This is a genomic window from Actinomadura keratinilytica, assembly GCF_039539665.1.
Classification (GTDB): domain Bacteria; phylum Actinomycetota; class Actinomycetes; order Streptosporangiales; family Streptosporangiaceae; genus Spirillospora; species Spirillospora keratinilytica.
Genome location: NZ_BAABDO010000026.1, coordinates 1 through 55,963 on the forward strand (window position 1 = coordinate 1; position 55,963 = coordinate 55,963).

Sequence of the window (55,963 nt, forward strand, 5' to 3'; positions counted from 1 at the left end):
CGCCGACCCGGCCATGGGCGTGCTGTCGGCGATGTTCCACGCCGGCCCCGACGACACCCTGGACGCCGTCGTCCAAGGCCACGACAAGATCGCAGAAGCGGACCGGTTGACAGCACGCCGTTACTATGACTGGGTGAGCGCCCTGCTCCCCGAGGCGGCCCGCAAGACCCTGAGGGAGAAGATGAAGACCGCATCCCGCTGGTACAGCGAAGACGCCCGAGCCTGGATCGCCGAAGGCAAAGCCGAAGGGGAAATCGAGGGAGAGATCAAGCTCCTCCTGCGAATCCTGCGCAGCCGAGGCATCGACATCACCGACGAGCAGCGGCAGCGCATCAGCGAGTGCAAGAACCCCGAACAGATCGAGACATGGGCCGACCGCGCACTCACCGCCACATCGGCCGACGAACTCTTCGACTGACACAACGGGCACGAACGTCCAACGCGGCCTGAGCTGCACAGCCCAGGCCGCAGTCGTACCCGCGGCGGGCAAGCGGGCGCCGTCGAGTGCAGCACAACGGCTGGCCTGGTAAGGAGCGCGCGAGGTGGTGGCGAACAGTCTGGGGGAGCAGATGAGGGCCGAGTCCCGCTGGTACAGCGAAACCGCCCAAGCCTGGATCGCCAAGGGCAGGGCTGAGGGGTTTGCCGAAGGGATTACCCGAGGCATGGCCAGGGGGCTGCTGCTGCTCTTGGAGGCCCGGGAGATCGAAATCAGTGAGGAGCAGCGGCGGCGCATCGGCGAGTGCAGGGATTCCGAGCAGCTCAAGATGTGGGTCGATCGTGCGCTCGAGGTCTCGTCGGCTGACGGGGTGTTCAGCTGACTCGACGAACGCTGGTGTGCACGGGGTCGGCGAGTGGGCGGTTGTGTTGTTCGTTCCTGATGCCGGACGGGTTCGAGGTCACTGTCTGCAGTCTTCGTGACCTGGCTCCGTCTGGATGGACTGGAACGCCGCACGCGATTCGGTGTGGTGATGTCACCGGACGGGCTGCAGTCTGATGACCTCCGGGCGTGTCACGGGCGGCTCCGGGGTCGGATGGTCGTCGGCTGCATGATCTCTCCTGTGATCGAGAGGAGCAATTTCGGGGGGTTCGGGGTGGCGGTGGGTTATTGGTGCGGTTCGCGTTGTGTGCCAGGACGGCCGGATAGTTTCAGGTATGTCCTCCACTAAACTTCGCGTTACGGTTCGGTGGTGACACGGTGGCGGCCGCGTGTGATTTCGGTCATCCTCGTGCCAGGACGGCGTCGACTCCAGGCCACTGAAAGCTCCTTCCATCAGGGCTTCCATCCATTGATAGGCAACTCCTATCGCGGCAGCATGGCGCGGTGATTTCTCTTTCCCGGCGGCCCAGGGCACGCTAAGTGACACGCGCCCCCGAGTGAGCGTCAGCCTCGGCGGCGCGATCACAGTACCCGCCCCGTCGTCTCGCACGGGGCGCTGGACCCGCGCAACCAAAGGAGCATGCGTGCTTACTGTCGGTGACCAGTTCCCTGAGTACGAGCTGACCGCCTGCGTCTCGCTGGACCCGGAGAACGCCTTCGAGACGATCAACCACAAGTCGTACGAGGGCAAGTGGCGCGTGGTGTTCTTCTGGCCGAAGGACTTCACCTTCATCTGTCCGACCGAGATCGCCGAGTTCGGCCGGCTGAACGGGGAGTTCGCCGACCGCGACGCCCAGGTGCTCGGCGCCTCGGTGGACAACGAGTACGTCCACTTCGCCTGGCGCAAGGACCACCCGGACCTGCGCGAGCTGCCCTTCCCGATGCTGTCGGACGTCAAGCGCGAGCTGTGCACCGCGCTCGGCATCCTCACCGACGAGGGCGTGGCGCAGCGCGCCACCTTCATCGTCGACCCCAACAACGAGATCCAGTTCGCGATGGTCACCGCGGGCTCGGTCGGCCGCAACGTCAAGGAGGTCCTGCGGGTCCTCGACGCCCTGCAGTCCGACGAGCTGTGCCCCTGCAACTGGAACAAGGGCGAGGAGACCCTGGACGCCAAGAAGCTGATGGCGGGCGTCTGAGCGCCTCCCCCGTCGGCCGGGGGGCGGCGTCCCCCCGCGTGAAGACACGCCATACCGGGCGGCCGGGACGCGGCACCGCGACCCGGCCGCCCGCTTGATCGAAAGGCACCCTTCGTGAGCATCGACGCGCTGAAGAACGCTCTGCCGGCCTACGCCAAGGACACCAAGCTGAACCTGGGGTCGGTGACGTCCACCTCCCAGCTGACCGAGCAGCAGCTGTGGGGCACCGTGCTGGCCTGCGCCCTGGCCACCCGCAGCTCCCGGGTCATCACCGAGGTGGCCGAGGAGGCCGCCGACTACCTGTCGGCCGAGGCGTTCGAGGCGGCCAAGGGCGCCGCCTCGATCATGGCCATGAACAACGTCTACTACCGCGCCACCCACCTGATCGGCGACGAGACCTACGCCACGCTGCCCGCCAAGCTGCGGATGTCGATCATCGGCAGGCCGGGCGTGGAGAAGGCCGACTTCGAGCTGTGGTGCCTGGCCGTGTCGGCGATCAACGGCTGCGGCCGCTGCCTGGAGTCGCACGAGAAGGTGCTGCGCGAAAGCGGCCTGTCCCGCGAGCTGATCCAGGAGGCGCTGCGCATCGCCGCCGTGGTGAACGCGACCGCCGCCACCCTGGACGCCGAGGCCGCCCTCTCCCCCGCCGCCGCCGTCTGACACCACGCGAAAAGGCCCGGGTGCGAGCACCCGGGCCTTTCGCATGTGCCCGCGGATGCGGGCGCGGCGGTCATTCCCACTCGATGGTGCCCGGGGGCTTGCTGGTGATGTCGAGGGTGACGCGGTTGATCTCGCGGACCTCGTTGGTGATGCGGGTGGAGATCTTCTGCAGGACGTCGTAGGGCAGCCGCGCCCAGTCGGCGGTCATGGCGTCCTCGCTGGTGACCGGGCGCAGGACGACCGGGTGCCCGTACGTGCGGCCGTCGCCCTGCACGCCCACCGAGCGGACGTCGGCGAGCAGCACCACCGGGAACTGCCAGATGTCGCGGTCGAGCCCCGCCCGAGTCAGCTCCTCGCGGGCGATCGCGTCGGCCTCGCGCAGGATGTCCAGGCGCTCCCGGGTGACCTCGCCGATCACGCGGATGGCCAGGCCGGGGCCGGGGAAGGGGTGCCGCCAGACGATCTCGGGGGGCAGGTCGAGCTGCTCGCCCAGCGCGCGCACCTCGTCCTTGAACAGGGTGCGCAGCGGCTCGACCAGGGTGAACTTCAGGTCGTCGGGCAGGCCGCCGACGTTGTGGTGGGACTTGATGTTGGCCGCGCCGGTGCCGCCGCCCGACTCCACCACGTCCGGGTAGAGGGTGCCCTGCACCAGGAACTCGACCGGGTCGGAGTCGGCGTGGCCCTCGACGATCTGCCGGGCCGCCTCCTCGAACACCCGGATGAACTCACGGCCGATGATCTTGCGCTTCTGCTCGGGGTCGGCGACCCCGGCGAGCGCGGCCAGGAAGCGGTCCTGGGCGTCCACCACGTGCAGGTTCACCCCGGTGGCGGCGACGAAGTCCTTTTCGACCTGTTCGGCCTCGCCCTTGCGCAGCAGCCCGTGGTCGACGAACACGCAGGTGAGCCGGTCGCCGATGGCGCGCTGGACGAGGGCGGCGGCGACCGCCGAGTCCACGCCGCCCGACAGGGCGCACAGCGCGCGCCGGGAGCCGACCTGCGCGCGGATCTGCTCGACGGCCTCGTCGGCGATGTTGGCCATCGTCCAGTTGGGCCGGCAGCCCGCCGCCTCGTACAGGAAGCGGCGCAGCACGTCCATGCCGTGCGCGGTGTGCAGCACCTCGGGGTGGAACTGCACCCCGTAGAAGCCGCGTTCGCGGTCCTCCATGCCCGCCACCGGCGTGACGTCGGTGCGGGCGGTGACGGTGAAGCCGTCGGGGGCGCGGCTGACGAAGTCGCGGTGCGACATCCAGACCGCCTGCTCGTGCGGCAGCCCCTCGAACAGCACGCCGGGGTGCGTGACGGTCACCGTGGCGCCGCCGTACTCGGCGACGTCGGAGTTCTCCACCGTGCCGCCGAGCGCCTGCGCCATCACCTGGTGGCCGTAGCAGATGCCCAGGGTCGGCACGCCGATGTCGAACAGGCCGTCGGGCGCGACCGGGGCGCCCGCCTCGTACACCGACGCGGGGCCGCCGGACAGGATGATCGCCTTGGGGTTGCGGGCGAGCATCTCCGCCGCGGGCATGGTCGACGGGACGATCTCGCTGAAGACATGGCACTCGCGCACCCGCCGCGCGATCAGCTGGGCGTACTGCGCGCCGAAGTCGACGACGAGAACGGTGTCAAAGGACTGGTCTGCGGCCACCAGGGCGCCTTTCGCGATGAGGTGGGGGCGGGCCCTTCCAGTTTAGAGGCCGCTGCCTGCGCCGATGCCCGCCCCGTCCGCCCCCCGGCGCACGCACCGCGACCGGCCGATGACGGCAGGCGTCCGATTCTCCGGATACCCGCCCTCCGCGGCCCCGATCACTGGTACCTGTAGGTGATGCTCCGACTTCCCTTCGTGTCTTCGCCGTAAGGACTGGTGTGAAGCTGCTCGCCGTCGCCGCGCTCGCCGCCGCGGTCCTCCCCCCCGCCTCCGTCTCCCCCGCCTCCGTCTCCCCCGCCCCTTCGCCCCCGCGCCCGCCGGCGAGCGACTGCGGCGCCTCCGCGGCGCGCGTCCGCACCGCCGATCCCGCCGTCCGGGAGCGCAACGAGATGACGCCCGCCGAGGTGACCGCGGTGGAACGCGACCTCGCCGCCCGGCTCGCGCGGCTGCGCGGCGCCCAGGAGGGCCGGCGCGCCCTGCCGGGGCGGATCAAGATCCCGGTCTACTTTCACGTCCTGCACGACGGGACGCGCGGTGACGTGCCCACCGAGCGGATCCGGCGGCAGATCGCCGCGATGAACACCGCCTACCGGGGCGGGCACGGCGGCGCCGACACCGGGGTGCGCTTCGAGCTGGTGCAGGTCACCCGCACCGACAACGCCGCCTGGTACTCCCAGCCCGAGACGTACGAGATGAAGTACAAGAAGCTGCTGCGGCGCGGCGGCGCGGGCACCCTGAACCTCTACAGCGCCGACACCGGCCGGGAGCTGCTCGGCTGGTCCACCTTCCCGTGGAAGTACCGGTCCGAGCCGGTCCGCGACGGCGTGGTGATCAACCCCGACAGCATGCCGGGCGGCCCGATCGACCACTTCGACCGGGGGTTCACCGCCGTCCACGAGACCGGCCACTGGCTCGGCCTCTACCACACCTTCCAGGACGGGTGCGGCGGCGAGGGCGACCGCGTCGACGACACCCCGCCCGAGCGCGAGCCCTCCCACCAGTGCCCGACCGGCAAGGACACCTGCCCCGGCGACGGGCCCGACCCCGTCCACAACTTCATGAACTACACCTGGGACACCTGCATGCGGGAGTTCACCCGCGGCCAGGGCGCCCGCATCCGCCAGGTCTGGCCCGTCTACCGCGCCGAGTCCGCTACGTGACGTCGGCGATGGGCAGGCGCAGGGCGGCCGGGGCGTGCGCGGGCACGACCGGGTTCTTCGGCGCCACCGGGGCCACGCGCCGGTAGGGGGCGCCGAGGGCGGGGCGCGGGTCGGTGGCGCCCTTGTTCGGCCACAGCGCCATGGCCCGTTCCGCCTGGGCGGTGATGGTGAGGGACGGGTTGACGCCCAGGTTGGCGGAGACGGCCGACCCGTCCACCACGTGCAGGCCCGGATGGCCGTAGACGCGGTGGTAGGGGTCGATCACGCCGGTCTCGGGCGAGTCGCCGATCACGCAGCCGCCGAGGAAGTGCGCGGTCAGCGGGATGTCGAACAGGTCGCCCCAGGCGCCGCCGGGCAGGCCGCCGATCTCCTCGGCGATCAGGCGGGTGGCCTCGTGCCCGGCGGGGATCCAGGTCGGGTTGGGTTCGCCGTGGCCGCGGCGGGCCCGCACGTCCCAGCCGAACGGGCCCTTCTTGGGGACGAGCGTGATGGAGTTGTCGCGGTTCTGCATGACCAGCGCGATGACCGTGCGCTCCGACCAGTGCCGGACGTCGAACAGCTGCACCAGGTCACGCGGGCGGCGGGCCACCTCGCGCAGGAACTTGGCCCAGCGCGGCCGGTGCCGTTCGCCGGGCCGGTCGCCGTCCACCAGCAGCGTCTGCAGCAGCGCCAGCAGGTTGGAGCCCTTGCCGTAGCGGACGGGTTCGATGTGGGTGTCGGGCGCCGGGTGGAACGACGAGGTGATCGCCACGCCTTTGGAGAAGTCGGGCCCGGGCCGGCCGTTGCGGCGTCCGGCGCCGAGGATGGCCTCGGAGTTGGTGCGGGTCAATGCGCCGAGCCGGTCGGACAGGCGGGGCAGCCGCCCGGTGGCCTTCATCTTGTGCAGCAGCTTCTGCGTGCCGTAGGTGCCGGCGGCGAAGACCACCTGCCCGGCGGTGAGGATCTTGCGGTTGCGGCCGAACGAGCCGGTGCGGACGATCTCCACCTCGTAGCCGCCGCCGGGCAGCGGCTCGACCCGGGTGGCGCGGCTGAGCGGCATGATCCGGGCCCCGGCGCGTTCGGCCAGGTAGAGGTAGTTCTCGGTGAGCATGTTCTTGGCGCCGTGGCGGCAGCCGACCATGCACTCGCCGCATTCGGTGCAGCCGCGGCGGCGCGGGCCGGCGCCGCCGAAGTACGGGTCGTCGCTCGGCACGCCCGGCCCGTCGCCGAAGTGGACGCCGACGGGCGTCTGCACGAAGGTGTCGCCCTTGCCCATCCGCTCGGCCACCTTCTTGATCACCTTGTCGGCGGCGGTGACGGTCCGGTACCGGACGGCGCCCAGCATGCGCTGCGCCTGGTCGTAGTAGGGGGCGAGTTCGTCCTGCCAGTCGGTGATGTGGGCCCACTGGCGGTCCTGGAAGAACGGGGCGGGCGGGACGTAGAGGGTGTTGGCGTAGTTGAGGGAGCCGCCGCCGACGCCCGCCCCGGCCAGCACCATGACGCGGCTGCCCTTGGCCCCGCGGATCAGGTGGATGCGCTGCAGGCCGGTCAGGCCGAGTGCGGGCGCCCACAGGTAGCGGGAGATCCGCCAGTTGGTGCGGGGCAGACCGGGATGGCGGTTCCCCGCCTCCCCGGCCGCCGCGGGGCCGGTGTCGAAGCGGCGGCCCGCCTCGATCACGCCGACCTTGTAGCCCTTCTCGGTGAGCCGCAGCGCCGCGACGCTGCCGCCGAAGCCCGAGCCGATCACCAGGACGTCGTAGTCGTGCATGCCGGCGCCCCCGTCACCTGATCCGCAGCTTCTTCATGAGGGCGACGCCGGTGGACATCAGGTCGGCGAAGCGCTCGTAGCCGATGCCGCCGGGCGGTTCGAGGTCCAGGAGGTGCTGGCTGGCGATCGTCTGCGGCTCGGTGAACTTCAGCAGGCCCTCGGCGCCGTGGCGGCGGCCCACGCCGGACTGCTTGAAGCCGCCCATGGGGGCGTCGTGCGAGGCGTAGGCGGCGCCGAAGCCGTCGTTGATGTTGACGGTGCCCGCCTCGATCCGCGCGGCGACGCGGCGGCCGTGCGCCACGTTCCGCGTCCACACCGAGGCGTTGAGGCCGTAGGCGGTGTCGTTGGCGCGGGCGACGGCCTCGTCCTCGTCGGCGACCTTGTAGACCGCCACGACCGGGCCGAACGTCTCGGCGGCGCACAGGTCCATCTCTTCGGTGACGTCGGTGAGGACGGTCGGCTCGTAGAACAGCGGGCCGAGGTCGGGCCGGGCGCGGCCGCCGGCGAGCACGGTGGCGCCCTTGGCGACGGCCTGGTCGACGTGCCGGGTGACCGCCTCCAGCTGGCGCGGGTAGGTGAGCGAGCCCATGTCGGCGGAGAAGTCCAGGCCGGAGCCCAGCCGCATGCCCTTGACCAGTTCGACGAAGCGCGGCACGAACCGGTCGTAGACGTCCTGGTGGACGTACAGGCGCTCGATGGAGATGCACAGCTGGCCGGCGTTGGTGAAGCAGGCCCGGACGGCGCCGCGGGCGGTGCGCTCCACGTCGGCGTCGGCCAGCACGATCATGGGGTTCTTGCCGCCGAGCTCCAGGGAGTAGCCGACCAGGCGGGGCGCGACCTTCTCGGCGATGGCCCGGCCGCCGCGGGTGGAGCCGGTGAACGACACGTAGTCGGCGCCCTCCAGCAGCGGGTCGCCGATCTCGGCGGGGTCGCCGACGACGATCTGCCACAGGTCGCCCGGCAGGCCGAGCGACACCAGCAGGTCCCGGATCCACAGGCTGGACAGGCAGGTCTGGGTGTCCGGCTTGTGGACGACGGCGTTGCCGGCCATCAGGGCGGGCGCGATGTCGCCGGCGCCGAGCGCGAACGGGTAGTTCCAGGGCGCGATCAGCGCGACGACGCCCTTGGGGTGGCGCAGTTCCCGGACGCGGGTCAGCCCCGGCAGCATGCCCTTGCGGCGCTGCGGGCGCAGCAGCCGGGGCGCGCGGCGCGCGTAGTACAGCGTGCACATCGCGACGTCGAGGAACTCCTCCAGCGCGTGCCGCCGGGCCTTGCCGGTCTCCAGCTGGATGACGTCGAGGATCTCGTCGCGGCGCTCGACCAGGGCGTCGGTCAGCCGCAGGAACGGCCGGACGCGCTCGGCGACCGGCAGCCGGGCCCAGGCGCGCTGCGCTTGGCGCGCCCGCTCGAAGGCGGCGCGCACGTCGTCGGGGCCGGACTGCGGGACTTCGGCCAGGGTCGCTCCGGTGAACGGGGCGGGGACGGCGGCCTTGGGAGCGTCGTCCGCGGCGGTGACGCGGGACGTCAGCCGCTCGATCAGGGTGGGGGCGAGGGTGTGCTCCGCCGCGCCTTCGGCGGGGACGGTCCGGGGTGCCATGGCACAGCAGCGTATGACCCCCCGGCCATATTTGACTACCCGTCAGTAGGACCAACTGCTGTCCGACTTCCGCCGACCCCGCGGCGACCTGGACGGATGCGGATGCGGCGGGATGGCGACGCAGCGCGGCGAACCGACCACATCAGGCAATCTCCGGATTGACCATGATGCGGCGGTGTATTCCCCATGGCGGGAAGAGTGGCCAGGCAACGCCCGCGTCCGCGCGCACCCGCGCGTCGGACGGCCCCGCCGGGGCGTGCCGCGACGGAGGGGACCAACGATGATCGACACTGCCTTCGGCACGCCCGGCGAGGACGAGACCGACCGCGGCGGCGCGGCGCCCCCCGGCGGCGCGTCCCGGCGGTACACGCGCGAGCAGACCCGGGCGGCGCTGCTGGACGCCGCGCAGCGGCTGTGGGCCGAACGCGGCGTCCACAACGCGTCCCTGGACGAGGTGGCGGCGGCGGCCGGGCTCACCAAGGGCGCGGTGTACTCCAACTTCGCCGGCAAGTCCGACCTGCTGCTGACCCTGCTGGAGCGCTACACCGCCGAGGGGTTCGGCGTCGAGGTGCACGCGGAGCTGTGCGACGCCTCCCGCCCCGCCGGGGAGCGGTTCGAGCGGGCCGGGCGGGCGTACGCGCGGCGGATCTCCGGCGAGCACGCCCGCATGCTGGCCCTCCTGCTGGTGGAGTTCTGGCTGTACGGCATGCGCGACTACGCGGCGGGGTGGCGCGTCGCCGAGTGGTACGCCGCCCGCCGCGCGCACTTGGCCGCGCACCTGGACGAGGTGGAGGGCATCACCCCCGACGACCGCGCGGCGCTGGCCGTGGCGCTGGACGCCGGGCTGGCCCTGCAGCACCTGCTGGACCCCGAGCGGGTGCCCGCCGAGCTGTACGCGACGGGCATGCGGCTGCTGCTCGGGCCCGCCCTGAGCTGACCGGCGGCGGCCGCCCGGTGACGGGGGGCCGTCACCGGGCGGCCGTCACCGGGTCGTGGCCGCGGGCGGCGCGGTGTCGGTCACCGGCAGCTCCGCCTCCGTGCCCGCGGCCGCGGCGGGCTCGCCGTCGTCGGTCTCCGGCGTGTCGTCGGGCACGGTGGGCACGTTCGGCGCGGGCACGGACGCCAGCACGTACAGGCGGCCGGCCGCGGCCCCGAACACGCGGTTGAAGTTGCGCAGGTAGGCGTCGTAGACGGACGTGCTCTCGATGGTGAGCATCGCCTCGTCGTTGTGCCGCAGCGCCGCCGTCGTGTAGCTGTGGCTGCCGGTCATCACGAGCTTGCGCCTGCGGCCGTTGTACCAGCCGTCGATCAGCAGGTACTTGGAGTGCGCCTCCCGGGTCTGCTTGGCGGTGAAGAACCGCGTCTGCGGGCCGCCGTTGCGTCCCGGCTGCCGCAGCGCCTTCAGCGTCGACTCGCCGAGTTCGGCGCTGACCACCCGCACGTCGCAGCCCGCGTCGTCCAGCTTGGACAGCCGCTTGGCCACGCCCGTCCGGGTGAACAGCCCGCTGGACAGCCGCACCCGGGTCCCGCCCAGGCAGCTGACCTTGTCCAGCACGCCGGCGATCGGGTCGCCGGCCGCCTTGGGGAAGAAGGTCACCGAGCGGTGGCCGGACCGGTACGTCCGGAAGTAGTCGCCGTTCGCGCGCCGCTTGGCCAGGTCGTGGAAGTACTTGCGGTACGCCTTGTAGAGCTTGGCGTCCGTCAGCGTGTACGCGTCGTTGTACTGGACGTACATGCCGCCGGTGGCGTTGCCGGACGTCTGCACGACGACGTTGCGCGAGCTGTAGGTGCGCGAGAACGCGTAGAACTTGTTGTGGTTCTTGCCCCACTGCCCGGAGACCTTGGGCGCGATGCAGCCGCGCCCCTTGGGGCAGGTCACGATCCAGGACGCGCGGCGCGTGCTCGCCCCGAGGTTCTTGCGCAGGTAGTCGTAGACGTACCGGCGCTTGTTGGGCGAGTCGGAGTCGACGACGATGCGCACCTTGACCCCGCGCCTCTTGGCCCGCACCAGCTCCTTGGCCATGCCGGCGGTGTTGAGCCGGAACAGCGCGACGTTGATCTCCGCGCCCTTCGGGGTGTTCCGGATCAGCTTCTTGATGTAGAGGTCGAGCGCGCCCTGCTGCGCCTTCGTCCCCGTCGGCAGGTTGAACCGCGGCCCCTGCGGCACGTAGTACTTCTTCTTCGTCTTCTTGCTCTTCTTCGGCTTGCTCTTCTTCTTCGGCTTGGCGGCCGCCTTCGCGGTCACCGCCCCTGACGACGGCTGGGCCAGCGCGCACCCCGCCATCGCCACGTCCACGCCCCCGACGGCCAGTGCCATCAGCAGCCCACCAGACACAAGCCCCAAACGCAGCATTTTTCGCTCCCCGCAGCAAACTCAGGAAGCGGGAGATTAGCAGCATTTAAAACTTTTCAGACTCTGTTCACGTAGGCGACATAGGCCACATATGGCCACTCCGTCCGGATATGTCGTCGGTGCCGGGCGGGCGCACCGAAAACGCCGTGCCGCCCCTGTCGGGCGGCACGGCGTTCGGCCAGGTCAGGCGGCGGATCAGGGGGCCGCGGTGGGCACGATCTCCGGGGCGCCCCGGCGGCGCGCGTCGGCCTCCTGGTCGCCCAGCTCATTTTGCGAATCCCGTTCGGCCTCGATGCGCTTGCTGTAGTACTCGACCTCGCGGTCCATCTGCTTCTTCGACCAGCCGAGGACCGGCGCCAGCAGCTCGGCCGCCTCCCGCGCGACGCCCACGCCCCGGTCCCACGTCTCGATGGAGATGCGGGTGCGGCGGGACAGCACGTCGTTGAGGTGGCGGGCGCCCTCGTGGGTGGCCGCGTAGACGACCTCGGCGCGCAGGTAGTCGTCCGCGCCGGTCAGCGGCCTGCCCAGGTCGGGCCGCTCGGCGATCAGGCCGAGCAGGTCGTCGACCAGGGTGCCGTAGCGGTGCAGCAGGTGCTCGACGCGGGCGACGTGCAGGCCCGAACGCGCGGCCAGACGGTGCCGGGCGTTCCACATGGCCGGGTAGCCGTCCGCGCCGACCAGGGCCACCCGGTCGGTGCACGACTCGGCGACCTTGCCGTCCAGCCCGTGCGCGACGGCGTCGATCGCGTCCTTGGCCATGACCCGGTACGTGGTGTACTTGCCGCCCGCGACCAGCACCAGGCCGGGCACCGGGTGCGCCACGACATGCTCGCGGGACAGCTTGGACGTCTCGTCGGTCTCCCCCACCAGCAGCGGACGCAGCCCCGCGTACACGCCCTCCACGTCGTCGTGCGTGAGCGGCGTGGACAGCACCCGGTTGACGTGTTCGAGCACGTAGTCGATGTCGGCACGGGACGCCGCGGGGTGCACCTTGTCCAGGTCCCACGCGGTGTCGGTGGTACCGATGATCCAGTGCCTGCCCCACGGGATCACGAACAGCACCGACTTCTCGGTGCGCAGGATGATGCCGGTGGAGGAGTGGATGCGGTCCTTGGGCACCACCAGGTGGATGCCCTTGGACGCGCGCACATGGATCTGGCCGCGGCCGCCGACCAGCTCCTGGATGTCGTCGGTCCACACGCCGGTGGCGTTGACGACCTGCTTGGCCCGCACCTCCGCGTCGGTGCCCGACTCCAGGTCGCGGATGCGCAGCCCCGTCACCCGCTCGCCCTCGCGCAGGAACCCCGTGCACTGGGTGCGCGAGGCGATCTGCGCGCCGTACGCGGCGGCCGTGCGCAGCACCATCATCACGTACCGGGCGTCGTCCACCTGGGCGTCCCAGTACTGGATCGCCCCGGTGAACGCGTCCTTGCGCAGCGACGGCGCCAGCCGCAGCGCCCCCCGCCGGGTCAGGTGCCGGTGGTGCGGGACGCCCCGGGTGCTGCCCATCTGGAACGACAGCAGGTCGTACAGCGCCACCCCGGCGCCGAAGTAGCCGCGCTCCCAGACCCGGTGCGTCGTCGGCAGCAGGAACGGCACCGGCCGCACCAGGTGCGGCGCGACCCGCTGCATCAGCAGGCCGCGCTCGGTCAGCGCCTCGCGCACCAGGTCGAAGTTGTACTGCTCCAGATACCGCAACCCGCCGTGGATCAGCTTGGACGACCGCGAGGACGTGCCGGAGGCGAAGTCGCGCGCCTCCACCACCGCCACCGACAGGCCCCGGGTGGCGGCGTCCAGGGCGGCGCCCGCGCCCACGATGCCCGCGCCCACGACCACGACGTCGAACTCCTCGCGGGCCATGCGCGCCAGCGCCTCGGCCCGTTCGGCCGGGCCGAGGCGCGAGCTGCCCAGTCCGGTCACCGGCGATCCCGCCATCGCGATCCCCCCTGTGCGGTCGGATGTCCGTCAGTTCCTACCCCACGGTAGGGACTCGTCCACACGAACAGGATCGGCGAATCCGGGCGGAACCTCAGTGCGCCGCCGTCGGCGCGACCACGACCTGCACCCGCTGGAACTCCTTCAGCTCGGTGTACCCGGCGGTCGCCATCGCCCGCCGCAGCGCCCCGATCAGGTTCATCGACCCGTCGGCGACGTGCGAGGGGCCGTACAGGATCTGCTCCAGGGTGCCGATCGTGCCGACCTCCAGCCGGGTGCCGCGCGGCACGTCGCCGTGATGAGCCTCACTGCCCCAGTGGTAGCCGCAGCCGGGCGCCTCGGTGGCGCGGGCGAACGGCGAGCCCACCATCACCGCGTCCGACCCGCACGCGAACGCCTTGGCGATGTCGCCGCTGTTGGTCATCCCGCCGTCGGCGATCACGTGCACGTAGCGGCCGCCGGACTCGTCCAGGTAGTCGCGGCGGGCGGCGGCCACGTCGGCGACGGCCGTGGCCATCGGCACCGCCACGCCCAGCACGGTGCGGGTGGTGTGCCCGGAGCCGCCGCCGAAGCCCACCAGCACGCCCGCCGCGCCCGTGCGCATCAGGTGCAGCGCCGCCGTGTACGTCGAGCACCCGCCGACGATCACCGGCACGTCCAGGTCGTAGATGAACTGCTTGAGGTTGAGCGGCTCGGCCCGGCCGGACACGTGCTCGGCCGACACGGTGGTGCCGCGGATGACGAACAGGTCCACCCCGGCGTCGATCACCGCCTTGTGGAACTGCGTGGTGCGCTGCGGCGACAGCCGCGCCGCCACGGTCACCCCGGCCTCGCGGATCTGCTCGATCCGCCGGCCGATCAGCTCCTCCTTGATCGGCGCGCGGTAGATCTCCTGCAGCCGCCGGGTGGCGCGGGCGTCGTCCAGCGAGGCGATCTCGGCCAGCAGCGGCTCGGGGTCCTCGTAGCGCGTCCACAGCCCTTCCAGGTCGAGCACGGCCAGCCCGCCCAGCCGGCCGATGGCGATCGCGGTGGCCGGGCTGACCACGCTGTCCATCGGCGCCACGACCAGCGGCATCTCGAACCGGTAGGCGTCGATCTGCCAGGCGACGCTGACCTCCTCGGGGTCGCGGGTGCGCCGCGACGGCACGATGCCGATCTCGTCGAAGGCATACGCGCGCCGGCCGCTCTTGCCCCGGCCGATCTCCACCTCAGCAGCCACAGCTCAATCCTCTCCAGGCGAAACCCGCGATGACGCCCCGCAGAGACTACCCGCGTCAGCGGCCCTGGTAGTTCGGGGCCTCCACGGTCATCTGGATGTCGTGCGGATGGCTCTCGCGCAGCCCGGCCGAGGTGATCCGGATCAGCCGCCCCCGCTCGTGCAGCTCGGGGATCGTCCGGCAGCCCGCGTACCACATCGACTGGTGCAGCCCGCCGACCAGCTGGTGGGCGACGTTGGCCAGCGGCCCCCGGTAGGGCACCTGGCCCTCCACGCCCTCGGGGATCAGCTTCTCCTCGGCGGTCACGTCGGCCTGCGCGTAGCGGTCCTTGGAGAACGAGCCGCCGCGCTCGCGGTTGCGCATGGCGCCCAGCGAGCCCATGCCGCGGTACGACTTGTACTGCTTGCCGTGCACGAAGATCAGCTCGCCGGGGGACTCCTCCACCCCGGCCAGCAGGCTGCCCAGCATCACCGTGTCGGCCCCGGCCACCAGCGCCTTGGCGATGTCGCCGGAGTACTGCAGCCCGCCGTCGCCGATCACCGGTACCCCGGCCTCCCGGGCCGCCCGCGCCGCCTCCATGATCGCGGTGATCTGCGGCACGCCGACCCCGGCGACCACGCGGGTGGTGCAGATCGAGCCCGGGCCCACGCCGACCTTGATCGCGTCCGCGCCCGCCTCCACCAGCGCCTTCGCGCCCGCGTAGGTGGCCACGTTGCCGCCGACCACCTCCACCCGGGAGTTCGCCTTGATCTTGGCGACGGTGTCGGCCACGCCCTTGGAGTGGCCGTGCGCGGTGTCCACCACGATCACGTCGGTGCCCGCCTCGACCAGCGCCTGCGCCCGCCGCACCGCGTCCTCGCCGACCCCGACCGCGGCGGCCACCAGCAGCCGCCCGTCGGCGTCCTTGGTGGCGTCGGGGTACTGCTCGCTCTTGGTGAAGTCCTTGACGGTGATCAGCCCGCGCAGCCGCCCGTCGGCGTCGGTCAGCGGCAGCTTCTCGATCTTGTTGCTGGCCAGCAGCCGGAACGCCTCCTCCCGGGAGACGTCCACCGGCGCGGTGACCAGCGGCATCGGGGTCATCACCTCGCGGACCGGACGGGACAGGTCGGTCTCGAAGCGCATGTCCCGGTTGGTGACGATGCCGACGAGCACGCCCCGCACATCGGTGACCGGCACCCCGGAGATCCGGTAGCGGGCGCACAGCTCCTCCACCTCGGCCAGGGTGGCGTCCGGCAGGCAGGTCACCGGATTGGTGATCATGCCGGCCTCGGACCGCTTGACCCGGTCGGCCTCGGCGGCCTGGTCCTCGATGGACAGGTTGCGGTGCAGCACGCCGATGCCGCCCTGGCGGGCCATGGCCACGGCGGTGCGGGCCTCGGTGACGGTGTCCATGGCCGCCGACACCAGCGGGATGCGCAGCGACACGTTGCGGGTCAGCCGGGTGGTGGTGTCGGCCTCGCCCGGCTGCATGTCCGAGTAGCCCGGCAGAAGGAGCACGTCGTCGAAGGTCAGCCCCTCGGGCAGGAGCTGGGGCTGCACTGCGGCGACCTGGGCGTCGGGGTTCATCGGTGTCGCGGCGCCGGCTCCGCCGGAGGCGATGCCGTCGGGGACGGTGCGCCGTGGGACGGAACGGGGTACGCCGCTTCCCTCCTTCCGGATGGTGTGGGCGCGTGATCCATCGGCCCGTGCGGGCCTCGCGGGCGACGCCGCCGGGCGGGGCGGCCTCCGGCCCTGGTCGCCGGGGCTCGCCACCATCGTAGGGCGTGCGCCCGGACCGGGGACGGCGGTTCGCGCCGCAGGTCACGTGGCCTTGGTGACATTGAACGGCGCCCGGGGTCCCGCAATTCCCGATCACGGAACGTGAAAGCTCGATCATTCTTCGCGCCCGGCCGGGATCGGGACTCCCCTTCGCCCGCCCCGGGGCAGTAGCGTGGAGGGGTGCACGACGATGCCCCACTCGACCCGTTCGCCGGCGACCCGGAGGACCCGGCCGCCTCGCTCGGCGACCCTGGGGAGGACATCGCTCCGCTCAGCGTGGCGGAGCGGGAGGACGTGCTTGCCGATCTCGCCGACCTGGAGGTCTTCCGGGCGCTCCTGGAGCCGCTGGGGGTGCGCGGGCTGACGGTCGACTGCGGCGACTGCGGCAAGCTGCACTACATCGACTGGGACCTGCTGCACGGCAACCTGCGCCACCTGCTCGACGAGGGCACCCCGCGGGTGCACGAGCCCGCCCTGGCGCCCGACCCGGTCGATTACGTCTCCTGGGAGTACGCCCGGGGCTATGTCGACGGCGTCATAGACAGCGAAGAGGGCCGCGACACCGACTAGCCCGAGCTCATGTCCGCGGGGCCGACGGGCCCCGCGGGTCGGCGGCGGGTCAGGAGCGGTCGCGGCGCGGACCGTTTCGGTCGCGCCCCGTGTCCTTCCCCTGCTCGGCGGTCCGCCGGCCCATCGCGTTCTGGCCGAAGAAGCGGGCCTCGTAGCCGCGGCGGGACTGCCCGGCGGGCCTGGTGAGCCAGCGGCGGATCTCCTCGATGCGCCGCCGGAACTCGCTCTCGGCCGACGGGCCCGGCCACGGCAGCCCGGCGGGGGGCCGGACGCCCGGCCGTGCCGGTTGGACGAGTGTGTCGTCCGGAGCGGTCGGCGACGGCGAGGACGAGCCCGACGGGGCGGGCGGGCGTACGCTCCCGCCGGCGCTCCGGCCGACCGCACGGTCGCGGCGCTCGGCGGCGGGTTTGCGGGTCGGCGCCGGTGACGTGGGCGTGCGCGGCACGGCCCGCGTCCGTCCGGCGACCGCGCCGGGCCGGGCCGCGCGAGGCGCCGCGCGCAGCGTCTGCCGCCGGGTGTCGGCGGACCGGTCGTCCGCCGGCCGGGTGATCTGCTCGCCGGACGGAACGCCCTGCGCGGACCGCCCGGTCAGGTCGACGCCCGCGGCGGCCACCCCGCCCGACGCCAGCACCGTGCCCGCCACTCCGAGCGCCACGATCGTGCGGCGCCCGCGCCGGCGCGGCCCGGACGGCGGTTCGGGCCCGGGACGGCGCTCGGTGCCGGGCTCGCCCACGTCGGCGACCAGCGCCCGCAGCAGGCGCACCGCCGGATCGGACTCCGCGCCCGCGGCCCGCAGCCGCTCGTCCAGCTCGGCCTCGGCGTCGCCGGGCTCTGCGGCCTCGTCCGAGTCCGCGGGCGCACCGGCGGGCTCACCAGCGGAGGCGGCGGGTTCAGTGGCGGGGGCAAAGGACGCAGCGTGCCGCGCCAGCGCCTCGAAGACCGCGTCGGTGCGGCGCACCGCACTCAGATCGCCGGTCGGGAACTCGGCGGCGGGGGCATCGCCGCGGCGGAAGGGGTCGACCGGTTCCGGGGCGCCCGTACTGCGCTCCGTCAAGCGATCGACTCCTCTCTGGCCATCGCCCGAAGCCGGGCCAGGGCCCGGTGCTGCGCGACCCGTACCGCCCCAGCGGACATGCCCAGTACATTACCGGTCTCCTCCGCCGACAGACCCGCCACCACTCGCAGAAGCACCAGCTCACGCTGGTGGTCGGGGAGACGGGTGAGCAGGTCGCGGGCGCGCTGGGCCTCGATGTAGCGCACCACCGTCTCCTCGGGGCCGGGCCGGTCGTCGGGACCGTCCGGCAGGTCCTCGGTCGGCACCGCCGCCCGGACCGCGCTGCGCATCGCGTCGGCGATCTTGTGCGCGGCGATGCCGAAGACGAACGACGCGAACGGCCGTCCCATGTCGCGGTAGCGCGGCAGCGCCGACAGCACCGCGATGCAGACCTCCTGGGCCACGTCGTCGGCGATGTGGTACTGCCCGGACACGCGGCCCAGCCGGGCCCGGCAGTACCGGACCACCATGGGGCGCACCTGCCCGATCAGCACCTCGATCGCGCCCGGGTCGCCCTGCACGGCCAGGGTCGTCAGCTCCTTGAGGTCGCCTTCGTCGGGGCGCCCGCCCTCCGGCGACACCGCGCGCAACTGCCGTCGGCGGCCGGTGTCGGGGGGCACCGGCGGGGCCGGGCCTCCCGAGGGTTCGGTAGCGCGCGCGGTCGTTGTCCCGGCGTAGCATCCCTCGGTCACGTAGAGCATGATGCCCAGCGCGCTCCGCCCTGTCTCCACCGTGCAAGACAACGGAATGGTCACAGTGCGGCCGTCCGACGCTCTTTCGTCACGCCACGCGCCCGTCTCGGCGCGCAAAGTGACCATAAGGCGGGCGAAAAGAGCCCCCGCCGGGTGCCCGGCGGGGGCTCTGGGACGCGACCGGAACGGTCAGTGGCCGTGGCCGTGCCCGTGGCCGTGGCCGCCGGCGGCGGCCTCCTCGGGCTCCTCCGGCTTCTCGACCACGAGGGCCTCGGTGGTCAGCAGCATGCCCGCGATGGACGCGGCGTTGCTGACCGCCGACCGGGTCACCTTGACCGGGTCGATGACGCCCTGGGCGATCAGGTCGCCGTACTCGTCGGTGGCGGCGTTGTAGCCGTGGCCCGGCTGCAGCTCCTGCACCTTGGAGACGACGACGTAGCCCTCCTTGCCGGCATTCTCGGCGATCCAGCGCAGCGGCTCGACCAGCGCGCGGCGCACCGCCTCGGCGCCGACGGCCTCGTCGCCGGACAGGCCGAGGGTCTCGAAGCCCTCCTTGGCCACGTGCACCAGCGCCGAGCCGCCGCCGGAGACGATGCCCTCCTCGATGGCCGCGCGGGTCGCCGAGATGGCGTCCTCCAGGCGGTGCTTCTTCTCCTTCAGCTCCACCTCGGTGGCCGCGCCGACGCGCAGCACGCACACGCCGCCCGACAGCTTGGCCAGGCGCTCCTGCAGCTTCTCGCGGTCCCAGTCGGAGTCGCTGCGCTCGATCTCGACCCGGATCTGGCGGATGCGGTCCTCGATGTCGGACGCGGCGCCGGCGCCGTCGACGATCGTGGTGGCGTCCTTGGTGACCGTGACCCGGCGGGCCCGGCCGAGGTCCTCCAGGTTGAGGTTCTCCAGCTTCAGGCCGAGCGCCTCGCTGACCACCTGGCCGCCGGTGAGGATGGCCATGTCGGCCAGCATCGCCTTGCGGCGGTCGCCGAAGCCGGGGGCCTTGACCGCGACCGAGGAGAAGGTGCCGCGGATCTTGTTGGCGACCAGCAGGGCCAGCGCCTCGCCCTCGACGTCCTCGGCCACCACCAGCAGCGGCTTCTTGGTCTGGGCGACCTTCTCGGCCAGCGGCAGGAACTCGTTGACGTTGGAGATCTTGCCGTCGACGATCAGCACGTAGGCGTCCTCGAGGACGGCCTCCATGCGCTCGGGGTCGGTCACCATGTGCGGCGACAGGTACCCCTTGTCGAACTGGAGCCCCTCGGTGAACTCCAGCTCCAGGCCCATGGTGTGGGCCTCCTCGACGGTGATCACGCCGTCCTTGCCGACCTTCTCGAACGCCTCGGCGATCAGCTCGCCGATGCCGGCGTCCTGCGCGGAGATGGTCGCGACGTGCGCGATCTCGCTCTTCTCCTCGACCTCGCGGGCGACCTTGAGCAGCTGGTCGGACACGTGCCGGGCGGCCGCGTCGATGCCCCGCTTGAGGCCCAGCGGCGAGGCGCCCGCGGCCACGTTGCGCAGGCCCTCGCGGACCAGCGCCTGGGCCAGCACCGTGGCGGTGGTGGTGCCGTCGCCGGCGATGTCGTTGGTCTTGGTGGCCACCTCCTTGGCCAGCTGGGCCCCCAGGTTCTCGTAGGGGTCCTCCAGCTCGACCTCGCGGGCGATGGTCACACCGTCGTTGGTGATGGTCGGCGCGCCGAACTTCTTGTCGATGACCACGTTGCGGCCGCGCGGGCCGATGGTCACCTTGACGGCGTTGGCGAGGCGGTCGACACCGCGCTCAAGGGCCCGGCGCGCGTCCTCCTCGAACTCCAGGATCTTCGCCATGCGGAAAACAGTCTCCCTTCGCGCGAACCGCCCCGGTCCGCCCCTGTTGACGGGCCGGACCGGGGCGGTGCGTCACTGCTCGGACGCCTTACTTCTCGACGATCGCGAGGACGTCACGCGCCGAGAGCACGAGGTACTCCTCGTTGTTGTACTTGACCTCGGTGCCGCCGTACTTGCTGTAGAGCACGACGTCGCCGACCTTCACGTCGAGCGGCACCCGCTCGCCCTTGTCGTCGACCCGACCCGGGCCCACGGCCAGGACGGTGCCCTCCTGGGGCTTCTCCTTGGCGGTGTCGGGAATGACCAGGCCCGACGCGGTGGTGGTCTCGGCCTCAAGCGGCTGGACGACGATGCGGTCCTCAAGCGGCTTGAGAGCAACCTTGGTGGCGGTCGTCACGATCTGACCTCCCCTTCGGTGGTGTCCTCGGCCGGCGTGGAAGGGCCGGCCGCACATGTGGCAGAAGAGGCGACCCCGGACCGGCCTGCCGTCGCGGGTGCCAGACCGACCTCGTCGCTTATTGGCACTCTCAGCTTGAGAGTGCCAGTCATGGAGACTATGCCGTGGCCGGGGAGGCGTCAACACGAACACGTGCGCGCCCCCGGCCCCGGCACCGCTACCGTCCGGGGTATGGACATCGAGGCGTTCCGGGCCCTGCCGGGCCCCGCGGGCCGCGCCGTCCTCGCGGCGGCCGCCGAGGCGGACCTGAGCGAGAACGCCCTGCTCAGCACGGCTGCGCGCCTACGTGAACGCTACCCCGCCGAGCTCGTCGCCGCCGCTTTGACCCAGGCCCGGCTGCGGGTGCGCGCCCGCGCCAAGTTCGGCCCGGACGCCGACCGCATGTACTTCACCCCCGACGGGCTGGAGCAGGCCACCCGCGCCCGGGTGGCCGCCCACCGCGCGCGCCGCTTCGCCGCGTATCTCGACGCCCGCGGCGGGGCGGTGCTGGAGATGGGGTGCGGGATCGGGGCCGACCTCATCGCCCGGGCGCGGCTGGGGTGCCGCGGGGAGGGCGTGGAGCGGGACGCGCTGACGGCGGCGGTGGCGAAGGCGAACGTCGAGGCGCTGGGGCTGGCCGGTCTGGCGTCCGTCCGCGAGGGCGACGCCACCCTGGAGGATCCCGCCGGGTACGCGGCGGTGTTCGCCGACCCGGGGCGGCGCACAGGCCGGGGGCGCGTGTTCGACCCCCGGGCGTACGAGCCGCCGCTCGGCACCGTCCTGGACCTGGCCGCGCGTGCGCCCGCCGGGTGCGTCAAGGTGGCTCCGGGCATCCCGCACGATGCGATCCCGAACGGCGTGGAGGCCGAGTGGATCTCCGTCGGCGGGGACGTCAAGGAGGCCGCGCTGTGGCTGGGCGGGCTGGCCGGCGCGGTGGGCCGCCGCGCGACGGTGATCCGGTCGGACGACCCGGACTCCCCCGCCGCGACGCTCACGCCCGAGCCCGGCCTGGACGCGCCGGACGTGCGCCCGTGGGGGCGCTATCTGTACGAGCCGGACGGCGCGGTGATCCGCGCGCGCCTGGTCGCCGAGGTGGCCGCGCAGGTGGGCGGCGGCCTGGCCGACCCGCGCATCGCCTACGTCACCGCCGACGCGGCCGTGGCGACGCCGTTCGCGGCGGCCTACGAGATAGAGGACGTGCTGCCGTTCTCGGTCAAGCGGCTGCGCGCCGAGCTGCGCCGCCGGGACGTCGGCGTATTGACGATCAAGAAGCGCGGTTCGGCGGTGGACGTGGACCGGTTGCGCCGCGACCTCGGGTTCGCCTCCCGGCCGCGCCGGGGCGGCGGGGCGGAGGCGACCGTCGTGCTCACCCGCGTGGGCCGGGCGCCGGTCGCGCTGCTCGCCCGCCCGCTCCCCGCCGGGGAATGAACGAAGATCTCACCGCCGACTAAAAGATCTCCCCGCCGCTTAATGTTCGCAAGCGGATCCGGGAGGCGCGCCGGGCGCAGCGAAAAAATCGCCTATGCCGCGGCATCGCGTCCGCTAAGCATCGCGCCGATTCCGGGCCGCGCCTGCCATCCTGGGAATCGCGGGCGGCCGGAGAAAGGCGGCGTTCGCAATTGACGGGCGGGCGCGCGCCCCCGGCGCGTCGGCCCGCGCCGCGGCCCCCGGCCCGGCAGACTGGGCTCCCCCAGGCGGGAGCAGCCCCGGCGCCACGGTCACGGCGTCGGCGGCGGCCGCCCGCCCGGCTCGCCCGTGAACCGTCGGAAATGACCTCGCCCAGGATGTTCTCCCCCGTTACCGCCGCCCGGAAAACCAAGTGCATTCCACGGAACCCGCAATGTTTCCCGTTCGCTTTATCGCGGCGCCGCGCAACCACTACAGTGAGGCGTTCACGATTCAATGCCGCACGCCATTTCATCGCGTCGGCACACGAAGGAGCATCGGGTGGAAACGAATCACAACTTCCTGCAGACGGGGGGTCAACCGGTCTCGGATCGGATGCGGGAGTTGCTCGCCCGTGCGGCGCAGGACCACGTCTACGAACAGCGCTCACAGGGGCAGGTCCTGGACGAGATCCGCCAGCGGCTGGAGGGGATGGAATGGCTGCTGCGCGAGGTCCGGGAACGGGAGCTGAACGGGCTGACCGGGCAGCTCGACGGCGTCCGGGGGCAGGTCGAGGAGCTGGCGGGCAAGCCGCCGGAGTGGGCCGAGGGCCTGGCCGAGCACATCGAGGCGGTGGGCGAGCGGGTCAAGCCGGTGGCCGAGCTGCCCGCGCTGTGGGCCGACGTGGGCGTCGTCGCCGAGAACGTCGACGAGGGGCTGACCCGGCTGCAGGCGGTGCTCGACTCCGCGCAGCACATCAACGACGTCACCCAGCAGGCGTCGCAGCGCATGGAGGAGATGACCAAGCGGCTGGACAAGCTGCAGGGCAGCATGGAGGCGGCCTCCGTCCGGTTCAACCGGCTGGACAAGTCCCTGGCCGAGCTCGGGCACCGGGCCGAGAAGCTGGAGCACTCGATCAGCGGGATCACCGCCCGGGTCGACCAGTCGCTCGGCGAGATGGCCGACCGGGTGGAGCAGGGGCTGGAGGCGGTCAACGGCAGGGTCGAGGGCGTCGGCGGGCGGCTGGACGGTCTGGACGGACGGCTGGACGGGCTCGATGGCCGACTCGAGGGGCTGTCGGGCAAGCTGGACGGCCTGGACGGGCGGTTCGAGGGCATCGACGAGCGGATCGGCTCGCTGGGCGAGCGGCTGGACCGGCTGCCGGCCACCCTGGAGGTCGGCGAGCTGCACCGCAAGCTGGCCGAGCTGGCGCAGCGGCCGGTGATCGACCACGGCGACCGGTTCGACGCGCTGGAGAAGCACCTGGCCGACGCGGTGCACCCGCTGATCGAGGAGCTGCGCGCCCGGCCCGACCGGGACGAGGTCAAGGCCGCCATGGCGCAGATCGCCGAGACCGCCTACACCGACGTGGCCAAGCGCATGGACGAGTTCTCCCGCCGGTTCGAGGGCCTGCACGAGGACGTCCGCAAGCGCATCGAGGGCATCCACGAGGAGGTCACCCGCAAGGTCGACGGCGCGCTGGAGGAGTTCACCACGCAGGTCGACATCGTCTCCCGCCGGGTGGAGTCGGTGCACGCCGACGTCACCAAGCAGGTCGAGTCGGTGCACACGGAGGTGGCCCGGCAGGTGGGCGGCGTGCACGAGGACATGAGCAAGCGGATCGAGGACGTGCACGAGGACGTGGCCAAGCAGGTCGACGTCATCCACCAGGACGTCACCCGGCGGGTCGGCGGCCTGCAGGACGCGTTCGCCAAGCGCGTCGACGGCTGGCAGGAGGAGGTCGCCCGGCGCACCGACGCGGTGCACGCCGAGCTGGGCCGCCGGTTCGACGACGTCCAGGAGGAGGTCGGCCGCAAGGTCGATTCGGTGCACGGCGATGTCACCAAGCAGGTCAACGCGGTGCACGAGGACATGCTCAAACGGCTGTCCACGCTGGAGGAGACGATGCTGGCGCTCGCCGAGGCGCTGCTGCGCCCCCGGCGCGAGGCCAAGGAGTAGCCGGGGGCCGCGCAGGGCCCGCGACCGGCTGCCAGGATCGGCTCGTGCGGCGGGGCGCCCGCTCCCGTGCGCCCACGGCGCCCCGCCCCGGCACATGCGTTTCCTCCGCCGAATCCCCTCGAAGGCCGCAAGGCGTCGCGGCGACGCCTCCCGATGACGTGCTTTTTGTTACGTTCCGTCTTCGCAAAATCACTGCCAACCCACGCCCGAATCGGTTTTCATGGTTCCCGTGACCCACTCTCCGGCTCCCCGGCCTCCCGTCGGCACCCCGCCCGACAGCGACACGCTGCGCTGGGTGGCGGAGTGCTTCGGCCGGGGCGCCGTGGTGAAGATGGTGCGTCCGCTGCCGGGCGGGGCCGCCCACGTCAACCACGCGCTGCTGGTCGAGAGCGGCTCGGGCGCGGCGCACCGGCTGGTGCTGCGGCGGTGGCTGCCGCAGCCGCCGCCCGGGCAGGCCGCCGGCGAGGGCGGTGCCGCCGCGCGGCCCGCCGTGCCGGGCGTGGGCGCCGAGTTCTCCCCCGAACGCGAGATCGCCGCGCTGGCACTGCTGGCGGGCTGCGAGGTGCCCACGCCGGCGCTGGTGGCGGCCGACCCGGCCGGCGCCTACTGCGACGCGCCCGCGCTGATCATCGAGCGGCTGGCCGGGCATCCGCCGCGGCCGTCGCCCGGCGACCTGCCCGAGTACCTGATCCAGATGGCGGCCGCGCTGCTGTCGGTGCACGCGGTCAACGGCGCGTCCACCATGCCGCCGTACGTGCCGTACAACCGGCTCGACGTGCGGCGGCCGCCCGCGCACGCGCAGCGTCCGGCGCTGTGGGAGCGGGCGTTCGACGTGGCGTCCGGGCCGGCGCCCGAGGCCCCGTCCAGGTTCATCCACCGCGACTACCAGCCCGACAACACCCTGTGGTCGTACGGGCGGCTGACCGGCGTGGTGGACTGGTCGGACGCCTCCTACGGCCCGATCGCCGTCGATATCGCGCACATGCGGGTGCACATGGCGCTGCGGTACGGCACGGCCGCCGCCGACCGGTTCCTGTCGTCGTTCGACCAGGTGTCCGGCGGCTACCCGCACGACCCGTACTGGGACGTGCGCACCCTGCTCGACCTGCTGCCCGAGGGCACCGGGCGGATCATGGACGAGGCGCACGTGCCCCTGTTCGAGGACTACCTGGCCGCCCGGCTGGCCGAGCTCGGCGTCTCGGCCAAGTCCTGACCCGGCCCCGGCGCGGCCCGGCGGCGTCCCGGGCGCTCAGATCCGGATCGAGTCGATGGGCAGGCTGGAGTCGGCGGGCAGGCCCAGGTCGGACGGCGCCACCCCGGACGACACCATCTCGGCGCCCAGCGCGGCGACCATCGCCCCGTTGTCGGTGCACAGCTTGGGACGCGGCACCCGCAACCGCACCCCGGCGGCGTCGCAGCGCTCCTGCGCCAGGGCCCGCAGCCGCGAGTTGGCCGCCACCCCGCCGCCGATGAGCAGGTCGTGCACGTCGTGGTCGCGGCACACCTGCAGGGCCTTGCGGGTGAGGACGTCCACCACGGCCTCCTGGAACGAGGCGGCCACGTCCGCGACCGGCACGGGCTCGCCGGCGCGCTCCCTCGCCTCCACCCAGCGCGCCACGGCCGTCTTCAGGCCGGAGAAGGAGAAGTCGTAGGTGCCGTCGTCGTACTTGCCGCGCGGGAACGGGATCGCGTCGCGGTCGCCCTCGCGGGCGCGCCGGTCGATGACGGGGCCGCCGGGGAAGCCCAGGTCGAGGACGCGGGCGACCTTGTCGAACGCCTCGCCCGCCGCGTCGTCCACGGTGGCGCCCAGCGACCGGACGTCGCGGGCCACGTCGGGCACCAGCAGCAGCGACGAGTGCCCGCCCGACACCAGCAGCGCCACGCACGGCCGCGGCAGCGGCCCGTGTTCGAGCTGGTCGACGGCCACGTGCGCGGCCAGGTGGTTCACCCCGTACAGCGGCTTGCCCAGCGACAGCGCGTACGCCTTGGCCGCGGCCACGCCCACCATCAGCGCGCCCGGCAGACCGGGCCCGGCGGTCACGGCGAGCGCGTCGACGTCCCGCAGCGCGACGCCCGCGTCGGCGAGGGCGCGCTCCACGGTCGGGGTCATCGCCTCCAGGTGCGCGCGGGAGGCCACCTCGGGCACCACCCCGCCGAACCGGGCGTGCTGGTCGACGCTGGAGGCGACGGCGTCGGCCAGCAGCGCGGTGCCGCGGACGATGCCCACCCCGGTCTCGTCGCAGGACGTCTCGATGCCCAGCACGAGGGGCTCGGAGTCACGGATCATCTGTCTCGCCCTCCTTCGGGGCCGAAACCGACGGGCGGCCGGCCGTCCGGCAGGCGGCGCATCACGATGGCGTCCACGCCGGACGGCTGGTAGTACCGCCTGCGCAGCCCGACCCGGTGGAACCCGAACCGCTCGTACAGGCGGCGGGCCCGGTCGTTGTCGGCGCGCACCTCCAGGAACACCGCCTCGGCGCCGCGCCGGCCGGCCTCGTCGAGAAGTTCGGTGAGCAGCGCCGCGCCCACGCCCTGGCCCTGCCGTTCGGGCGCCACGGCGATGGTCTGCACGTCGGCCTGCCCGCCCGCGGCGGCCAGGCCCGCGTACCCGATGATCGCGCCGCCGTCGTCCTCGGCGACCACGTAGTGGCGGGTGCGGGGCTGGTCGTCCAGTTCGCCGCGCAGCATCTGCTCGCTCCAGGCGTCCTCGGGGAACAGCCGCCGCTCCAGCCGCAGCACCGCCGGCAGGTCGGCGGCGGTCATGGCGCGCAGCCGGACGCCGGTCACCGCGACACCCTCTTGCGCGGGCCGGGCTCGCGGGCGTCGGGACGCCGCAGGTACAGCGGTTCGGGCGGCACCAGGCCGGGGCCGGGCGCGCCCGACAGCCGGGTCACCACCAGCTCGGCCAGCGCGCCGGCGCTGGGCAGCAGCGGCAGCGGCTCGCGGTCGCGGGCGCCGAGGACCTCGGGGTACAGGGCGGCGCCCTCGCCGATGACCGGCAGGTCGGCCGGCTGCCCGGCGAGCACGTCGGCCGGGGGGCCGACGGCCGGTTCGGTGGCGCGCACCGCGGCCGTCTCGTACCGCGCCCAGTAGACCTCCTTGCGGCGGGCGTCGGTGGCGACGACGAACGGCTCCTCGCGCCGCGACTCCCAGGCGATGACGTCCAGCGTGCACACGCCGTGCACGGGGATCTTCAGCGCGTCGCCCATCGCGCGCGCGGTGACCAGCCCGACGCGCAGCCCGGTGTAGGGGCCGGGGCCGACGCCCACGGCGATGGCGTGCAGGTCCTGCGGGGCGGCGCCCGCCTCCGCCAGCGTCTGCGCGATGGACGGGGTGAGCAGCTCGGTGTGCCGGCGCCGGTCGACGGCCTCGACGCCCCCGCGGCGGACGACTCCCTCGCCGGGGGACCACTCGTACAGCGCGACGGTCACCGCGGCGGTGGCGGTGTCGAAAGCCAGGACCAGCACGGACTGCAAGCGTAGTGCGTTCCGGGGGGACGTGCGCCCGGCCCGGCCGCCCGATCAGCTCGCGTCCAGGGCGTCCGCGGCGCCCTTGACGGCCTCCTCGGCGCCGTCCATGGCGGCGGACGAGCCGAGCGCGTCGCCGCCGTCCCCGCCGCTGTAGTGCACGGTGACCAGCACGTTGCCCATCCGCACGTTGGCGACGGCCTCGCCGGAGCCCTGGCCCTCGTCGACGCTGTAGACGACGTAGCCCTCGTCGCCCACGCCTTCGATGTCGCGCTTCTCGGCGAGCTCCTGCCCCACCAGCAGCGCCTTGCCGGACTCGTCGGCGCCGCGCTCGTCGGCGAACGTGCGCCGGGCGGCCTCGACGGGCCCGCCCTGGCCGGCGGTGATCGCCCGCAGCTCCACGGTGAGCTGGCGCTTGCGCTTGCCGTTGTAGGCGCCCCACACGCACTGGCTCTGCTGGTCGCTGGCCTGGTAGTTGTCGGCCGGGTTGCTCTGCGCGCCGGGGACGAGCCGGTCGGTGATCTCGCTGTTCAGCACCCCGCAGGCGTCCGGGACCTGGGTGCGCTCGCCGCGGGCCGGGGTGGTCTCGGCGGCGCCGCTGCCGATGACCTCGCCGGATCCGCCGCCGTCGCGGCCCACGCCGAGGCCGCTGAAGATGACGAACGCCGCCAGCACGCACACCCCGACGCCCGTCGTCACGCCCGCCAGCAGGGCCGCCAGGCGGCGTCCGGGGCGGCGGTCGCGGCCGACGCGCCGGTGGCTGCCGCTGCCCGCGCGGTGATTGCCGCTGCGATGGCTACCACTCACCGGCATCCACTCCCGAACGAAGGAAAGCTGTCAGTCGCGATGGAGAGTTCGTTACCGAAGAGTACGACATCGGCCCCGTAAGTGGTCGAGCCCCCACTTATGGAAAAAGGCTCACCAATGGCCGCCCACCGCCGTGGTCATCCTTCGTCAACGAGATCGCCGAGCGCGACCGCCCAGCGTGCGCCCACCCCGGTGATCATCACGGTGCGCTCGTCGGTGTCGCCGGAACGGGAAATCACGATCTCCAGCCGGTCGTCGGCCAGCCCCTCGGCCAGCCCCCGCCCCCATTCCACGACGGTCACCGATTCGGCGATCTCGGCGTCCAAATCAAGATCATCGAGTTCGGCGAAACCGTCCAGTCGGTAAGCGTCGACGTGCACCAGCGGCGGCCCCGCGGCCAGCGGCGGATGCACCCGCGCGATCACGAACGTGGGCGAGGTGATCGGGCCGCGCACCTTCAGCCCCTCGGCGATGCCCTGCGTCAAAGTGGTCTTACCCGCGCCGAGGTCGCCGGTCAGCACCAGCAGGTCCCCGGCGCGCAGCCCCCCGGCCAGGCGCAGCCCCAGCTCGCGCATGTCCTCCGCGCTCGGCACCCGCACCGTCACGGTGGTGTTCGCCGGCGTCTCCCCCGAACCGCGCCCCCCGCTCGCTCCCGTGCTCGCCTCTGCGCTCGTCTCCGCGCTCGCCTTCGGGGCGCCCTGCGGGCGCCGCCCTGCCTCCTCGCTCAAGCGGTGCGCTCCTCGTGTCGGGGGTGGACGCGTTCGAGCAGGCGGCGCAGCCCGCCGGTGACGACGCCCGGATACTCCAGCGGCAGCACGTGCCCGGCGTCGCCGACCTCGATCAGCTCGGCGTCCGGCAGCGCCTCGGCGATGCGGCGCGAGTGCTCGGGCGGGGTGAGCCGGTCCCGCCCGCCGGCCAGCACCAGCACCGGGACGCGCCCGATCGGCTCCAGCGCGCACACCTCGTCCAGCGCCATCAGCGCCGGGTAGAACTGGGCGATCACGTCGATCGGGGTGGCCCGGATCATCTGCTCCAAGAAGTCCACCACCGTGGGGCTGACGTGCTTGTCGGCGAAGGCCATCTTGCGGGTCACCACGAACGCGATGTCGCCGGCCAGGCCGCGGGCGCGGTCCACCAGCTGGGCCTGGCGGCCGAGGCCGCGGATCGCGCCGCCCGCCAGCGGGCGCAGCGCCTTGGCCAGCACCAGCGGCAGCCCCAGCGTCAGCTCCGTCATGTCGCCGCAGGAGGTGTTGATCAGGGCGACCCCGGCGACGCGCAGCCTGCCGCGCTGGGCGCCGAACAGCTGCGGGTGCCGGTCGGCCAGCGCCATGATCGACATGCCGCCCATGGAGTGGCCCACCAGCACCACCGGCGAACCCGCCGGAACGGTGGCGCGCAGCACCGCGTACAGGTCCTCGCCGGTCTGCGCGATCGTGGCGTGGGCGGGGTCGCTGCGCCCGGACCGGCCGTGGCTGCGCTGGTCCCAGAACACCAGGCGCGGCCGGCCGAGGCCCGGACGCGGCGTGGGCAGGTCGCGCCGCTGGTAGTGCCAGGCGTCCTGGTTGAGCGTGTAGCCGTGGCAGAACACCACCGTGACCGGGGCGTCGTCGGGCCCGTCGACCTCCACGTACAGCGGCAGGCCGTCGTCGGCGTGCACGGTCAGCGCACGGCCGCGCAGCTCGCCGAACGGCTCGCCGGCGTCGGGATCGGGCCGCAGGCGGCGGCGCCCCACGGCCAGCTGCCGCAGCCCCACCGCGGCACCCACGCCCGCCGCCCCGATGCCCGCGACGGTACCGGCGATGCCCGGCCTTCGTCTGCTACCCATGCCTGACCCCTTCGTGCGGCCGAGACGCGGACCGCCCCGCGTAGACCCGGGGCACCCGGGCGCCGATGCGGGTGACGATCTCGTAGGAGATCGTGCCGAGCGCGTCCGCCCACTCCTGCGCGGTCGGCTCGCCCCGGTCGCCGGGCCCGAACAGGATGATCTCGTCCCCGGCGGCCAGGGCGTCGTCGCCCAGGTCGATCACGAACTGGTCCATGCAGACCCGGCCCGCGATGCGGCGCCGCCGCCCGCCCGCCAGCACCTCCAGCAGGTTGGAGCCGTGCCGGGGGATGCCGTCGCCGTACCCGACCGGGACGACGGCCAGGGTGGTGTCCCGCTCGGTGAGGTAGGTGTGCCCGTACGACACGCCGCTGCCCGCCGCGACCCGCTTCACCAGGGCCGCGCCGGCCGACAGCGTCATGGCGGGCCGCAGCCCGAAGTCGCCGAGCTGCGGCACCGGCGTCAGCCCGTAGGTGGCGATTCCGGGACGGACCAGGTCGAAACGCGCCTCCGGCAGCGTCAGCGTGGCCGCGGAGTTGGCCAGGTGCCGCACCTCGGGCCGCACCCCCGCCTTCTCGGCGTGCTCCACCATCTCGCGGAACGCCGCGACCTGGCGGGCGTTGGCGGGATGGCCGACCTCGTCGGCGCACGCCAGGTGCGACATCAGGCCGACCACGCGCAGGTGGCCGGCGGCCTCCTCGGCCAGCGCGGCGTCCACCAGGGCGGCCCAGTCGTCCGGGGCCGCACCGCCCCGGGACATGCCGGTGTCGGCCTTGAGGTGGACGCGGGCGGGCCGCCCGGCCCGCACCGCCGCCTCGGCGATCTCCCGGACCAGCCGCACGCTCCCGGCGGCCAGATCGACGTCCGCGGCGACCGCCCGCTCGAACGGCTCCCCCGGCGTGCAGAGGCAGACCAGCGTCCGCACCCCGGTCACGCCCCCGTCCCGCAGCCGCAGCGCCTCGTCGAGCTTGGCCACGCCCAGCCAGGAGGCCCCGCCCGCGAGCGCCGCCCAGGCCGCGGGCACCAGGCCGTGCCCGTACGCCTCGGCCTTCACCATGGCCATGACCTCGGCACCGCCGGCGTGCTCACGCAACAGCGCGATGTTCGCGCCGATGGCTTCCAGGTCGATGCGTGCCTGCGCTGGACTGCTCATGATTCCCCAGTGTGCCGCGCCGGAAGCCGTGGCCGGACCATATCGCTGCCCTTCCTGCCTGCTCACGGCCCCGTACGGCGGCATCCTGCGTTCCGTTCCCGCCCGGCGACGGTGCCGGGCGCGTTCCAGCGCACATTCGAACACCTACCGGCTTCCTACCCCCATGAGGACGTCTACGCCCCGCCGATCGGTTCGCTGCTGACCCGCCATTCAGGAAATGCGTTTCGGTATGGCGGTCAGGACACGGCGCGGAAGGCGTCGGGCAGGGCGGTGATCACGTCGCCGGCGCTGATGGGCGCCTCGGACGAATGGCCCGTCCCGTCCCCGACCGGGCCCCGAGCGGCGATGCGGGCGGCCAGACCGTGCAGATAGGCCCCGGCGGCCGCGGCGTCCAACGCGGACATCCCGCCCGCCAGCAGCGCGCCGATCAGCCCGGACAGCACGTCCCCCGTGCCCGCGGTGGCCAGGCGGGGCGTGCCGGTGGGGTTGACCCGGACGGGACGGTCCTCCTCGGCGACCAGCGTGGTCGAACCCTTCAGCAGCACCGTGGCCGACAGCTCCGAGGCGGCCCGCCGGACGTGCTCCAGCCGCCGCGCCTCGACCAGCTCCCGCTCCACCCCGAGGATGCGCCCCAGCTCCCCGGCGTGGGGGGTCAGGACGGTGGGCGCCTCGCGCCGCAGCAGGTCGCGGCGGCGGGCCAGGATCGTCAGCCCGTCGGCGTCCACCAGGACGGGAAGGTCGGTGCCCAGCGCCGCTTCGAGCAGGGACTCGGCCTCCGTGCCGGTGCCCAGCCCGGGGCCCACCACCCACGCCTGGACGCGGCCCACGCGCTCCAGGGCCTTGGCCCCGCCGACCCCGGGGGGAAGCACGGTGGTGACCGCCTCGGGCCACCGCCGGCGCACCAGTTCCACGGGGCGCTCGACGGAGGCGAAGCGCACCATGCCCGCGCCGCCGAGCACCGCCCCGCCCGTGCACAGCACCGCCGCGCCGGTGAACTCCTCGCCGCCGGCCAGGATGCCCACCACGCCGCGCCGGTACTTGTCGGACTCCGGACGCGGCTCGGGCGGCTGCACGTCCACCGGCCAGGCCGCCACCACGTCGGGGTCGGGCAGGTCCGGGCCGAGGCCGATGTCGACCAGCTCCACCACGCCGCAGCAGGCCGCACCGGGGTCGATGAGCAGGCCGGGCTTGTAGGTGCCGAAGGTGACGGTCACGTCCGCGTGCACGGCCACGCCGTCCACCCGGCCCGAGCTCGCGTCCACCCCGCTGGGCACGTCGCAGGCCACCACCACGCCGGTGGCCTGGGAGGCGAGCACGGCCAGGGTGGCGTGCGGCTCGCGCAGGCCGCCCGTCCCGCCGATCCCGGTCAGCCCGTCGATGATCAGGTCGGCCGCCTCGATCGCCGCGGCCGCGGACGGGGACACCGCCGCGCCGTCCACCCGGTCCAGCACGCGGCCGCCGGCGGCGCGCAGCGCGGCCAGTCCGCCCGGATGGGTCCGGGCACCGGCGGGCACGGCGGTCACCCGGGCGCCCCGGCGGGCCAGCCGGGCGCCCGCGTAGAGGGCGTCGCCGCCGTTGTCACCGCCGCCGACCAGCAGCACGACGTCCGCCCCGTACACGCGCGGCAGCAGCCGGGCGCAGACCGCGGCCAGCCCGGCGGCGGCGCGCTGCATGAGCGTCCCCTCGGGCAGCCGGGCCATCAGGGCCCCTTCCGCGGCGCGGACCTTGCCGACCTCGTGCGCGTACCTCATCCCCAGCTTCCTCTCCGCCCTCGCCTGGAAAAACGGCCTCGCGAGTACCACTGCCCCCACGCGCGTCACGATCATCGTCCGGGGGCGCCGCCCGCTCCGACGATCACCTCCAAGACTGCCATGAGGCCCGGAATGCGGCTCGGCCGCTGCCTTCAGGGCGTCCGGTGAGGCAGACTGCAATGGCAAAAGGTGTTCGGGGTCTTCGTTGGGGCGGAGTAAACGCAGCATGAGCGCAACCCCACGTCCGTCCGTCAGGCAGCAGCGCCTTGCCGCCGAGCTGCGCCGGTTGCGTGCGCAGAGCGGGTTCACCGGCGACGAGGTGGCCGACCGCCTGTCCTGGTCGACCGCCAAGGTCAGCCGGTTGGAGAACGCCCGCACCGGGGCGCGGCTGAGCGACGTCGAGATGCTCCTGGAGCTGTACGGGGTGAACGGGCGGCGCCGGGCCGAGCTGATCGCGCTGGCCCGGGACGCGGCGCAGCGCGGCTGGTGGGAGGACTACCCCTGGCTCGACCCGGGATACGCGCAGCTGATCTCGCTGGAGACCGAGGCCGACGCCGAGCTGCAGTGGGAGAATGTGGTCGTGCCCGGCCTGCTGCAGACCGAGTCGTACGCCCGGCACGTCGTCGGCGGCTGGAACTACCTGGACCGCCGCATCTCCCCGCAGGAGATCGAACGCCGGATCGAGCTGCGCATCCGCCGCCAGGAGGTGCTGCGGCGCCCCGACCCGATGCGGCTGGAGCTGGTGCTGGACGAGGCGGTGCTGCACCGCCGGGTCGGCGACGCGGCGGTGATGGCCGAGCAGATGGAACATCTGCGCCGCTCGGCGGAGTTGCCGCACATTTCTTTGCGCATTCTGCCGCTGGATGGATTTCATGCCGTCATGGAGCCGTCCTTCACCCTGCTGGAGTTCTCCGATATCTACGACGTGCAGTTCCCCGACATCGTCTACTCGGAGACTCTCACGATGGACTACCTGACCGACGAGTCGGTCAGCTTCCGGGCCCGGCTGGCGCACCGGCAAATGAGCGAGGACGCGCTCGACCCGGTGGAATCGCGCATCCACCTGGCGGCCGCCAGGGACATGTGGCGCAGCCGCATCTGACCCTCCGTCCGCACAGGTCAGTACGGGTTTGCACAACAAAGGTCAAATCCGCGGACGATTCCGTCGGCCGTCATGAAAACCGCCGAGCATTTCTGCTAGGGTCGCCGTGTCTGGCGTCCGGCAGCACACCTCCGGACATCGAGACGCGCAGTTTCAGTCCGTTTACCGCGACGGACGCTGCGGCACTCGACGCGTATTCGCGAATTCGCATCCATCACGAATCGGACATATATCTTCTGAAAGGCGCAAAGTGGCGTCAGGTAATATCAACAGGGGCAGCTGGCGGAAAAGCTCGCGCTGCGGCGGGAGCACGACCTGCGTCGAGGTCGCCGCGCTGCCCGGCGGGGTGATCGGCGCCCGTGACTCCGCCCGCGACGGGGGGCCGGAACTGAGCTTCTCCGCGACCGCGTGGAGCTCGTTCGTCTCGGAGGTCAAGCGGGGCCGCTTCGACCTCACCGGGGACGCCGGGACCCGCTGATCGCACGGCCGGTGCCGTCGACGCGTACGGCGGCACCGGCAGGACACAGCTTTCTGTCCCATCCGTCCGGCGACATGTCGTATATCAAAGGGTATATAAGGCAATGTCGGCATGAAGCCGCCAGCCCTTGTGAGGATGTTCGCCGGGAGGCGCGATGGGGCAGCAGCAGGAGGCGTCGGCGCACTGGAGGAGCAGCGGCCGCTGCGGCGGCAACGGCACGTGCGTCGAAGTCGCCCGCCTCGACGGCGGCGCGATCGGGGTTCGCGACAGCGTCCTCGGCGCGTCCGGGCCCGTGCTGAAGTTCGCCCCCGCCGAGTGGCGTGCCTTCGCCGCCAGGATCAAAGCAGCCGCCGAGCCCTGACCGCCGCTCGGCACCGCCCCCGCGCGCCGGCACGTCACCGGCCGCCCCGGGCATTCCCCGGGCAGCCCGAAGACAGCGGCGCGCGGAAGCCGCACGGCCGCTCCTCGCCCGGCGCCGGCAGGCGCCGACGGGGAACGCCGGATGCGCGGCAGGTGAGCACCTGGCGGACGCCGGACACCCGCCACGGGCGAACCGGGCGCGAACTCCGGTACTCGCCGCAAGCGAGCCGGTCGCGGACGCCGGGGGCTCGCGGCGGGTGAACCGTCGCGGACACCGGGTACCCGCCGCGGGTGAACCCGTCGTGGGCGCCGGTTCGCCCGCCACGGGCGAGCCGGTCGCGGACACCGGGTGCTCGCGGCGGGCGGGTCGGTCGTGGACGCCGCGGGTGCCGGGCATGCGGCTCGGCACGCCGTGCGGCCGGGTGGCGGGGGCACGCGGGGCGCGCCCGGCGCCCCCGTCCGGGTCACTCCACGGTGACGGACTTGGCCAGATTGCGCGGCTGGTCGACGTCGTGGCCCTTGGCGGTGGCCAGCTCGCACGCGAACACCTGCAGCGGCACGGTCGCCACCAGCGGCTGCAGCAGCGTCGGCACGGCGGGCACGCGGATCAGCGTGTCGGCGTACGGCTCCACCGACGTGTCGCCCTCCTCGGCGATCACGATGGTGCGGGCGCCGCGGGCGCGGATCTCCTGGATGTTGGAGACGATCTTGTCGTGCAGGACCGCCCGGGCCCGCGGCGGCACCACCACCACGACCGGCAGGTCCTTGTCGATCAGCGCGATCGGGCCGTGCTTGAGCTCGCCGGCGGCGAAGCCCTCGGCCTGCATGTAGGCCAGCTCCTTGAGCTTGAGCGCGCCCTCCAGCGCCACCGGGAAGCCGACGTGCCGGCCGAGGAACAGCACGCAGTGGCCGTCCGCCAGGGAGCGGGCCAGCTCGCGCACCGGCTCCATGGTCTCCAGGACCTTCTCCACCTTCTCCGGCATCCGCTCCAGCAGCTGGATCATCGCGAACACCTCGTCGCCCCACTTGGTGCCGCGCACCTGCCCCAGGTACAGGGCGATCAGGTACACCGCGACCAGCTGGGTCAGGAACGTCTTGGTGGCCGCGACGCCGACCTCGGGGCCGGCGTGGGTGTAGAGCACGCCGTCGCACTCGCGCGGGATCGTCGAGCCGTTGACGTTGCACACCGCCAGCACCCGGGCGTGCTGCTCGCGGGCGTGCCGGACCGCCATGAGCGTGTCCATGGTCTCGCCGGACTGGGAGATCGCGATGACCAGGGTGGTGCGGGTCAGGATGGGGTCGCGGTAGCGGAACTCGCTGGCCAGCTCCACCTCGCAGGGCAGCCCCGCCCAGTGCTCGATGGCGTACTTGGCGATCAGCCCGGCATGGTAGGCGGTGCCGCAGGCCACGATGATGATCTTGTCGATCTCGCGGAGCTGCTCGTCGGTCAGCCGCATCTCGTCCAGCACCAGGCGGCCGTCCGCGCCGATCCGGCCGAGCAGGGTGTCGGCGACCGCCCGCGGCTGCTCGGCGATCTCCTTGAGCATGAAGTAGTCGTAGCCGCCCTTCTCCGCGGCCGACACGTCCCAGTCGACGTGGTACTCGCGGATCTCGGCGGGACGGCCGTCGAAGTCGGTGACGGTCACGCCGTCGCGGCGCAGCTCGACCACCTGGTCCTGGCCCAGCTCGATCGCGTCCCGGGTGTGGGCGATGAACGCCGCCACATCGCTGGCCAGGAAGTTCTCCCCGTCGCCGACCCCGACGACCAGCGGCGAGTTGCGGCGCGCGCCCACCACCCGGTCGGGGTCGTCGGCGTGCACCGCCACCAGCGTGAACGCCCCCTCCAGGCGGCGGCACACCCGGCGCATCGCCTCGGTCAGGTCGCCGCCGGCGCGCGGCAGCTCGTCCTCCAGCAGGTGCGCGACGACCTCGGTGTCGGTGTCGGAGTCCAGGGCGTGCCCGCCCTCGTCCAGCTCGGCGCGCAGCCGGGCGAAGTTCTCGATGATCCCGTTGTGGACGACCGCGACCGTCCCGGCGCAGTCGGTGTGCGGGTGGGCGTTGCGGTCGTTGGGCGGGCCGTGCGTGGCCCACCGGGTGTGCCCCACGCCCAGCGTCCCGTCGGGCAGCGGGTCGTTCTCCAGCGCTCCGCGCAGGTTGACGAGCTTGCCGGCGCGCTTGGCCGTGGCCAGCTTCCCGTCGGCGAGGACGGCCACACCGGCAGAGTCGTAGCCGCGGTACTCCAGCCGCGCGAGCCCCTCGACCACGATGTCCAACGCCGGCCGGTCGCCGACGTACCCAACGATTCCGCACATGGCGGCAAGCCTATTGGGTGCAGGCTCATGGGCCCCACCAGCGAATGCCAAAGTGAACGGCTGCAGCGTGTACGGACGGTGAACTGCGGGAGACGCCCTTGCGGCCCGCCCCCGGCGGGGCGGCACGATGGACCGGCGGCTAGGGTGTCAGCCCATGACGAGCGGATGGGACGCCGTGCCGAGCCCCTACGTGGAGCTTTCCCGAGAGCAGTGGCGGGCGCTGCGCGAGAACACCCCGCTGCCCCTCACCCCCGACGAGCTGGACGCGCTGCGCGGCGTCCGCGACCCGATCGACATCACCGAGGTCGAGGAGGTCTACCTGCCGCTGTCGCGGCTGCTGAACCTGTTCTTCATGGCCGACGGGCGGCTGCGCGACACCGTCAGCGGGTTCCTGGGCGAGCCGGTGCGGCCCACCCCGTTCGTCATCGGCGTGGCGGGCAGCGTGGCGGTGGGCAAGTCGACCACGTCGCGGCTGCTGCGGACGCTGCTGGCGCGCTGGCCCGAGCACCCCAGTGTGGAACTCGTCACGACCGACAGCTTCCTGTACCCCAACGCGGTGCTCACCGAACGCGGGCTGATGGACCGCAAGGGGTTCCCCGAGTCCTACGACCGGCGGGCGCTGGTGCGGTTCGTGCAGTCCATGAAGGCGGGGGCCGCCGAGCTGGAGATCCCGGTGTACTCGCATCTGGAGTACGACATCCTGCCGGACGTCCGGCAGACCGTGCGGCGCCCCGACATCCTCATCGTGGAGGGCCTCAACGTGCTGCAGCCCTCCCCCGCCGGGACGCTCGCCGTCGCCGACTTCTTCGACTTCTCCATCTACGTGGACGCCCGCGTCGAGGACATCCGGCACTGGTTCGTGGAGCGGCTGTTCGCGCTGCGCCGCACCGCGTTCAGCGACCCCCGCTCGTACTTCCACCGGTACGCCCGGTTGGACGAGGACGAGGCCGCCGCGTTCGCGCAGCGGGTGTGGCGCGACATCAACGAGATCAACCTGGTGTCCAACATCCTGCCGACCCGCGGCCGCGCCACCCTCGTCCTGCACAAGGCCCGCGACCACAGCGTGCAGCGCGTCCGGCTGCGCCGCATCTGAGCCGCGCGCTACTCCGCCCCGGCCACCGGCAGCGTGCGCAGGCGGCCGACGGCCAGCACGCAGCCCGCGACGGCGACCGCGGCCAGCAGCGCCAGGGCCACCGGAAGCCGCACGGTGGACGTCACCGCCGACGCGCCGGTCAGCGCGTCGGTGACCGACATCGCCCACTGCTGGACCGACGCCGACCGCGCCCCCGGCGCCACGCTGCCCAGCAGCGCCTCCCACACCAGCGCGTACAGCAGGCCGATCGTGACGGCGTTGCGGCTGAGCACGGCCAGCGCCACGAACAGCGAGGTGTAGGCGACGCCGCCCGCCAGCACGCCCACGGTGAAGGCCGCGGCGACCTGGGCGGTGGTGCCGGTCAGCACCAGCCCGGCCAGCAGCGTCGGCACCACCCCGAACGCCGTCACCAGCACGATCGCCACCGCCAGCTTGGTCAGCACGATGACCCGCCGGGGGATCGGCTTGGTCAGCACGTACATGATCTGACCGTCGTCGATCTCCGGGCCGATCACGCCGGTGCCGGCGATCAGCGCCAGCAGGGGCAGCAGCGTGGCCAGGCCGAACCGCCGCAGCACGCCCACCGACACGTCCAGGTCGGCGACGCCGGCGGCGCGCAGCCCGATCGCCAGCGCCAGCAGCAGGAACGGCAGGGCGAGCAGCAGCAGGGCGCGGCGCCGCCCCAGCATGGCGCGAAACGTGATCGCCGCGATCGTCGCGTTCATCGGTTCACCAGGTAGGAGAAGACGCTTTCGAGGGACTCGTCGGACGGGGAGACCTCCAGCAGGCGCACGCCCGCGGCGCGCGCCACCCGGGGCAGCAGCCAGGTGAAGCGCTGGAAGTCGACGGCCTCCACCTCCAGGCCCTGCTCGGTGAGGTGGACGCCGCGCGACGACCCGTCGGCGATGATCGCGGCGGCCAGCCGGCGGTCGTCGGCCGAGCGGACCAGGAAGCGGTGCGGCCGGTCGGTCATCAGCCGCCGGATCGCGCGGAAGTCGCCGGAGGCGGCGTGCCGGCCCGCCACGATCACCTCGATGTGCCCGGCCAGCCGCTCCACCTCCTCCAGGATGTGCGAGCTGAACAGGATGGTGCGGCCCTCGGCGGCCATGGCGCGGATCAGGTCCATCAGCTGCAGCCGCTGCCGCGGGTCCATGCCGTTGAACGGCTCGTCCAGCAGCAGCACGGGCGGGTCGTGCACCAGCGCGGAGGCCATCTTGATGCGCTGCTTCATGCCCTTGGAGTAGGTGCCGATGACGCGTTCCTGCGCGTGCTCCATCTCCACCAGGGCGATGGCGCGGCGCGCGGCGGCGGCCGGGTCGGGCAGCTTGTGCAGCTTGGCCATGGCGAGGACGAACTGGCGGCCGGTGAGGAAGTCGTAGGCGGTCTCCCGTTCGGGCACCAGGCCGAGCGACCGGTACACCTCCGGGTTCCGCCAGACCGGCCGCCCGTCCAGCTCGACCGTGCCGGACGAGGGCGCCAGGAAGCCGCCCATCATGTGGATCAGCGTGGACTTGCCCGCCCCGTTGGGGCCGAGCAGGCCCGTCACGCCGGGGCCGATCGTCATCGAGACCCCGTTGACGGCGACGACGTTGCCGTACCAGCGGGACACGTTCTCCAGCCGAAGTTCGCTCACGACAGGCCCGCCTTCCGGAACCGCTGGTACAGGACGGGCACCGAGCCGGCCACCAGCACGGCGCACAGCAGCAGCGCGACCAGTCCGCCGCCCAGGCCGGGCGCCACCGCGGCCGACGACTGCTCGGCGCCCAGCAGCCGCACCTGCACGGTGTCGACGAGGTTGAACGGTGTGCACAGCCCCAGCCACCCGGCGAGGGCGAACTGGGTGCGCAGCTCGGCCAGCCCCTGCAGGATCAGCACGAACGTGGCGCTGATCAGGTAGACCGCCACGACGGCGGCGACCCCGAAGCCGCGGCGCGGGGTGAACGCGGCGACCACCGTCCCGATCGCCGCCAGCACCAGGGCGAACAGCACGCACCCGGCCAGCGCGGCCAGGTAGTCGGCCAGGTGCCGGGACGCGTGCGGCATCTTGTTGACCAGGCTGCCGACGTACATCACCGTGACCGGCACCGCCATCAGCCCGAACAGCGCGGTGGCCAGGGCGCCCAGTTTGGCCAGCACGTAGTCCAGGTGGTCGACGGGGCGCGAGAAGTACAGCGGCACCACGCGGTGGCGCAGGTCGCGGGACGCCAGCACCGGCGCCTGGGTGGCCAGGAAGATCGCGATGATGACCTGCAGGCTGACCGCGTACTGGGAGTAGCGGATCGGCGGGTCGGCCAGGTCGGCCAGCCCGACCGCGGCCACCGCGCCCACCGCGGGCAGCAGCATGATCGCGGCGAGCAGGAACGGCATGACCTTGGCGCGGGCCGGGCGGCCGAAGCCGAAGGCGGCGCGCAGGTTGTGCACGTACATCGAGCGCAGCACGTACGCGCGGCCCAGGCGGCGGCCCTCGTAGTGCCGGTACCCGATGTCGTGGATCATGCTGGTGGTCATCGGGGTCCTCCGTACGGGTACGCCCCGGGCTGGACCGGCGGGCCCGGCGGTCCGGGCGGTTGCGGCGGTCCGGGCCAGGGGCCGGGCGGGGCTGCGGCCTGCTGCGGCCCGGAGGCGAAGACCTCCTCGATGCGGTGCCGGCGCTGCTCCAGCCGGATCAGCCGCAGGCCGAGGTCGGCGACGCCGTCGCGGATCAGGTCGTAGGTGTCCTCGCCGGCGATGTCCACGACCAGGAACCGGCCCTCGGCCCGCACCGTCAGCCCCGCGTCGGCCAGCAGCGCGCCGAGCCGGTCGCGGCCCTCGTCGACCTCGACGGTCAGCGACCCGCTGGCCGCGGTGTAGGCCTCGACGGCCTGCGAGCGCAGCAGCCGCCCGCCGTCGATGACCACGATGTGGTCGCAGACCCGCTCCAGCTCGCCCAGCAGGTGCGAGGTGACCAGCACGCTGATGCCGAACTCGGTGCCGATGCGCCGGATGAGGCCGAGCATCTCGTCGCGGCCGGCCGGGTCGAGCCCGTTGGTGGGCTCGTCCAGGAACACCAGCCGCGGGTCGTGCACGAGGGCCTGCGCCAGTTTGACGCGCTGCCGCATGCCGGTGGAGTAGCCGCCGATGGGGCGGTACCGCTCCTCGTACAGGCCGACGTGCCGCAGCGTGTCGGCGGCGCGTTCGCGGGCGGCGCCGGGCGGCAGCCCGCACATGCGCGCCATGTGCACGACGAACTCGGTGGCCGACACGTCGGGCGGCAGGCACTCGTACTCGGGCATGAAGCCGACCCGCTCGCGGATGCGCGCGCCGTCGCGGGCGATGTCCAGGCCGAGCACGCTGGCCCGCCCGGAGGTGGGACGCTGCAGGCCGAGCAGGATGCGGATGAGCGTGGACTTGCCGGCGCCGTTGGCGCCGACCAGCCCGACGACGCCGGGCTCCACGGCCACGGTGAGGTCGTCCAGGGCGGTCACCCGCGGGAAGCGCATCGTCAGTCCCTGCGTGGCGATGATCGGCATGCGTACGAACCTAGTGGTTCGCGCGGTGCGGCACGTCACTCTCCGGTCCTACGTCCGGGCGGCTCCTCCCCCTTTCGGAGGAGCTCCGGCGCCCCATCCCGCCCGCTGCGGACCGCCGCGCCGTCACCCCGTAACCTCATACCGTCAAATCACGGCATATTGCGGTATAGCGGTTCAAAACTAGAAAGCGGTGGGGGAATGACGTGGCGGCGCCGGGGCGTGCGGCGGTCGGCGGCGGGACTTGCGTGCGCGTTGCTCATGACGTCCACGGGGTGCCAGGTGGACGTCCGCTGGTCGGGCCCCTCGTCATCGGAACGGCCGTCGGAACGGCCGTCGAGCGGCGCTTCGCGGCCCGCCGAGCGCGACGTCGCCAAGGCGCGCGACGACCTGGCCGCGCTGCGCGTCGCGCCCGAAGGCGACGGGGACGGCTACTCGCGCGAACGGTTCGGCGGCCGGTGGAAGGACATCGACCGCAACGGCTGCGACCAGCGCAACGACATCCTCGCCCGCGACCTGCGGCAGGTGCGCAAGCGCGACGACTGCGTCGTGACCTCCGGGCGGCTGCACGACCCCTACAGCGGCCGGGACATCGCCTTCGACCGCTCCAAGCCCGCCGAGGTGCAGATCGACCACGTCTACCCGCTGGCGCTGGCGTGGCGGATGGGCGCCTCCCGGTGGAGCGCGGACCGGCGCGAGCGGTTCGCCAACGACCCCGACAACCTCCTGGCGGTATGGGGCGTGCCGAACCGGCAGAAGAGCGACTCGGGTCCCGCGGAGTGGCAGCCGGCCGCGGCGTTCCGCTGCGAGTACGGCATCAGGTACATCGCGGTCGCCCGCAAGTACGCGCTGCCGGTGACCCGCGCCGACCGCGACGCGCTGCGCGGTTTCCTCGACCGCTGCTGAGGCCGGGCCCGGCGCGGCGCGGGGACGGCGGCAATAGGGTGAAGGCCATGAGCAGCGACCCCAACGAACACGCCGCACCGCCCAACGGGCAGGCACCGAACGACGACGAGCCCGCGCGCAAGGACAGGCCGCGCGTCCGCACCGAACGCGCCTTCGGGGCCCGCGCCACCGGCGCCGAGGTCACCGGCGCGTCGGCGACCGGGCTGGCGGTGCGCGCCGGGCACGCCGCCGGGTCGCTGGCGCTGGGCGCGCTGGCGCTGGGCGCCCTCGCGATCGGCGCGGTCGCCATCGGCCGGCTGGTCGTCAAGCGCGCCGTCGTCGAGCACCTCCAGGCGGGCACCGTGGAGATCGGGCACCTGAAGGTCGGCCGCCTGGACATCACCGACAGCTGACCCGCGGCGCCCGCGGCGCGCCATGGCAAAAGCCGCGTCCCCGGCCCTTGACCGGGGCCGGGGACGCGAAACCCGCCGTCTGACGTGCTGTCCTCAAAAAGGCCGTTTCCCGGCGGGCCGTCAGCCCAGGGCCGTGCGGACGACGCCCGCCAGCCGCTCGGCGACCGACTGCGCCTGCTCCTGCGAGGACGCCTCGACCATCACCCGCACCATGGGCTCGGTGCCGCTCGGCCGGATCAGCACCCGCCCGGAGTCGCCCAGCTCCGCCTCGGCCTCGGCGATCGCCGCGGCCAGCTCCGGGGACGTCTTGACCCGCGTCTTGTCCACGCCCCGCACGTTGATCAGCACCTGCGGCAGCCGCGTCATCACCTTGGCCAGCTCGTCCAGCGAGACGCCGCGCCGCACCATCGCCGCCAGCAGGTGCAGCCCGGTCAGCACGCCGTCGCCGGTGGTGGCGTGCCGGCGCATGATCACGTGGCCGGACTGCTCGCCGCCCAGCGTGTAGCCGCCCTCCCGCATCGCCTCCAGCACGTACCGGTCGCCGACCGCGGTCTCCACCACGGTGATCCCGGCCTCCCGCATGGCCAGCCGGAAGCCCAGGTTGGACATGACCGTGGCGACCACCGTGTCGGCGGCCAGCAGCCCGGCCTCGCGCTGCTCCAGCGCCAGGATCGCCATGATCTGGTCGCCGTCGACCTCCGCACCGGTCGCGGTGACGGCCAGGCAGCGGTCGGCGTCGCCGTCGTTGGCGATCCCGGCGTCGGCGCCGTGCTCCAGCACCGCCGCGCGCAGCGCGTCCAGATGGGTGGAGCCGCAGCCGGAGTTGATGTTCAGCCCGTCCGGCGCCACCCCGATGGTGATCACCTCGGCGCCGGCGCGGCGCAGCGCCTCCGGCGCCACCTCCCAGGACGCGCCGTGCGCGCAGTCCACCACCACGCGCAGCCCGGCCAGCGACACCGGCAGGGTGGACACCAGGTGCGCGACGTAGTGCTCGACGGCGCCGTGCGCCTCGCGGACGCGGCCGACGCCCGCGCCGGTCGGCGGCTCCCACGCCTGCCCGAGGCCGGCCTCGATGCGGTCCTCGATCTCGTCGGGCAGCTTGTGGCCGCTGCGGTCGAAGAACTTGATCCCGTTGTCGGGGGCGGGGTTGTGCGAGGCCGACAGCATCACGCCCAGGTCGGCGGTGAGCGCATGGGTCAGATGGGCGACCGCCGGCGTCGGCAGCACCCCCAGCCGCAGCACGTCCACGCCCGCACTGGCCAGTCCGGCCACCACCGCGGCCTCCAGGAACTCGCCCGAGGCCCGCGGATCGCGCCCGACCACGGCGACCGGGCGGTGCCCGGTGAACGCGCCGGCCTCGCCGAGGACCCGCGCCGCGGCGACGGACAGGTCCATGGCCAGCGGGGCGGTCAGATCGCGGTTGGCGAGCCCGCGTACGCCATCGGTCCCGAAAAGACGACCCACAGTTTCCACTCCCGATGAGAAAAAAGAGACCGCGCGGCCCGCGACCGGGGGCCGCACCCCGTCGCTCCGCGCGGTCAAATCTAGTGCGCCGGCCCGTCCGCGGCAGCCGCTGCGCCGCCTCCAAGATCGTCGAGTCGCGATCCGGCGGCGCGGGCGCGGACGGAACGGAAGATCCGCAAACACGGACGAGCCGCCGCCCCCGCCGACCCGGGCGCCCCGATGTCCCCGGGGCGCGCACCGGATCTCGTGCGCGGGGTGCGACGGCTCGCACCGCTGACGGTCAGCGCTTGCTGTACTGCGGCGCCTTGCGGGCCTTCTTCAGACCGGCCTTCTTGCGCTCGATGACCCGCGCGTCGCGGGTCAGGAAGCCGGCCTTCTTCAGCGCCGGGCGGTGGTCGGGGTTGGCCACCTGCAGCGCCCGGGAGATGCCCAGGCGCAGCGCGCCGGCCTGCCCGGTGACGCCGCCGCCGTTGACGCGGGCCAGCACGTCGAACTGCCCGTCCAGGCCGAGCAGCACGAACGGCTCGTTCACGATCTGCTGGTGCACCTTGTTCGGGAAGTACTGGTCGAGGGTCCGACCGTTGATCTTCCAGGTGCCGTTGCCGGGGACGATCCGCACCCGGGCGATGGCCTGCTTGCGGCGGCCGGTGCCGGCGGCCGGGCCGGTCGCCACCGGCTGACCGAGGTAGCCGGTCTCGACGGCCTGCGGCGTCTCCGTGCTGTACTCGGACGGGACTTCTTCGTCGTAGGCGTCGTATTCGACACCCTCAGCGGGCGTCTCCAAGCCGGTGGGCTCGTCCACGGAATTCTCCAAGGGTCTTCTGGCCAGGGCGGCGGGCCCGGTCGGTCTTCGGGTGCCCCGGCGGCCACGGAAATGGTTTCGGCGACCGACCGGCGGAGCCGCGCGCGTGGCCGGCATCCACCGTGTGAATGTGCGTCACCGCCCGGCGGGCGCCGGACGGCGGGGGGTCACTGCGCGATCTGCGTGATCTCGAACGGGATCGGCTTCTGCGCCTGGTGCGGGTGCTCGGGGCCGCGGTACACCTTGACCTTGCCGAACATCTTCCGGCCGAGCCGGTTCTTGGGCAGCATGCCCTTGATCGCCTTCTCGACCGCGCGCTCGGGGTGCTTGTCCAGAAGGTCGCTGTAGGCGATCGAGCGCAGCCCGCCCGGGTAACCGGAGTGCCGGTAGGCGCGCTTCTGCTGGCGCTTGTTGCCCGTCAGCGCGACCTTCTCGGCGTTCACGACGATGACGAAGTCACCGGTGTCCAGGTGCGGCGCGTAGATCGGCTTGTGCTTACCCCGAAGCAGCTGCGCGACCTGACTGGCGAGCCGACCCAGCACGACATCGGTCGCATCGATGACGTACCACTGACGCTCGACGTCAGTGGGCTTAGGGGTGTACGTGCGCACGGTCGTAGACCTTCGTTTCCTCGTCGACTTCTAGCGGTTGCGATCGCCCGCCGTGGAGGGCGGACGCAAGCAAAGACACAACGAACCCGCAGAATATCGAGCCTCGCGGGCACGGGTCAAAGCGGGAACGTCGTGCAGCCCCGCCACCCTCCAGTATGCCCTATGCGCAAAGGTGCCTCGACCGTTTCGGCCGCGCGGACGGCGTCGGCAGGCCCCGTTCCGCCCGACTTCGGGGCGCTTCTCCGAGGGGCTCGCGGGGGCCGTGTCGATCACCATACCCGGCGTGACCAGGTAAAATCTGTCCGCTTTAGGGAGACTTGCCGGTTTTTTTGGGGTTATCGTGCCGTGCCACTGGTACGTCACGCCGGCACCGCCGGCCCGACCCAGGGAGCCCCCGCTGAACACTCCCCGCTCAACACAGAAGGCAAGGACCCGATACACCCCCGAACACCGCCGAGAGGACGGGCGCCCTCGGGGCATGCGGCTCGCGGTCGTCACCGCGTCGCTCACCGCCTCCGCGCTCGCCGTCGGCACCGGTTTCGCTCTCGACCGCACCGCCCCGCCCGCCCTGCAGGACGCCCAGCTGGCCGGCGCGTCGAGCAAGTACACGCCGTCCCCGCAGGCCGGCGGGCAGTGGAACCCCTCTCCCGGCCGGTGGCAGGAGAGGTGGAACCGCGAGACGCCCTCGCTCAAGCGGATGCACGGCGACTGGCCCAAGCCGCCGTCCTCCCCCGCTGAGGACGACGGCGGCACGCCCTCGCCCGGCTCCGGGTCGGATTCCTCGGACTCCGGATCGGACTCGGGCAAGCGGTCGCGCTGGGGCTGGGACTGGAACTGGAAGAAGGGGTCCGGCTCGGATTCCTCGGACTCCGGATCGGACTCGGACAAGCGGTCGCGCTGGGGCTGGGACTGGAACTGGAAGAAGGGGTCCGGCTCGGACTCCGACGACGGCTCCGACTCCGGCTCCGGTTCTGACAGCGGCTCGGACGCAGGCTCCGGCACTGGCTCTGACACCGGTTCTGGTTCCGACTCCGGTTCCGGCTCTGACACCGGCTCGGGATCGGACTCGGGCTCGGACTCCGGCTCGGACTCCGGTGCGTTCTCCAAGCAGGAGGACGCCGTGGTGAAGCTCACCAACGAGGAGCGGGCCAAGGTCGGCTGCAGCGCGCTCAAGGTGGACGACAAGCTGGTCACCGCCGCGCGCAAGCACTCGGAGGACATGGCGGCGAACAACTACTTCTCGCACAACTCCCAGAACGGCGACGACCCGTTCGACCGGATGAAGGCGGCCGGCTACGCCAACCCGGCGGCCGAGAACATCGCCATGGGGTACTCCACCCCCGAGGCCGTCATGCAGGGCTGGATGAACAGCGACGGCCACCGGCGCAACATCCTCGACTGCAGCCTGCGCACCATCGGCGTCGGCGTGGCCAAGAGCGACCGCGGCCTGTACTGGACGCAGGACTTCGGCCGGTAGCAGTCACCCGTCGTCCGCTCGCCGGGCGACCTTCCGCAAACCGGCGGCGTCCGGTTCCGCCCCATGTCAAGGTGGGTGATCCGAAGGTTCCGAGCTTTCCCCGCAGATCCAGAGCCACAGCAGAGGAACGGTAAGGTCCAAGCCATGGGTTATCCGGGCGATCAAGGCAAATCCGGCGGCTGGCCTCCCGGGCAGCCGCCGTCCGCGCCGTACGGTCCCGCACCGGAACGTCCCGAGGAGGCTCCGCCCGGCGGGCCGTCCTGGGGGGACCCCTGGGCGGACGGGCCGCGGCACGCCGCGGCGTCCGCGCACGAAGGTCCGTCCGGCACCCAGGCGATCGCGCCGTCCTTCGGCCGGGCTCCGGACGGTCCGGGAGGGCCCGGCGCCCCGGGAGACACCCAGATCTACGACTCGGGCCGCGGCCAGGGCTTCGGGCAGGGTCACGGCCCGGAGTCCGGGCAGCAGCCGGGGCCGGGTCCGAACGGCGAGTTCGCCGACTTCGGCCCCGGTCCCGGCGGACCGGACGGCCCGGAGCCGCCCGACGGGGCCGACGGGCAGGAGGCGCCGCGGCAGCGCCGCCCCAACCTCGTGCTGACCATCGGCGGTGCGGCCGCCGCCGGGCTGCTGCTGGTCGGCGGCGGCTTCATGGTGTCGTCGATGCTGAAGGGCGACGGCGACCCCGAGCCCGCCGCCGCCCCGGCCACGCCGACGCAGACGTCCGCGTCGCCGACCCCGTCCCCCACGGTGCCGTCGCTGGAGCCGGTCAAGCTCAAGAGCCGCACCACCGACCCCACCCCGCTGACGCTCAAGGAGATCTTCGGCAAGCGCTCCTTCAAGGCGAGCGGGATGAAGTACAGCCGGGTGGCCTGGGACTCCAAGCGCAGCTGCACCGACCGGGTGACCGGGACGACGCTGGTCGGCGTGCTGCGCAAGGGCGGCTGCTCGCAGGCGCTGCGCGCCACCTACGTGCGCGGCGACGGCGCGCTCATCGGCTCGGTCGGCGTGTTCAACCTGCGGACCGAGGCGGCCGCCAAGAGCGCCGTCAAGGCCGCCAGCGCCAAGAGCGCCGCGCTGCGGCCGCTGACCGGCCCGGGCATCACCAAGAACATCGGCAAGGGCGAGGCGCTCGGCACCGTCGAGGCGCGCGGCCACTACCTGGTCATCACCTGGATCCAGCGCCCGGACGGCAAGAAGATCCCGGAGGCCTCCTACAAGGCCGTCACCACGTTCGGCCGCCAGGTCATCAAGAACAGCGGACTCAGCTTCGCGCTGGCCTACCGGGAGACCGAGGGGAAACCCTACGGAAACTAATACCCTCACTTCTTATGTCTGGATCTAACGAGACCAGGGACTCCGCCGAGGAGCCGGGGGCGTCCTCCGGCCCCGCCTCCGAGGCGCCGCCCAGTTTCGGCAACGCGGACCGCGCCGCCGGCGAGCCCGCCGCCGGTGAGCCCGACAGACCGTCCGCGCAGACCTCCCCGGACACGTCCGAGGAAGCCCCCGCCGACAAGCCCGGCGCGGTCGGGCTGCCCCCGTTCATGCTTCAGCGTCCCTGGTGGGCCACCGACGAGGACGAGAACACCGGCGACAGGATCGGCGACGACACCGGCGGCGACGCGGAGCACAAGCCGCAGACCGCGTCCGGCACCGACGCCGAGAGCGGGCCCGACGAGCAGCCCGCGGCCGAGACTCAACGCGCGAAGAGCGAACCCGCGAAGAGCCAAGCCTCGAAGACCGAAGCCGCGGCCTCCGAGTCGTCGGAGTCGTCCGAGTCGTCAGAACCCTCCGTTGGGACCGATCCACTCCCGCCCCCGGCGCCGGGCACGCTGGTCGCCGGTGCCGGTGCGCCGGGCGTCGACACGCGCGGCGCCGTCCCCACCCGGCAGCCCACCCGGCAGCCCGCACCGCCGTCCGCGGCCGAGACCGAGCCCGACGGCATCCCCGCCGTACGCCTCGACGACGACGCCGCGACGGCCGGGACCGGCAAGCCCGCCGACGCCGACAGGCCGAGCGGCAAGCCCACCGGTACCGGGGCCTCGGACGACGACACGGCACCGATCCCCCGAACCGAGATCCCGGCCCCGCCGGCGCCCGCCCCCGGGCCCGCCGCGTCCGCGAACCAGCCCACGGTCGCCACGCCGCTGTACCGCCCCGACGGCCCGGCGCCGTTCGGCTCCCCCGGCTACACCGCGCCGACGCAGGCGTTCCCCGCCGCCCCCGCCGATCAAGGCGCCCCGGCCGCACCCGCGCCGGGCGGGAAGAAGCGCGGCAACCGCAAGGCGCTGCTGGCCGCCGGCGGCGTCGCGGGCGCCCTGGTCATCGCCGCGGGCGCGTACGTCCTGGTCGGTTCCGGCTCGGGCGACGACGGCCGCAAGGCGGCCCCCGCCGGTCGCACGCCCACGTCCGCCCAGCAGCCGCCGGCGCCCGCCCCCACGCCCACGGGGGCCACCACGGTCCCCGCGCCCTCCCTGCCGGCGCAGGCGAGCATCAACAACGTCAAGACCGACCCCAAGCCGCTGGCACTGGTCGAGGCGTTCCCGTCCAAGAACGTCACCCTGGGCGGCCGCTCCTACGTGCGGGACAAGGCGTCGGTCAACCACAACTGCGCCCTGACCGCGCGCGGCGCGATGGCGCAGGCCCTGCAGCGCGGGGGCTGCACCAGCGTCGTCCGCGTCACCTTCCTGGACAAGCAGCGGTCGGTGGCCGTCACGTCCGGCATCGCCGTGCTGCCCAACCACCAGGCCGCGCTCCGGGCGAGCCGTGCCGGCGACCCCAGCAAGTACGAATGGTTCCGCGGCATGGCGGGCTCGCGGACCAAGGACATCGACCGCGCGGGCGGATACGCCGCCAGCACGGTGCGCGGCCGCTACATCATCTACTCGTACGCCCAGTACGCCAACGGAAGGCGCCCCCAGCCCGGGGACGTGCTGCAGAACGTGGCGCGGCAGTTCATCGACTACGGCGTGCGCCCCATCGACGCGCGCGCCCGGCAACGCCAGTAGCGGCGCGCCGGGGGCGGCTAGGAGACGCCCGCCGAGGACGACTCGTCCGCGTCGGCGCCCGCACCGGCCGTCTCCCCCGAGCGGCCGTCGCCGGTCGCACCGCCGTTGCCGGCCGCCGCACCGCTGCCGGTCGCGGTGCCGCTGCCGCCGGTCGCGTTGAGGGTGCGGACGCGCCGGGTCTCCTGGGCGCGCCGCGCCAGGGCGGCCTCGTCGTCGGGGTACCGGATCTCCTCAAGGGACAGCCCGTGCGCGGGCGCGACGTTCACCGCGGAGTCGCGCACCCCGGCCGCCAGCACCTTGGCGGGCCACTCGATGTCGCGGCGGCCGTCGCCGACCATCAGCAGCGCGCCCACCAGGGCGCGCACCATGGAGTGGCAGAAGGCGTCGGCCTCGACCGTGGCCACCGCGAGGTGGGGTTCCTCGCGCGTCCACTCGTACCGCAGCAGCCGCCGGATGGTCGTGGCGCCCTCCCGCTTGCGGCAGTAGGCGGCGAAGTCGTGCTCGCCCACCAGGTTGGCGGCGGCGGCGTTCATCCGGTCCAGGTTCAGGGGGCGCGGGTGCCACAGCACGTCGCGGCGGCGCAGCGGGTCGACGCCCACCGGGTCGTCGCACACGCGGTACTCGTAGCGGCGCGACAGCGCCGAGAACCGGGCGTCGAAGCTGTCCGGTGCCGGGGCGATGCGCCGGACGCGCACGTCCGGCGGCAGCACGCCGGCGAGCCGGCGCGGCAGCGTGCCGTTGATGGCCGAGTAGGCGGCGCTCGGGACGACGACGTGGGCGACCTGGCCGCGCGCGTGCACTCCGGCGTCGGTGCGGCCGGCGACGGTCAGCACCGGCGCCGGGTCCAGGCGCAGCACGCGCGCCAGCGCGTCCTCGATCACGCCCTGCACCGTGCGCTGCCCCGGCTGCCGGGCCCAGCCCGCGAAATCGCTCCCGTCGTAGCTGATGTCCAGGCGGAGCCGTACCAATGCGGTCATGTCAGGAAAGCTGCCCTTCTGCACCGTCGTATTTCGATCTTCCCGCGGGCCGCCGCCCTCCTGACCTGACCATAGATCCAGTCTGGCAAAGATCAGGCCCGCCGTCCCGTAGCGAGACGGCGGGCCCCGGTGGTGTCGATCGGATACCGATCGAAATCACCACCGCCGTGGTCCGGCGAGGGACTTACTTGGCGTCGCCCTCGGCGTCCTTGGCCTCGTCAGCGGCCTCCTTGGCGTCGGCCTTCGCCTCGTCCGCGGACTCGGCGGCCGCGGTCTCCTCGGCCTTGGCGAGGTCGGCCTTCTCCTCGGTCTTCTCCTCGGCCTGCTCCGCCGGAGCGGCCGGGGCGGCGCCGGTGGAGGCGGCCAGCGGCTCCTGCACCAGCTCGATCACGGCCATCGGCGCGTTGTCGCCGCGGCGCGGGCCGATCTTGGTGATCCGGGTGTAGCCGCCGGGGCGGTTGGCGTAGCGCGGAGCGATCTCGGTGAACAGCTCGTGCACCACGCTCTTGTCCCGGATGACGCGCAGCACCTGCCGGCGGTTGTGCAGGTCACCGCGCTTGGCCTTGGTGATCAGCTTCTCCGCCAGCGGACGCACCCGCCGGGCCTTGGCCTCGGTGGTGGTGATGCGCCCGTGCTCGAACAGCTGCGTGGCCAGGTTGGCCAGCAGCAGCCGCTGGTGCGCGGGGCTGCCGCCGAGGCGGGCGCCCTTGGTGGGCTTGGGCATCGCGTGTCCTTCCTGCGCCGGCCGTATCAGGTACCGGCGTCAGTCGCCCGCCGCCGTGACGCACGCGGCGGGATCATCGTGTCGGTTACTCGTTCTCGCGGGGCGCGGGCCCGCCCGGACGGACGGACCCGCGCCCCGGCCCCGTCGGGACGGGGGACGTTCGCGGATCAGTACTGCTCGGTCTCGGCGTAGCTGGAGTCGTCGTCGCCGTAGTTGTCCGCGGCCGCGCTCGGGTCGAACCCGGGCGGGGAGTCCTTCAGCGACAGGCCCATGTCGGCCAGCTTCTGCTTGACCTCCTCGATGGACTTGGCGCCGAAGTTGCGGATGTCGAGCAGGTCCTGCTCGCTGCGGGCGACCAGCTCGCCGACCGAGTGGATGCCCTCGCGCTTGAGGCAGTTGTAGGAGCGGACCGTGAGGTTCAGCTCCTCGATCGGCAGCGCGAGGTCGGCGGCCAGCGCCGCGTCGGTCGGGGACGGGCCCATGTCGATGCCCTCGGCCTCGACGTTGAGCTCGCGGGCCAGCCCGAACAGCTCGACCAGGGTCTTGCCGGCCGAGGCCACCGCGTCGCGCGGCAGCATGGCCGGCTTGGTCTCCACGTCCAGGATGAGCCGGTCGAAGTCGGTGCGCTGCTCGACTCGGGTCGCCTCGACCTTGTAGGTGACCTTCAGGACGGGCGAGTAGATCGAGTCGATCGGGATCCGGCCGATCTCCTGGCCCGGCTGCTTGTTCTGGGCCGCCGAGACGTAGCCGCGGCCGCGCTCGACCGTCAGCTCCATCTCCAGCTTGGCCTTGTTGTTCAGCGTGGCGATGTGCAGGTCGGGGTTGTGCACCTCGACCCCGGCCGGCGGCGCGATGTCGGCCGCGGTCACCTCACCCGGGCCCTGCTTGCGCAGGTACATCACCACCGGCTCGTCGTGCTCGGAGGAGACGACGAGCTCCTTGAGGTTCAGGATGATGTCGGTGACGTCCTCCTTGACCCCCGGGACGGTGGAGAACTCGTGCAGCACGCCCTCGATGCGGATGCTGGTGACGGCGGCGCCGGGGATCGAGGACAGCAGGGTGCGGCGCAGCGAGTTGCCGATCGTGTAGCCGAAGCCCGGCTCCAGCGGCTCGATGGTGAACCGCGACCGGTACTCGTCGACCTGCTCCTCGGTGAGGGTGGGACGCTGAGCGATGAGCATGATGGAACCTTCTTTCCGCGGTGCCCGCTATATGACGACCGCGATGGAGTTGTACCCCGATTGTCCGGTTTCGCGCCGGGCGAGCCGGCCCGGCGCGAAACCGGAGCGAGCCCTTACTTGGAGTAGAGCTCGACGATCAGCTGCTCCTGGACGGGAGCGTCGATCTGCTGGCGGACCGGCAGCGCGTGCACGAAGATCCGCATCCGGCCGTCGGTCTGCACCCCCAGCCAGGCCGGGACCTGGCGCTCGCCGGCCTCGGCGCGGGCGACCTCGAACGGGGCCAGCGGCAGCGACTTCTGCCGGACCTCGATGATGTCGGCCTCGCTGACCTGGTACGAGGGGATGTTGACCTTCCTGCCGTTGACCAGGAAGTGGCCGTGGCGGATCAGCTGCCGGGCCATGTCCCGGGACTTGGCGAAGCCCGCCCGGAACACCACGTTGTCCAGGCGGCGCTCCAGCAGGCGCAGCAGGTTCTCACCCGTCTTGCCGCCCTGCCGGTTGGCCTCGACGTAGTAGTTACCGAACTGCTTCTCCAGCACGCCGTAGATGCGCTTGGCCTTCTGCTTCTCGCGCAGCTGGAGCAGGTACTCGGTCTCCTTGGGACGGCCCCGGCCGTGCTCGCCCGGCGGGTAGGGCCGGATCTCGATCGGGCACTTGGGGCCCTCGCACTTGCTGCCCTTGAGGAACAGCTTCATCTTCTCGCGCCGGCAGAGCTTGCAGTCGGCGCCGGTGTAACGAGCCATCTCTCCTGATCTCCTCTGCCCCGGCTCAGACGCGGCGGCGCTTGGGCGGCCGGCAGCCGTTGTGCGGAACGGGCGTGACGTCCTGGATCGAGCCCACCTCCAGGCCGGTGGCCTGCAGCGACCGGATGGCGGTCTCGCGGCCCGAACCCGGGCCCTTGACGAACACGTCCACCTTGCGCATGCCGTGCTCCATGGCGCGGCGGGCGGCGGCCTCGGCCGCCTGCTGGGCGGCGTACGGGGTCGACTTGCGCGACCCCTTGAAGCCCACGTGGCCCGAGGAGGCCCAGGAGATCACGTTCCCGTTCGGGTCGGTGATCGAAACGATGGTGTTGTTGAACGTGCTCTTGATGTGCGCGTGGCCGTGCGCGACGTTCTTCTTCTCCTTGCGGCGCACCTTCTTGGCGCCGGCTCGGCTCTTGGGAGGCATCTGCTCTCTCTACTCCTGAGGTCATCGACCCGGACGTCCGCCCCGGCCAAGGGGCGGCGGCCCGGACGGCTGTTACTTCTTGCCGGCCTTCTTCTTCCCGGCCACGGTCTTCTTCTTGCCCTTGCGGGTGCGCGCGTTGGTCTGCGTGCGCTGGCCGTGCACGGGCAGGCCGCGGCGGTGCCGGATGCCCTGGTAGCACCCGATCTCGATCTTCCGGCGGATGTCGGCCTGGATCTCCCGGCGCAGGTCGCCTTCGACCTTGTAGTTGGCCTCGATCCAGTCGCGCAGCTTCACCAGCTCGTCGTCGCCGAGCTGGTGGACGCGCAGGTCCGGGTTGATCTCGGTGGCGCGCAGGGTCTCCTTCGCGCGCGTCCGGCCGATGCCGAAGATGTAGGTGAGAGCGATCTCCACGCGCTTGTCGCGCGGGAGGTCGACGCCCAACAGGCGTGCCATCTCGGGCAGTTCCCTTCGTGTCGCGGAGGTGTCGACGCGGCGCGGCCCGCTCACACCCTGCCCGGGTGGCGGCCCCGGCCTCCGTCCGGGGGTGGGTCCCTTCACACGACCATGCCGTACGACCCTCCAGGGGGCTCCCAGGGGAAGCGTCCCGGCGAGACGTACGGCGTGGAGTGTGAAGGCTCGCGCTGCGCTGTCTTCAGATGTGGACTGTTCCCCGCGCGCGGCGCCCCGGCGGGCGGGGCGGCGCGCCCGGGCCGTCAGCCCTGACGCTGCTTGTGGCGCGGGTCGGCGCAGATGACCATGACCCGGCCGTGGCGCCGGATCACCCGGCACTTGTTGCAGATCTTCTTGACGCTCGGCTTGACCTTCACTGGGTCTCCTACTGCCAGGGTCACCCCCGCGCCGCCACACGCGGGAGAGGCAACCTCAGTGGGACGGGTTCACTTGTAGCGGTAGACGATCCGACCGCGCGTGAGGTCGTAGGGGCTCAACTCCACGACGACGCGGTCGTCCGGCAGGATCCGGATGTAGTGCATCCGCATCTTGCCGCTGATGTGGGCGAGCACCTTGTGCCCGTTGTCCAGCTCCACTCGGAACATGGCGTTCGGGAGGGACTCGACGACGGTGCCCTCGATCTCGATGGCCCCTTCTTTCTTGGGCATGTCCTCCGCGCTTCGCTGATCGGTTCATCGGAATCGGCCCGGCGTCGCCGCGCGACACACGACCGCGGC

General features: G+C 72.8%; 53 protein-coding genes and 1 pseudogene. 19 read left to right on the top strand and 35 right to left on the bottom strand.

Features of this window, described 5'->3' with window-relative positions:
• The 4 genes and pseudogenes from ABD879_RS11550 to ahpD form a co-directional block, all read left to right on the top strand.
• Nucleotides 1-418, top strand: a pseudogene (locus ABD879_RS11550) (hypothetical protein); the annotation flags it as partial.
• Nucleotides 419-545: 127 nt separating this feature from the next.
• The gene (locus tag ABD879_RS11555; RefSeq protein WP_345020362.1) at nucleotides 546-818 is read left to right on the top strand and encodes a hypothetical protein; all 273 of its coding nucleotides are present in this window, start codon (nucleotides 546-548) and stop codon (nucleotides 816-818) included.
• A 643-nt stretch (nucleotides 819-1,461) separates the two neighbouring features.
• Entirely contained in the window at nucleotides 1,462-2,016 is a 555-nt protein-coding gene (locus ABD879_RS11560) for a peroxiredoxin (RefSeq protein ID WP_345020363.1), read from the top strand.
• 114 nt (nucleotides 2,017-2,130) lie between these two features.
• Nucleotides 2,131-2,676 (top strand): alkylhydroperoxidase, AhpD family, encoded by a 546-nt coding sequence (ahpD, locus tag ABD879_RS11565; RefSeq protein ID WP_345020364.1) that lies wholly within the window; start codon nucleotides 2,131-2,133, stop codon nucleotides 2,674-2,676.
• Between the two features lie 70 nt (nucleotides 2,677-2,746).
• On the opposite strand, the gene guaA is transcribed toward ahpD, so the two are convergent.
• Nucleotides 2,747-4,318 carry a glutamine-hydrolyzing GMP synthase gene (gene guaA, locus ABD879_RS11570; protein ID WP_345020366.1) on the bottom strand — a complete coding sequence of 524 codons (1,572 nt, stop codon included), beginning with the start codon at nucleotides 4,316-4,318 and terminating at the stop codon, nucleotides 2,747-2,749.
• Between the two features lie 218 nt (nucleotides 4,319-4,536).
• Between guaA and ABD879_RS11575 the strand changes: the two genes are divergently transcribed.
• A complete protein-coding gene (locus ABD879_RS11575; protein ID WP_345020368.1) occupies nucleotides 4,537-5,478 on the top strand; it encodes a zinc metalloprotease in 942 nt (313 codons plus the stop codon).
• On the opposite strand, the gene ABD879_RS11580 is transcribed toward ABD879_RS11575, so the two are convergent.
• Complete coding sequence (locus ABD879_RS11580; protein ID WP_345020371.1) at nucleotides 5,471-7,225, bottom strand: GMC oxidoreductase; 1,755 nt, start codon at nucleotides 7,223-7,225, stop codon at nucleotides 5,471-5,473. The genes ABD879_RS11575 and ABD879_RS11580 overlap by 8 nt on opposite strands.
• A gap of 13 nt (nucleotides 7,226-7,238) precedes the next feature.
• Nucleotides 7,239-8,822 (bottom strand): succinic semialdehyde dehydrogenase, encoded by a 1,584-nt coding sequence (locus tag ABD879_RS11585; protein ID WP_345020373.1) that lies wholly within the window; start codon nucleotides 8,820-8,822, stop codon nucleotides 7,239-7,241.
• Between the two features lie 280 nt (nucleotides 8,823-9,102).
• Here ABD879_RS11585 and ABD879_RS11590 point away from each other — a divergent pair, with 280 nt between their 5' ends.
• Entirely contained in the window at nucleotides 9,103-9,759 is a 657-nt protein-coding gene (locus tag ABD879_RS11590) for a TetR/AcrR family transcriptional regulator (protein ID WP_345020375.1), read from the top strand.
• A gap of 45 nt (nucleotides 9,760-9,804) precedes the next feature.
• On the opposite strand, the gene ABD879_RS11595 is transcribed toward ABD879_RS11590, so the two are convergent.
• The 4 genes from ABD879_RS11595 to guaB all read right to left on the bottom strand — a co-directional run bounded on the left by ABD879_RS11595 (nucleotide 9,805) and on the right by guaB (nucleotide 15,866).
• Entirely contained in the window at nucleotides 9,805-11,139 is a 1,335-nt protein-coding gene (locus ABD879_RS11595) for a phospholipase D-like domain-containing protein (RefSeq protein WP_345020377.1), read from the bottom strand.
• Between the two features lie 231 nt (nucleotides 11,140-11,370).
• Nucleotides 11,371-13,110: a glycerol-3-phosphate dehydrogenase/oxidase gene (locus ABD879_RS11600; RefSeq protein ID WP_345020379.1), complete on the bottom strand. Its 1,740-nt coding sequence runs from the start codon at nucleotides 13,108-13,110 to the stop codon at nucleotides 11,371-11,373.
• A 94-nt stretch (nucleotides 13,111-13,204) separates the two neighbouring features.
• A complete protein-coding gene (locus tag ABD879_RS11605; RefSeq protein WP_345020504.1) occupies nucleotides 13,205-14,317 on the bottom strand; it encodes a GuaB3 family IMP dehydrogenase-related protein in 1,113 nt (370 codons plus the stop codon).
• A 67-nt stretch (nucleotides 14,318-14,384) separates the two neighbouring features.
• A complete protein-coding gene (gene guaB / locus ABD879_RS11610) occupies nucleotides 14,385-15,866 on the bottom strand; it encodes an IMP dehydrogenase (RefSeq protein WP_378270496.1) in 1,482 nt (493 codons plus the stop codon).
• A gap of 399 nt (nucleotides 15,867-16,265) precedes the next feature.
• Here guaB and ABD879_RS11615 point away from each other — a divergent pair, with 399 nt between their 5' ends.
• Nucleotides 16,266-16,655, top strand: a complete 390-nt coding sequence (locus ABD879_RS11615; protein WP_345020385.1) for a DUF5319 domain-containing protein — start codon at nucleotides 16,266-16,268, stop codon at nucleotides 16,653-16,655.
• A gap of 49 nt (nucleotides 16,656-16,704) precedes the next feature.
• Here ABD879_RS11615 and ABD879_RS11620 read toward each other — a convergent pair whose 3' ends face one another.
• From ABD879_RS11620 to groES, 4 genes are all read right to left on the bottom strand, one after another.
• Entirely contained in the window at nucleotides 16,705-17,709 is a 1,005-nt protein-coding gene (locus tag ABD879_RS11620; RefSeq protein ID WP_345020386.1) for a hypothetical protein, read from the bottom strand.
• Nucleotides 17,706-18,299, bottom strand: a complete 594-nt coding sequence (locus ABD879_RS11625) for a sigma-70 family RNA polymerase sigma factor (RefSeq protein ID WP_345020506.1) — start codon at nucleotides 18,297-18,299, stop codon at nucleotides 17,706-17,708. The genes ABD879_RS11620 and ABD879_RS11625 overlap by 4 nt, the downstream gene beginning before the upstream one ends.
• 291 nt (nucleotides 18,300-18,590) lie before the next feature.
• Nucleotides 18,591-20,219, bottom strand: coding sequence for a chaperonin GroEL (gene groL, locus ABD879_RS11630; protein ID WP_345020389.1), 1,629 nt, complete (start codon nucleotides 20,217-20,219; stop codon nucleotides 18,591-18,593).
• An 88-nt stretch (nucleotides 20,220-20,307) separates the two neighbouring features.
• Nucleotides 20,308-20,616, bottom strand: a complete 309-nt coding sequence (gene groES / locus ABD879_RS11635) for a co-chaperone GroES (protein ID WP_067912313.1) — start codon at nucleotides 20,614-20,616, stop codon at nucleotides 20,308-20,310.
• 231 nt (nucleotides 20,617-20,847) lie between these two features.
• Here groES and ABD879_RS11640 point away from each other — a divergent pair, with 231 nt between their 5' ends.
• The 3 genes from ABD879_RS11640 to ABD879_RS11650 all read left to right on the top strand — a co-directional run bounded on the left by ABD879_RS11640 (nucleotide 20,848) and on the right by ABD879_RS11650 (nucleotide 25,432).
• The gene (locus ABD879_RS11640) at nucleotides 20,848-22,083 is read left to right on the top strand and encodes a class I SAM-dependent methyltransferase (protein ID WP_345020391.1); all 1,236 of its coding nucleotides are present in this window, start codon (nucleotides 20,848-20,850) and stop codon (nucleotides 22,081-22,083) included.
• 573 nt (nucleotides 22,084-22,656) lie between these two features.
• Nucleotides 22,657-24,219, top strand: a complete 1,563-nt coding sequence (locus tag ABD879_RS11645) for an apolipoprotein A-IV repeat region-like domain-containing protein (protein ID WP_345020393.1) — start codon at nucleotides 22,657-22,659, stop codon at nucleotides 24,217-24,219.
• Between the two features lie 220 nt (nucleotides 24,220-24,439).
• Entirely contained in the window at nucleotides 24,440-25,432 is a 993-nt protein-coding gene (locus tag ABD879_RS11650; protein ID WP_345020397.1) for a phosphotransferase family protein, read from the top strand.
• A 36-nt stretch (nucleotides 25,433-25,468) separates the two neighbouring features.
• Here the strand turns inward: ABD879_RS11650 and tsaD are convergent, their stop codons facing one another.
• The 8 genes from tsaD to ABD879_RS11690 form a co-directional block, all read right to left on the bottom strand.
• Nucleotides 25,469-26,506 carry a tRNA (adenosine(37)-N6)-threonylcarbamoyltransferase complex transferase subunit TsaD gene (gene tsaD, locus ABD879_RS11655; protein WP_345020399.1) on the bottom strand — a complete coding sequence of 346 codons (1,038 nt, stop codon included), beginning with the start codon at nucleotides 26,504-26,506 and terminating at the stop codon, nucleotides 25,469-25,471.
• Nucleotides 26,503-26,982, bottom strand: coding sequence for a ribosomal protein S18-alanine N-acetyltransferase (rimI, locus tag ABD879_RS11660; protein ID WP_345020509.1), 480 nt, complete (start codon nucleotides 26,980-26,982; stop codon nucleotides 26,503-26,505). Before rimI ends, tsaD begins: the two co-directional genes overlap by 4 nt.
• A gap of 20 nt (nucleotides 26,983-27,002) precedes the next feature.
• Nucleotides 27,003-27,686, bottom strand: coding sequence for a tRNA (adenosine(37)-N6)-threonylcarbamoyltransferase complex dimerization subunit type 1 TsaB (tsaB, locus tag ABD879_RS11665; RefSeq protein ID WP_345020402.1), 684 nt, complete (start codon nucleotides 27,684-27,686; stop codon nucleotides 27,003-27,005).
• Between the two features lie 54 nt (nucleotides 27,687-27,740).
• Complete coding sequence (locus tag ABD879_RS11670; RefSeq protein WP_345020404.1) at nucleotides 27,741-28,493, bottom strand: hypothetical protein; 753 nt, start codon at nucleotides 28,491-28,493, stop codon at nucleotides 27,741-27,743.
• Between the two features lie 137 nt (nucleotides 28,494-28,630).
• Nucleotides 28,631-29,098, bottom strand: a complete 468-nt coding sequence (gene tsaE, locus ABD879_RS11675; protein WP_345020512.1) for a tRNA (adenosine(37)-N6)-threonylcarbamoyltransferase complex ATPase subunit type 1 TsaE — start codon at nucleotides 29,096-29,098, stop codon at nucleotides 28,631-28,633.
• A 119-nt stretch (nucleotides 29,099-29,217) separates the two neighbouring features.
• Nucleotides 29,218-30,318 carry an alpha/beta fold hydrolase gene (locus tag ABD879_RS11680; protein WP_345020408.1) on the bottom strand — a complete coding sequence of 367 codons (1,101 nt, stop codon included), beginning with the start codon at nucleotides 30,316-30,318 and terminating at the stop codon, nucleotides 29,218-29,220.
• Nucleotides 30,311-31,468, bottom strand: coding sequence for an alanine racemase (alr, locus tag ABD879_RS11685; RefSeq protein ID WP_345020410.1), 1,158 nt, complete (start codon nucleotides 31,466-31,468; stop codon nucleotides 30,311-30,313). The genes ABD879_RS11680 and alr overlap by 8 nt, the downstream gene beginning before the upstream one ends.
• A 236-nt stretch (nucleotides 31,469-31,704) precedes the next feature.
• Nucleotides 31,705-33,219, bottom strand: coding sequence for an NAD(P)H-hydrate dehydratase (locus ABD879_RS11690; protein ID WP_345020412.1), 1,515 nt, complete (start codon nucleotides 33,217-33,219; stop codon nucleotides 31,705-31,707).
• A gap of 226 nt (nucleotides 33,220-33,445) precedes the next feature.
• Here ABD879_RS11690 and ABD879_RS11695 point away from each other — a divergent pair, with 226 nt between their 5' ends.
• The 3 genes from ABD879_RS11695 (at nucleotide 33,446) to ABD879_RS11705 (ending at nucleotide 35,160) form a co-directional block, all read left to right on the top strand.
• A complete protein-coding gene (locus tag ABD879_RS11695) occupies nucleotides 33,446-34,321 on the top strand; it encodes a helix-turn-helix domain-containing protein (RefSeq protein ID WP_345020416.1) in 876 nt (291 codons plus the stop codon).
• A 250-nt stretch (nucleotides 34,322-34,571) separates the two neighbouring features.
• Nucleotides 34,572-34,799, top strand: coding sequence for a DUF397 domain-containing protein (locus ABD879_RS11700; protein ID WP_345020420.1), 228 nt, complete (start codon nucleotides 34,572-34,574; stop codon nucleotides 34,797-34,799).
• A gap of 154 nt (nucleotides 34,800-34,953) precedes the next feature.
• The gene (locus ABD879_RS11705) at nucleotides 34,954-35,160 is read left to right on the top strand and encodes a DUF397 domain-containing protein (protein WP_345020422.1); all 207 of its coding nucleotides are present in this window, start codon (nucleotides 34,954-34,956) and stop codon (nucleotides 35,158-35,160) included.
• 463 nt (nucleotides 35,161-35,623) lie between these two features.
• Here the strand turns inward: ABD879_RS11705 and glmS are convergent, their stop codons facing one another.
• The gene (glmS, locus tag ABD879_RS11710; RefSeq protein ID WP_345020423.1) at nucleotides 35,624-37,471 is read right to left on the bottom strand and encodes a glutamine--fructose-6-phosphate transaminase (isomerizing); all 1,848 of its coding nucleotides are present in this window, start codon (nucleotides 37,469-37,471) and stop codon (nucleotides 35,624-35,626) included.
• A gap of 154 nt (nucleotides 37,472-37,625) precedes the next feature.
• On the opposite strand from glmS, the gene coaA reads away from it, so the two are divergent.
• Complete coding sequence (coaA, locus tag ABD879_RS11715) at nucleotides 37,626-38,564, top strand: type I pantothenate kinase (RefSeq protein ID WP_345020424.1); 939 nt, start codon at nucleotides 37,626-37,628, stop codon at nucleotides 38,562-38,564.
• A gap of 8 nt (nucleotides 38,565-38,572) precedes the next feature.
• Here the strand turns inward: coaA and ABD879_RS11720 are convergent, their stop codons facing one another.
• From ABD879_RS11720 to ABD879_RS11735, 4 genes are read right to left on the bottom strand one after another with little or no spacing between them, the layout of a single operon-like run.
• Nucleotides 38,573-39,289 (bottom strand): ABC transporter permease, encoded by a 717-nt coding sequence (locus ABD879_RS11720; RefSeq protein ID WP_345020425.1) that lies wholly within the window; start codon nucleotides 39,287-39,289, stop codon nucleotides 38,573-38,575.
• The gene (locus tag ABD879_RS11725) at nucleotides 39,286-40,197 is read right to left on the bottom strand and encodes an ABC transporter ATP-binding protein (protein WP_345020427.1); all 912 of its coding nucleotides are present in this window, start codon (nucleotides 40,195-40,197) and stop codon (nucleotides 39,286-39,288) included. Before ABD879_RS11725 ends, ABD879_RS11720 begins: the two co-directional genes overlap by 4 nt.
• A complete protein-coding gene (locus tag ABD879_RS11730; protein WP_345020429.1) occupies nucleotides 40,194-41,072 on the bottom strand; it encodes an ABC transporter permease in 879 nt (292 codons plus the stop codon). Before ABD879_RS11730 ends, ABD879_RS11725 begins: the two co-directional genes overlap by 4 nt.
• The gene (locus ABD879_RS11735) at nucleotides 41,069-42,073 is read right to left on the bottom strand and encodes an ABC transporter ATP-binding protein (RefSeq protein ID WP_345020431.1); all 1,005 of its coding nucleotides are present in this window, start codon (nucleotides 42,071-42,073) and stop codon (nucleotides 41,069-41,071) included. Before ABD879_RS11735 ends, ABD879_RS11730 begins: the two co-directional genes overlap by 4 nt.
• A 258-nt stretch (nucleotides 42,074-42,331) precedes the next feature.
• Between ABD879_RS11735 and ABD879_RS11740 the strand changes: the two genes are divergently transcribed.
• Nucleotides 42,332-42,976, top strand: a complete 645-nt coding sequence (locus ABD879_RS11740) for an HNH endonuclease family protein (RefSeq protein ID WP_345020433.1) — start codon at nucleotides 42,332-42,334, stop codon at nucleotides 42,974-42,976.
• A gap of 47 nt (nucleotides 42,977-43,023) precedes the next feature.
• The gene (locus ABD879_RS11745) at nucleotides 43,024-43,368 is read left to right on the top strand and encodes a hypothetical protein (protein WP_345020435.1); all 345 of its coding nucleotides are present in this window, start codon (nucleotides 43,024-43,026) and stop codon (nucleotides 43,366-43,368) included.
• Between the two features lie 120 nt (nucleotides 43,369-43,488).
• Here the strand turns inward: ABD879_RS11745 and glmM are convergent, their stop codons facing one another.
• The 3 genes from glmM to rplM form a co-directional block, all read right to left on the bottom strand.
• Entirely contained in the window at nucleotides 43,489-44,832 is a 1,344-nt protein-coding gene (gene glmM, locus ABD879_RS11750; RefSeq protein ID WP_345020437.1) for a phosphoglucosamine mutase, read from the bottom strand.
• Nucleotides 44,833-45,112: 280 nt separating this feature from the next.
• Complete coding sequence (rpsI, locus tag ABD879_RS11755) at nucleotides 45,113-45,634, bottom strand: 30S ribosomal protein S9 (protein WP_285494250.1); 522 nt, start codon at nucleotides 45,632-45,634, stop codon at nucleotides 45,113-45,115.
• A 167-nt stretch (nucleotides 45,635-45,801) separates the two neighbouring features.
• Nucleotides 45,802-46,245 (bottom strand): 50S ribosomal protein L13, encoded by a 444-nt coding sequence (gene rplM / locus ABD879_RS11760; protein ID WP_345020441.1) that lies wholly within the window; start codon nucleotides 46,243-46,245, stop codon nucleotides 45,802-45,804.
• Between the two features lie 478 nt (nucleotides 46,246-46,723).
• Between rplM and ABD879_RS11765 the strand changes: the two genes are divergently transcribed.
• The 3 genes from ABD879_RS11765 (at nucleotide 46,724) to ABD879_RS11775 (ending at nucleotide 50,724) form a co-directional block, all read left to right on the top strand.
• Nucleotides 46,724-47,722, top strand: coding sequence for a CAP domain-containing protein (locus ABD879_RS11765; RefSeq protein WP_345020443.1), 999 nt, complete (start codon nucleotides 46,724-46,726; stop codon nucleotides 47,720-47,722).
• 144 nt (nucleotides 47,723-47,866) lie between these two features.
• Complete coding sequence (locus tag ABD879_RS11770) at nucleotides 47,867-49,033, top strand: hypothetical protein (RefSeq protein WP_345020445.1); 1,167 nt, start codon at nucleotides 47,867-47,869, stop codon at nucleotides 49,031-49,033.
• 14 nt (nucleotides 49,034-49,047) lie between these two features.
• A complete protein-coding gene (locus tag ABD879_RS11775) occupies nucleotides 49,048-50,724 on the top strand; it encodes a hypothetical protein (RefSeq protein ID WP_345020447.1) in 1,677 nt (558 codons plus the stop codon).
• A gap of 17 nt (nucleotides 50,725-50,741) precedes the next feature.
• Here ABD879_RS11775 and truA read toward each other — a convergent pair whose 3' ends face one another.
• The 8 genes from truA to infA all read right to left on the bottom strand — a co-directional run bounded on the left by truA (nucleotide 50,742) and on the right by infA (nucleotide 55,894).
• On the bottom strand, nucleotides 50,742-51,701 hold the full coding sequence (truA, locus tag ABD879_RS11780; RefSeq protein ID WP_345020449.1) for a tRNA pseudouridine(38-40) synthase TruA: 960 nt from the start codon (nucleotides 51,699-51,701) through the stop codon (nucleotides 50,742-50,744).
• Between the two features lie 184 nt (nucleotides 51,702-51,885).
• Entirely contained in the window at nucleotides 51,886-52,425 is a 540-nt protein-coding gene (gene rplQ, locus ABD879_RS11785) for a 50S ribosomal protein L17 (RefSeq protein WP_345020451.1), read from the bottom strand.
• A gap of 167 nt (nucleotides 52,426-52,592) precedes the next feature.
• Nucleotides 52,593-53,606, bottom strand: coding sequence for a DNA-directed RNA polymerase subunit alpha (locus ABD879_RS11790; RefSeq protein ID WP_345020466.1), 1,014 nt, complete (start codon nucleotides 53,604-53,606; stop codon nucleotides 52,593-52,595).
• Between the two features lie 113 nt (nucleotides 53,607-53,719).
• A complete protein-coding gene (gene rpsD, locus ABD879_RS11795) occupies nucleotides 53,720-54,349 on the bottom strand; it encodes a 30S ribosomal protein S4 (RefSeq protein WP_345020467.1) in 630 nt (209 codons plus the stop codon).
• Nucleotides 54,350-54,374: 25 nt separating this feature from the next.
• On the bottom strand, nucleotides 54,375-54,776 hold the full coding sequence (gene rpsK, locus ABD879_RS11800) for a 30S ribosomal protein S11 (protein ID WP_067912217.1): 402 nt from the start codon (nucleotides 54,774-54,776) through the stop codon (nucleotides 54,375-54,377).
• A gap of 72 nt (nucleotides 54,777-54,848) precedes the next feature.
• A complete protein-coding gene (rpsM, locus tag ABD879_RS11805) occupies nucleotides 54,849-55,229 on the bottom strand; it encodes a 30S ribosomal protein S13 (protein WP_285494259.1) in 381 nt (126 codons plus the stop codon).
• Nucleotides 55,230-55,489: 260 nt separating this feature from the next.
• Nucleotides 55,490-55,603 (bottom strand): 50S ribosomal protein L36, encoded by a 114-nt coding sequence (gene rpmJ, locus ABD879_RS11810; RefSeq protein ID WP_167925053.1) that lies wholly within the window; start codon nucleotides 55,601-55,603, stop codon nucleotides 55,490-55,492.
• Nucleotides 55,604-55,672: 69 nt separating this feature from the next.
• A complete protein-coding gene (gene infA, locus ABD879_RS11815) occupies nucleotides 55,673-55,894 on the bottom strand; it encodes a translation initiation factor IF-1 (RefSeq protein ID WP_067912209.1) in 222 nt (73 codons plus the stop codon).
• Nucleotides 55,895-55,963: the final 69 nt, after the last annotated feature.

Bases quoted from the DNA above. Each gene is read 5' to 3' on its own strand.
- truA (WP_345020449.1), bottom strand. From the start codon at position 51,701: ATGACCGCATTGGTACGGCTCCGCCTGGACATCAGCTACGACGGGAGC.
- ABD879_RS11775 (WP_345020447.1), top strand. From the start codon at position 49,048: ATGTCTGGATCTAACGAGACCAGGGACTCCGCCGAGGAGCCGGGGGCG.
- rplQ (WP_345020451.1), bottom strand. From the start codon at position 52,425: ATGCCCAAGCCCACCAAGGGCGCCCGCCTCGGCGGCAGCCCCGCGCAC.
- ABD879_RS11600 (WP_345020379.1), bottom strand. From the start codon at position 13,110: ATGGCGGGATCGCCGGTGACCGGACTGGGCAGCTCGCGCCTCGGCCCG.
- rpsM (WP_285494259.1), bottom strand. From the start codon at position 55,229: ATGGCACGCCTGTTGGGCGTCGACCTCCCGCGCGACAAGCGCGTGGAG.
- alr (WP_345020410.1), bottom strand. From the start codon at position 31,468: ATGAGCAGTCCAGCGCAGGCACGCATCGACCTGGAAGCCATCGGCGCG.
- ABD879_RS11595 (WP_345020377.1), bottom strand. From the start codon at position 11,139: ATGGCACTGGCCGTCGGGGGCGTGGACGTGGCGATGGCGGGGTGCGCG.
- ABD879_RS11745 (WP_345020435.1), top strand. From the start codon at position 43,024: ATGAGCAGCGACCCCAACGAACACGCCGCACCGCCCAACGGGCAGGCA.
- ABD879_RS11640 (WP_345020391.1), top strand. From the start codon at position 20,848: ATGGACATCGAGGCGTTCCGGGCCCTGCCGGGCCCCGCGGGCCGCGCC.
- rimI (WP_345020509.1), bottom strand. From the start codon at position 26,982: ATGACCGCCGCCGACCTGCCGGCGGTGCTGCGGCTGGAGCGGCGGCTG.
- ABD879_RS11645 (WP_345020393.1), top strand. From the start codon at position 22,657: ATGCGGGAGTTGCTCGCCCGTGCGGCGCAGGACCACGTCTACGAACAG.
- tsaD (WP_345020399.1), bottom strand. From the start codon at position 26,506: ATGATCCGTGACTCCGAGCCCCTCGTGCTGGGCATCGAGACGTCCTGC.
- rpsK (WP_067912217.1), bottom strand. From the start codon at position 54,776: ATGCCTCCCAAGAGCCGAGCCGGCGCCAAGAAGGTGCGCCGCAAGGAG.
- ABD879_RS11680 (WP_345020408.1), bottom strand. From the start codon at position 30,318: ATGGGTAGCAGACGAAGGCCGGGCATCGCCGGTACCGTCGCGGGCATC.
- ABD879_RS11705 (WP_345020422.1), top strand. From the start codon at position 34,954: ATGGGGCAGCAGCAGGAGGCGTCGGCGCACTGGAGGAGCAGCGGCCGC.
- ABD879_RS11590 (WP_345020375.1), top strand. From the start codon at position 9,103: ATGATCGACACTGCCTTCGGCACGCCCGGCGAGGACGAGACCGACCGC.
- ABD879_RS11770 (WP_345020445.1), top strand. From the start codon at position 47,867: ATGGGTTATCCGGGCGATCAAGGCAAATCCGGCGGCTGGCCTCCCGGG.
- glmS (WP_345020423.1), bottom strand. From the start codon at position 37,471: ATGTGCGGAATCGTTGGGTACGTCGGCGACCGGCCGGCGTTGGACATC.
- ABD879_RS11580 (WP_345020371.1), bottom strand. From the start codon at position 7,225: ATGCACGACTACGACGTCCTGGTGATCGGCTCGGGCTTCGGCGGCAGC.
- ABD879_RS11730 (WP_345020429.1), bottom strand. From the start codon at position 41,072: ATGACCACCAGCATGATCCACGACATCGGGTACCGGCACTACGAGGGC.
- infA (WP_067912209.1), bottom strand. From the start codon at position 55,894: ATGCCCAAGAAAGAAGGGGCCATCGAGATCGAGGGCACCGTCGTCGAG.
- ABD879_RS11735 (WP_345020431.1), bottom strand. From the start codon at position 42,073: ATGCCGATCATCGCCACGCAGGGACTGACGATGCGCTTCCCGCGGGTG.
- ABD879_RS11690 (WP_345020412.1), bottom strand. From the start codon at position 33,219: ATGAGGTACGCGCACGAGGTCGGCAAGGTCCGCGCCGCGGAAGGGGCC.
- ABD879_RS11790 (WP_345020466.1), bottom strand. From the start codon at position 53,606: ATGCTCATCGCTCAGCGTCCCACCCTCACCGAGGAGCAGGTCGACGAG.
- ABD879_RS11695 (WP_345020416.1), top strand. From the start codon at position 33,446: ATGAGCGCAACCCCACGTCCGTCCGTCAGGCAGCAGCGCCTTGCCGCC.
- ABD879_RS11720 (WP_345020425.1), bottom strand. From the start codon at position 39,289: ATGAACGCGACGATCGCGGCGATCACGTTTCGCGCCATGCTGGGGCGG.
- coaA (WP_345020424.1), top strand. From the start codon at position 37,626: ATGACGAGCGGATGGGACGCCGTGCCGAGCCCCTACGTGGAGCTTTCC.
- ABD879_RS11765 (WP_345020443.1), top strand. From the start codon at position 46,724: ATGCGGCTCGCGGTCGTCACCGCGTCGCTCACCGCCTCCGCGCTCGCC.
- ABD879_RS11650 (WP_345020397.1), top strand. From the start codon at position 24,440: ATGGTTCCCGTGACCCACTCTCCGGCTCCCCGGCCTCCCGTCGGCACC.
- groL (WP_345020389.1), bottom strand. From the start codon at position 20,219: ATGGCGAAGATCCTGGAGTTCGAGGAGGACGCGCGCCGGGCCCTTGAG.
- ABD879_RS11585 (WP_345020373.1), bottom strand. From the start codon at position 8,822: ATGGCACCCCGGACCGTCCCCGCCGAAGGCGCGGCGGAGCACACCCTC.
- ABD879_RS11740 (WP_345020433.1), top strand. From the start codon at position 42,332: ATGACGTCCACGGGGTGCCAGGTGGACGTCCGCTGGTCGGGCCCCTCG.
- rpsD (WP_345020467.1), bottom strand. From the start codon at position 54,349: ATGGCTCGTTACACCGGCGCCGACTGCAAGCTCTGCCGGCGCGAGAAG.